Genomic DNA, 56020 nt, shown 5'->3' on the forward strand with positions numbered 1-56020 from the left:
GCGAATGTGCGACCAGCCCTCCTTCGTCCACCAGCGCTCGTCGTCGTAGCCGCCGTCCTCGATGAACGCCTCGTACGCGCCGTTCGTCACCGGGGTGGTGTCGATGTGGAAGGGGGCCACCTCGCGCCGGTGCGCCGGCCGTTCGTTGTCCAGCGCCCAGGGCTCACCGGAGGTGCCCATGGTGAACGGGCCGCCGGGCACGAGGACCTCGGCCGGGCCGGTGAACAGCGGCACCGGATCCGGGTCGGGCGCGGTGAGTGCCTGGGGGCCGGTACGGAGCTGATGGGTGATCAGCATGGTCTCGTCGTGCTGCTGTTCGTGTTGCGCGATCATCCCGAAGGCGAAACCGGCCTCCGTCAGCCGGGTGCCGCCGAAGTCGGCGGACTCCAGCACGTCCATCACCCGGCCGCGCACCTCCGCCGCGTAGCGGCGGGCCTCGCCGGGCGGCAGCAGCGGCAGGGAGGGCCGTTCGGCGCGCGAGTGCTCGAAGGCGTCGTACAGGCCGTCGATCTCGGGGTGCATCGCCTCACGGCCGGCCACCGTGCGCAGCAGCCACAACTCCTCCTGGTTCCCGATGTGTGCGAGGTCCCACACCAGGGGGGACATCAGCGGGGAGTGCTGGGCGGTGAGGTCGGGCTCCTCGACACAGCTCGTCAGGAGCGTGGTGCGCTCCCGGGCCGTGGTGAGGGAGGCGAGCACCCGGGCGCGGAGGGTGTCGGCGTCCGGGCCGGGGCCGTCGTCCAGGTCGGGAACGGCGTTCAGCGCCTGCCCGGTGTCCAGGGCGGGGTCGGTCATGTGCGGAGGTCCTTCCCGTACGCGCGGGTGTCCGTGCCGCGCAGGCGGTCGAGCAGGTCGTCGGCGGGGGTACGGCCCTTGAGGACGTACCGCTCCAGGTAGTCCGACACGGCGTCCGTCACCGCCTCGGTGGCGCCGAGGCGGGGCAGGGCCCGCAGAGCCGTGGTGAAGCAGGCGACGGCGACCTCGTGCAGCTCCGGGTCGGTCAGTCCGTACCGGGCCGCGTCGATCCACAGCGGATTGTGCGGGGCCGGCAGCGGCTGGGCCCGCTCGGCCAGCGGCTTCACCGCGCGATAGACGCTCTCGGCGGCCTCCGGATCGTCGAACAGCGCCGTCGTCACGGCGAGCGGCACGATCCAGCCGTCGTCGCCGGGCTGCGCGTCGATCATGCGCAGCTCCAGGTGCCCGCGTGGTCTGACCGGCGGGAACAGCGTGGTGAGGTGGTAGTCGAGATCCTCCCGGGTCGGTGCTCCCGTCCGGGTCCACTGCCGGAAGGTGAGCCGGTCGGGCACCTCCCACGGCCCGCTGTCGCGCCGTACGCACATCACCGGCGCGTCCAGCACATGCCGGGCCCAGGCCGCGCGCGGATCGCCGTCCAGGGCGGGTCCGCCCGCGCGGCCGGCGCCGATCTCCGTCCACAGCAGCTGCCGGGTGGAACGCCAGCCGGTGGGGGCGCCGCCGAGCAGCGGGGAGTTGGCGAAGGCCGCCACCAGGACGGCGCCGAGCGTGTGCGACAGCCACCAGCGCCGCCCGTGCCCCAGGGGGCCGGGCTCCTCGTACCCGGCGTCCAGGCAGACCTGCACGGAGGCCGAGGTGCACATCATGGCGCGGCCGGCCGGGCCCGTGCGGTCGAGGCACGCCTCCATGGCGTCGTAACGGGGCTCGTGGAGGAACCTGCGGGGTGTGCGCCAGGGGTCCGTGCCGTTGCCGGAGAGTACGAGACCCTGCTCGGCCAGGACCGCGCGGACGGCGGTCAGATCGGCGGAGACGGTGCCCACGCACTCCATCAGGGAGGCGGCGGGCGGCGAGCTCAGTTCCAGCTGGCCGCCGGGTTCGACGGTGAGCGGTGAGCTCAGGGGCAGGGTGCGCAGTGCGGCGTAGGCCGCTTCGAGTCGTTCGGGTGTGACGGGGAGCCGCGGCTCGCGCAGCTCGTGGACGAGCCATTCCACCTCGACCCCGACGGTGCGAGGTGGTCCGGTCTTGAAACAGATGCCCCTGACCAGGGCCTCCACCTCGGCTTCGGTGAGGGCGCCGCGGGACGGGGTCTCGTCGGTACAGTCACTGACTGAGTCGGACATGTCGGGATCCTCCTGAGATTCCACCATGCCACCGGTCCGGCCTCGGTGCGGCCGGACAGGCATCGCTCGTCCCACCCAAAACCCTCGAACGGATCCGCACAAGGGTACACAACCGTACATTCGGGACCGAGTTCGAGCTGTTTTCCAGGGGTTCCCGACCGGTCCGCGGAGTGTTTCCCGGCCCGGGAAACTCTGTTGCACGCGATGTCCAGGATCGCTCACGATGCGTGTATGAGCACGACGGGGGAGACGGGCGGGGCACGGGGGACGGCGCGGCGCGCGGCCATGGAGTCCACGGGGGTGGCCCCATGAGCGCGCGGCTGCGCGGCATCGCGCGGGAGACGGAGGAGATCGTCGCGGCGGGGCGCTACCGCGCGTCCGACGGGCGCGAGGTGTCCCTCTCCGCGGCGATCGAGACCGCCCGGGTGGGGACGCGGATGGCGGGACCGGGTCCGGTCGAGGTGCCGGAGGGGCCGGCCGTGAACTCTCCGGCGCACGCCTTCGGTGACACGCTCGTCGAGGTCACCGGCGAGAGCAGCCTGGAGGCGGCCCGCCGGCTCGCCGACGCCGGCCCGGTCGCCGTGCTGAACTTCGCCTCCGCCCGCAATCCCGGCGGCGGCTACCTCAACGGGGCCCAGGCGCAGGAGGAGGCCCTGTGCCGGGCCTCCGCGCTGTACACGTGTCTGCTCGAGGCCCGCGAGTTCTACGACCACCACCGCGCCCACCGCGACCCGTTCTACACGGACCGCGTCATCCACTCACCGGCCGTGCCCGTCTTCCGCGACGACCGGGGCCGTCTGCTCGACGAGCCCTACGGCGTCGGCTTTCTGACGGCCGCCGCCCCGAACGCGGGCGTGGTGCTGCGGACGGCCCCGGAGCGCGCGTCCGAGTTGCCGGGTGCGTTGGCCGTCCGGGCCGGGCGGGTCCTGGAGACCGCCGCCGCGCACGGCTACCGGCGCCTGGTGCTGGGCGCGTGGGGCTGCGGGGTGTTCCGCAACGACCCCGCGCAGGTGGCGGGGGCGTTCCGGGCGCTGCTCGGCCCCGGCGGGCGGTTCGAGCGTACGTTCGATCATGTGGCGTTCGGGGTGCTGGACCGGACGCCGGGAAGCGTGGTGCTGGGCGCTTTCGAGAGGGTGTTCGACCGGAAGGGCCCTCAGGTCCAGCCGTAGCGCTCGTGCAGGCGGTGCCGGACCAGGTTGAACCGCATCCGGTCCAGCGCGCAGGCCTCACGGCGCATGCCGTCCTCGTGCAGCCGCAGAACGCGGTCGACGTCCACCCAGGAGTCCCGCCCGGACCGGTCCCAGGGCCCGCCGCCGATCGGCACCCACTCGCGGTCGCCGTCGTGCCGCTTGCTCGACAGCTGTACGGCGAGGAAGGTCCCGCCCGCCTCCCGGGCGACGACGAGCACCGGGCGGTCCTTGCCCCGGCCGTCGTTCTCCTCGAAGGGCACCCAGGTCCAGACGATCTCGCCGGGGTCCGGGTCGCCGTCGTGGGCGGGGGAGTACTCGGTGCGCACCCGGCCGACCTCGCGGGGGTCGGCCTCGGTGGTGGCGGAGGGGCCGGAGCGGCCCGGGACGTCTTCATCGGTAAACGCGGTCACGGGGGCACCCTAAGGGGTACCCCCGTGACCACTTCGTCAGCGGTTCACTTCTCCTCGACCGGCACACGCTGCGACGCCGGGTTCGCCGTCCCGTTGAGGGAGGAAGTCCCGTTCACCGCCTGCCCGTTCTGGTTCATCGAGGAGAGCAGCTGACGGGCCAGCCCCAGCCCCGTCCCGCCCATGGTGAGCGCCTTGGCCAACATGTCGGCCACGCCGTCGGCGCCGTTGAGCACCACCATGTTGTCGACGTTGCCGAAGGCGGACGCGCCCGCCTGGACGATCTCCGGCCACTTCTCCGCGAGTTGCTGTGCGACGACGGCCTCCTGGTTCTCGGCGAGGGCGGCGGCGCGGGCCTTGATCGCGTCGGCCTCGGCGAGGCCCTGGGCCCGGTTCGCCTCGGCCTTCGCCAGGCCCTTCGCCTGCGTGGCGGCGGCCTCCGCCTCACCGGTGGACCGGGTCTCCGTCGCCTTGGCCTCGGCCGCCGAGATCCGGGCGTCGCGCTCGGCCTCGGCCAGCGTCCGCTTCTCGTACGCCTTGGCGTCGGCCGGCTTGCGGACATCGGCCTGGAGCTGCTGCTCGCGCCGCTGCGCCTCCAGTTCGGCGACCCGGGTCTCCTGGACCACGACCTCCTGGCGGGCCGCGGCGTCGGCGAGCGGTCCGGCCTGGCGGGCCTTGGCGTTGGCCTTGTCCTGTTCGGCCTGGTACCCGGCCTTGAGGATCTCGCTGTCCCGGGTGGCCTCGGCCATCCGCCCGAACGCCAGCTGCTCGGCCTCGGTGGCGAGCCGGTCGGCCTCCGCCTGCGCGATGCGCGCGTCCCGCCGCACGGCCGCCAGATGCGGGGCGGACAGGTTCTTGATGTACCCGGTCGGGTCCTCGATCTCGTGGATCTGGAGCGAGTCCACGATCAGGCCCAGTTTCTCCATCTCCGTGCCGCACGCGGCACGGGCCTGCCCGGTCAGCTTCTCCCGGTCGCGGATCATGTCCTCGACCGTCAAGCCGCCGACGATGGCCCGCAGATGACCGGCGAACACGGTGTGGACGCGCTCGGCCATCAGCTTCTGCTGGTCGAGGAAGCGGCGGGCCGCGTTGGCGATCGACACGAAGTCGTCGCCCACCTTGAAGATGACCACGCCCCGCACCTTCAGCGGAATGCCCTGGTGGGTGACGCAGTCCACGTGCAGTTCCGTCTGGTTCAGGTCGAGCGAGAGCTTGCGCACGGCCTGCATGCCGGGCGTCACGAGCGTGCCGCGCCCGGTGACGATCCGGAAGCCCATTCCCTCCTCGAGCCCCTCCAGCTTGTGCTTCGAACCAGAGATGATGAGCGCCTCGTTGGGCTCCGCGACCCGCCACATCAACTTGAACGCACCGATCAGGACGAGGACGGCGCCGATTGCCGCCCCGACGATGAGACCGACTTCCATGGGCATGCACTCCCCCGGTGCAGGGTGCCCTCGGGCACCGAACGTAACGGGAGTGTGGGCCCGCGCACGAGCCGTGTACAGACAGGGCCGAACCGCTGTTGCCCGCTTGGTACATACGGCACACGACGGGCACGTGCCGCTTCAACCGCCGTACATCGCCGCGACATAGACCGTCCGCGGCGGAAGGTACTCCACCACCGTCACCATCGTCCCCCGCTCGATGCGTTCCGTGCCGGCGGCGGCGTAGGCCAGGAAGTGCTCCGCGCCGCCGCGCACGCGGACGATCACCTCGCCGACGAGCCCGGGCCCGACCGTTCCGGTGACCCGCCCCATGAGCCCGACCATCGACGTATCGTCCATGGTCACAGAGTAGGGGCGGAACGCCCTTCCACCGCAGGGCTTTCCACGGTGACCGGCTCCGGCGGCCACATCTCGTGCCAGCGCCGTTGCGCCTCCAGCTGCGCGGCGAGCGAGATCAGCAGCGGCTCGCTGTTCGCCGGGCCGAGCAGCTGCGCCCCGACCGGCAGCCCGCCGGGCGCGAAGCCCGCGGGGACGTTGACGCCGGGCCAGCCCAGCACGTTCCACGGCCAGGCGTAGGGGCAGGCGGCGATCATCGCGCGGTCGGTGGCGAATCCGCTCAGGTGCAGCATGGCCCCGATGCGGGGCGGGGGAGCGGCCGTCGTCGGCGCGAGGATCACGTCGTACTTGTCGAAGAAACCCCCGATACGGCGGTGCAGGACGGCCTCCGCGCGCCGGGCGGCCCGCAGCGGGACCCCGCCCAGCAGCCGGCCCAGCCGGGCGGCGCCCCGGGTGCGCCGGTCGAGAAGCGCGGGGAAAGGGGCCTCGGCGACCCGCTCGGCGATGCCCGCGGTCGCCCGGGGCACGAAGGTGAGGCCGATCTGTCCGTACGGCGGGTCGGCCTCCTCGACGGTGTGCCCGAGGCCCGCCAGCGTCTCGGCGACTTCGAGGACGCGGGCGCGCACCTCGGGGCGCAGCCGGGCGGGTACGGCGGTGAACGGGGGCTTCAGCGACAGCGCGATCCGCAGCCGGCCGGGGTCACGGCCCACCGCCGCCGAGGCGTCGACGGCGGGCGGCCGGTGCGGGTCGTGCGCGTGGTTGCCGCTCGCCGCGTCGAGCAGCAGCGCCGCGTCCGCGACCGTACGGGCCAGCGTGCCGTTGACGGTGATGCCGTGGAAGGACTCGCCGCGCGGCCAGGTCGAGACCCGGCCGCGCTGCGGCTTGATGCCGACCAGATGCGTCCAGGAGGCGGGGATGCGGACCGAGCCGGCCCCGTCCGAGCCGAGCGCGGCCGGCACCAGACCCGCCGCGACCGCGGCCGCCGAACCGCCGGAGGAGCCGCCCGGGGTGTGCTCGGTGCTCCACGGGTTGCGGGTCGCACCGAAGGCCGGGCCCTCGGTGAACGGCCACTGTCCCAGCTCGCAGGTGTTGGTCTTGCCGACGATCACGGCCCCGGCGGCGCGCAGCCGCCGTACCGCCTCGCCGTCCTCGGTGACCGTGGGGTGCACGCCCTGACAGCCGAAGGCGGTCGGCTCGCCCGCCACGTCCATGTCGTCCTTGACGGCGACGGGGACTCCGAGCAGCGGCCGCCGGCCCCCGGCCGCCAACTCCCGGTCGGCCGCGTCGGCTTCGGCGAGCGCTGCCTCGGCCCGGATGATCCGGAAGGCGTTGAGGGTGCTCTGGCTCGCGTCGATCCGGGCGAGGGTCCGCTCGACGAGCGTGCGGGAGGACACCTCGCCCTCGGCCAGCGCGCGGGCGGTGGCCGTCAGGCCTGCGGCACGGTCGGGCGTCATGCGGGGCACCTCCGGGACGACGATGTCTACCGCACGGTAACGTCTGGCGGCCCGGCGGTGGAACGGCGCGCGGACGGAGAGGGTTTGACCGTCCGCCACAAGGGCGGCGGCCCGCCCCGCCACAGACGTCCCACAGGCATCGTCCGTTCCTGCGCAAAGGATTGACGTGTTCCTGCCTCGCCCCTACCTTCTGATCGACTTTCCGAACTTTGTTCGGAATTTCGAACCTTGAGCCGTAGGAGAGCCGCCATGACGACCCGTCCCCCCGCCCCGTCCCGCCGTGCCCTGCTGCGCGCGATGGCCGTCCTGCCCGCCACGGCACTCGTGCTCGGCGAAGCGCCCGGCCTGCTCGGCACGGCCCTGGCCGCCGCACCGGCCGCCGGTTCGGCCACCCGCTACACGATCGTGCCGTTCCTCAACAGCGACGACGGAACGGTGAACGTCTACCAGTCCGACGACGCCACCGACTTCCGGCTGGTGCAGTCCTCCGCCTACACCCCGCCGAGCAACCGCATCCGCGACGCGAGCGTCTTCAAGCACACCAACGGCTACTACTACGTCACCTACACCACCCACACCTGGCAGGACGCCAGCACCACCATCGGCTTCGCCCGCAGCTCCGACCGGGTCAACTGGACGTTCCTGTACGACTACACGGTCCCGATCGCCAACCTCTCCCGCGCCTGGGCGCCGGAGTGGTTCGTCGACAGCGACGGCAGCGTCAACGTCATCGTGTCCTGCTCGGTGACCAGCGACGAGTGGATCTTCACCCCGTATCTGCTGAAGGCCACCAACTCCGCGCTCACCGCCTGGAGTTCACCGGTCGCCCTGTCCGGCATCGGGCCGAACCACATCGACACCTACATCGTGAAGGTCGGCTCGACCTACCACGCGTTCACGAAGAACGAGACGGCGAAGTACATCGAGTACGGCACGGCGTCGAGCCTGGCCGGCCCCTACACGATCACCAGGACAGGTGACTGGGCGGGCTGGGGCAGCTACCGCGAGGGCCCGTCCGTCATCCAGCTCGACAACGGCGCCTGGCGGATCTTCTTCGACGGCTACGGCGACGGCAACTACTACTGGAGCGACAGCTACGACTCCTTCGCCACCTGGAGCGCGCCCAAGGCGCTGCCCGGCATCTCCGGCACGGCACGCCACTTCACGGTCATCAAGGAGACGGTGACCGGTGGCCCCACCCTCACGAAGAACGTCACCCGCTCCCTCCGGTCCGCCAACTACACCACCCGCTACTGGCAGGAGCAGTCCGCCCTGCTCAACCTGCCCGTGGTGACCAGCTCCAGCACCACCGCCGAGAAGCAGGCGTCCACCTTCACCGTCGTGGCGGGCCTCGCCGACGCGAACGCGTACTCCTTCCGCGACGCCGCCGGCAACTACCTGCGCCACTACTCCTTCCGGGGCCGCTTCGACGCCAACGACGGCACGGCGTCCTTCGCGAAGGACGCCACCTTCATCGCCCGGACGGGATCGGCGAGCGGTTCGGTCCGCTTCGAGTCGTACAACTACCCCGGCTACTACCTGCGCCACTACAACTACCAGCTCCGGGTGGAACAGCCCGACGGCACGGACCTGTTCCGCCAGGACAGCTCCTTCGTGGCGGCGACCGCCTGGGCCTGAGCCGCCTCCTGCTCACTCCCTGCTCACCCCGCCGCTCACCCTGCTCACTTTCCTGCGCGCCCACGAGAGGCCCGCGGTCGATGCGACCGCGGGCCTCCGCCGTCCGGGCGTCCCTCGAGGAGGCCCGGAGGACCAAGCCAGAAACCCTCGAAGGTCCGTCATTTGACATTGCGGCTTCTTTAACGTTCACGAATGATCGGGACAGGTGAGACCCGCCGCACGGCGCGGACCGCATTCGGCCGCCGCGCCGCATGTGGCCACGGGGGGCCGGGGTCTCGGGAAAACGGGGGGACCACCCTCATGACGTCCATCGCCCTGGCCCCGTGCCCAGGTCGGGTCCATGGAAAGGTGATGGAGAGGATGACGTCATGAGCTTGGGCAGCAGCCCGACGCAACAGCCCCTGACCCCAGCCGGCTCGCCGCTGGAGTCCCTGCTGCGGATCGCCGACACGCTCAGCAGCCTCGAGCGGTACGCCACCGAGACGGCCGGCCAACTGGTCCTCGCCGAGGACACGTGCGCCGAGGCCGCCGAGGCGCCGGGCAGCATCCGGTACGTCGAGGGCCGGGGCGCCGTCCAGGACGCCGTCGACGAGGTGCTGTGGCGGGCGAAGCGCGAGATCCTCACCTCCCATCCGGACGGACCGGACCCCGCGCCCCCGCTGGACGAGACCTGGGCGGCGGTCCACGACCCCCTGACCCGCGGAGTCGTCATGCGGACGCTGTTCCAGCACAGCGCCCGGTTCTCCGAGCCGACGAAGAAATACGTGCAGCAGGTCATGAGTTACGGCGTGGAGGTGCGCACGCTCCCGGAGTTCTTCGACAGGCTGGTCGTCGTCGACGGTGAGGTCGCCGTCATCCCCGGCGGCGAACACGGCCACAGCGCGGCACTGATCCGGGACCGCGCCGTCGTCGCCTTCCTCGGTGACGTCTTCGAGCGGGCCTGGGTACGGGCCGAGCGGTTCCCGTTCCGTCCGGTACGTGCGGCGGACGCGGCCGGCGAGGTCGTGCCGGACCTGCGGCAGGCCATCACGACGCTGCTGATCGAGGGCCGCTCCGACAAGGCGATCGCGCGCCGCCTCGGCATGAGCCTGCGGTCCGTGCAAAGCCATATCGCCTCCCTCCGCGAGCAGTACGGCGCCCAGCACCGCTTCCAACTCGGCTACGAGATGGCGCGCGACGCGTACGCCGCCGCGCCCACCGTCGCCGTGCCCACCGCCCCGGCCGGGTCCGCCCCGTAGTCGGCCCCGGCCGGGAACGGCTTTGTCCGGCCGCCTACTTCTGCGCCATCAGCAGATACTCGTGCGACCGGTTCGTCCGCATCGGGTCGTCGTCCTTGACCGGCCAGTCGTAGAGGTGGACGCGTTCGTCCCCCAGGGTCAGATGACGGCCGAGCACGCGCGCCGCGTCCCAGGCCAGCGGGACGAACCGGTCCGCCAGCCGCCGGTTCTGGACGGCCACGACCGCGTAGGCGCCCGGCCGCATCACCCGAGCGACGGCCGCGAACGTCTCGTCGAGCGCCGCCAGATAGACGTCGTAGTCGCGCAGCGCGTACATCTGCCCGGGGTCGGGCGACTCGGCGTCCAGATCGGTGCCGAAGTACGGCAGGTCGCACAGGACGAGGTCCACGGTGCCGGGGTCGAGCGGAGGCTTGCGGGCGTCGCCGCAGAGCATGCGCTGCTCCGGGTAACGCGCGACGCGCTGTTGAGCCTCCTGCGCGCGCGAGGGGTTGATCTCGATGCCGACCCCGCGCCGCCCCTCGGCCGCGCAGGCCACCAGAGTGGTGCCCCACCCGGCGAAGGGATCGAACACCAGGTCGCCCGGCTTGCTCAACTCCGTTATCAGCGGCCGCAACTGGCTGACGAGACCACTCTGCCCCGCGACCTCCTCCAGTGCGAACTCCGGGTCCTCTGCGCCGAGCACACGCCAACTGGAAATCCCCATGACGGTCACGCAACCTTTCTGGTGGGGCCGGTATCGGAGACGGCCGGTCCGGCCGTGGGCAGCACCGGATGCACCGCGGCCCGGGGCAGCGTGCGCTCGAGGCGCAGCACACCCAGCGCGGAGCCTGCCGTGGCCGCCGCGAGCAGCAGCCACATCCCGGTGGCCGAGAGCGACAGCAGGGCCGTGAGCACGGTCGGCGCGAGCGCGATGGGCACCGCCCAGGACAGCTGGTAGACCGCGAGATGACGGCCGCGGGTCTCCTCCGGCGCGGCCTGGGCCACCAACGCGGAGGCCGTGGCGCCGTGCAGCAGCTCGCCCGCGGTGAACGCGGCCACCGCGGCGAACACACCGGCGATCAGCGCGGCCCCGGTCGACACACTGCCGAGCACCGCGAAGGTGACGAACGACAGCGCGAAGATGCCCGCGCCGAGCGCCACCGCACGCGTTCGGCGATATCTGACCAGGACCCGGGTGACCGGAATCTGGAGCACCGCGATCCCCACCGTGTTGACCGCGTACAGGACGCCCACCAGCGAGACGGGCGCGTCCAGTTCACGGGTGAGATACACCGGCAGGGCCACGGACAGCACCATGTACCCGAAGGCGGTCGGGATGTTCAGCAGCGTGAGGCCCAGGAAGGGACGGTTGCGCGCCACCATCCGGTAGCCGCCCTTGCGGGAGACCCGGTCGCCCGCCGGCTGTGCCGACGCGCCGGGGCGGATCGTACTGAGCAGCGCGGCCGACAGCAGATAGCCGGCGGCCGCGCCGAGCACGACGAAGTAGAACCCGGACTCGTCCAGGGCGAGGGCCGCGCCCGCGAGGAGGCCGCCCACGCCCATCCCGGCGTTGCGCAGACTGCGCTGGAGGGCGAGCAGCTTGTCCCGCTCGGCGCCTCGTACGATCTCCGCCACGAAGGACTGGATGGCCGGCGGGTAGGAGGTGTCGCCGAGCGCGACCGGCAGCACCACCGCGAACATGGCCACGCCGTTGTCGACCAGGGGATAGGTGCAGAACGCCGAGGCGCGCAGCACGTATCCGCCCACCAGCACGGCGCGGGCGCTGAAGCGGTCGATCAGCACGCCGGCGACCGGGTTGCTCACCAGACCGATCACCGAGGCGGCCGTCACGATCGCGCCGACCTGGGTCAGCGGCAGATCGGTGACGTGGTGGAAGTAGAGGAGCGACAGCGGCAGGTACATGCCGCTGCCGGTCGCGTCGACGATCATGCCCAGCATGTACTTGAAGCGGACGGACGACAGCTTCTCCCTCATGCCGTCTCCACCGCCACGATCTTCGTCTCCGCGATGACCCGGGCGCCCAGGGCACGCAGTCTGCGCTCGCATGCGACCCGGGTCGGGGCCGAACCCACCACCGCGGTGAGGAAGTCGGCGGAACCCGACGCCGGGGCGATCACCTGCCCCTCCTCGGCGAAGAGCCAGAAGCCCCGCACCCACTCCTCGTCGGGGACCGCGGGCAGCGAACGCACCAGACCGGGCCGCTTCATCGTGAGCACCTGCCCCGACATGCAGCGCGGCCGCAGTCGCCCCTCGGCGTCCGTGGCGCCCTCGACCGCGGGCAGCGGGAGACCGGCCTCCGCACGGGTCACCTGCACGGCGAGCTGGATCCCGAAGAGGGTCTCGAACACCTCACGGATCTTCGCGCCGCCCGAGCGGCCCGCGATCTCGCACAGCACCAGACGGTCGTCGGGCGTGTGGAACACCTCCGCGTGGAAGGCGTGCGTGCGCAGCCGCGAGTCCTCGGGCTTCAGGGCCGCCAGGGTCCGCTCGATCAGCGTGAGCAGCCGGGGGGTGAGCGGGTCGTCCACGTCCAGGGTCAGATCGACCCGCGGCCCGGGGTCGGCCCCGAACGAGGCCAGCTCGTACTGGTACTGGGAAGGCCAGGCGGCCACGGTGCGCCCGTCCACCACCAGCCCGTCGACATGGCACATCCGCCCGGGAACGTACGCCTCGATCAGCAGGTCGTCCCGCGGACCGCCGCCGTAGGCCTGTGCGAGCCGCAGCTCCAGCTCGTCGGGGTCGGCGATGATGCGCAGCCCGATGGAGTTGTAGCCCGCCCGGTCCTTCAGCACCACCGGGAATCCGTACCGTGCGGCGAAGTTGCGGGCCTCCCGGGCGGTGCCCGGCACGGTGTGCGGGGCGACCTCGATGCCGGCCCGCCGGGCCAGCCGCTTCATCAGGGCCTTGTCACGGAACGGCGTGATGTCGGCGCTCCACGCCCCGTCGAGGCCGAGACGCTCGCGCAGCCGGGCGGCGAGGAGCACGTCCGCCTCGTGGTGGGCGATGACGTGCGTGATCCGGTACTCCTCGGCGAGGGCGAGCGCGCGGGACGGCACCGCCTCGTCGTCGAGGGTGTCGAAGAGTTCGAGGTGGGTGAAGTCGTGGCCGGTGCCGTCCGGGATCTCCTCGCCGGCCAGCTCGATCTTGTCCCGGGCGGCGAGGACGACGACATCGCCCGGATACGGCGCCGAGCCGTCGAGGCCGGGCGCGTCCCCGTCCAGCCACCGGCGGTAGGGGAAGGCGGCGAACGGGTTGCGGTGCAGGACGAGGACGCTCATGCCGGGACCACCGTCCGGTCGCTCACCGGCGCGGCAGCGGCCAGGCCCGGCCGGCCGTCGGGGTCCTTCACCCAGACCTTCACCACGTCGCCGACGAGTTCCGCGCCGCGCCGGATCGCCGCCGTGGTGTCCTCGCCGGTCACGGCGACCAGGCCGAGGCGGTCCCAGTTGTCCCGCAGGGGACGCACCGTCTCCCCGGGCCTGGCGCTGATGCGTACCGCGAGCACATCGGCGAGCGCCTGTGCCTCGGCCACGCCGTCCACCGCCTCCACGACGTCGCCCGGCCGGCCCACCACGGACCGCACGGCGGCCCCGCCGTGCGCCTCGGGCCGGTCGGGTAGCTCCTCGGCCAGGCCGAAGGGCGCGGCGAGGGCGAGCTTGACGGTGTCGATGCCGTAGACGCTGTACACCAGGTCGGTGATGGCGTCACCGGCGATCCGGTTGTGGCTCTCGATGACGCGGGGACCGCGGGCGCCGATCCGGATCTCGGTGTGGCAGACGCCGTCCCTGACGCCGAGCCGGTCCAGGAAGCCGGTGACGGCCGCGCGTACCCGCTCGTCGACCCCCGCGCCGAGCCGGGCGGGGACCGCGTGGCCCAGTTCGGCGAAGTGCGCGGGGTCGGTGAACTTCTCGGTGACGGCGATGACCACATGGCGTCCGGCGGAGCTGAAGGACTCCACGCTGTACTCGGGGCCGTCGAGGTACTCCTCCATCAGGAAGTCCCGCAGCAGCATCAGCGTCGAGACCCGGTCCGTCCTGGTGCCCGACAGCCGCCGTACCTCGGCCCAGACCCGCTCGGCGTCGGCGGGCCCGTCGAGGCGGTACACACCGATACTGGCGGTGGCGTCCGTCGGCTTCACGATGAAGGGGTAGCCGTACCGCTCCCCGAAGGCGTCCAGGTCCTCGCGCCCGCGCAGCGGCCGGGCGTGCACCGCGTCGGGGTCGAGCCCGGCCAGGTGCTCGCGCATGACGACCTTGTCGCGGAAGCGCCGGGTCACCTCGTAGCCGGTGCCGCCCAGGCTGAACAGGTCGTTGACACGGGCCGCGTTCTCCAGGCCCGGCTCGGTGATCGAAGTGGCGGCGGCGAAGCCGGGGGAGTCCCACAGCCGCCTGGCTATCGGCTCCACCAGGTCCCAGCGGGTGTAGTCGACGACCTCCACCCGGTCGGCGAGGCGCTCCTGCTCGGCACTGATCTTCGTGGGGTGCTGGAGCAGCAGGACGTACAGGCCCAACTGCTTGGCCTTGAACACGGTTTCGTCGGTGGCCCCGACGAGCAGCAGTGAACGCTCAGGATTCATGGGTCCGTTCCGATCCGTTCCGGTGTGAGGGCCGCGCGTCCGTGCGCGGGCCCTCCGTGGGGGTGAGGGCGGGCAGGCGGTCGGCCGGCACCTGGTCCGCGGTCGCGGTGCCGGGCAACTCGCCCACCGCAGCCGGGGATTCGGGCAGTTGCTCGATGGTCGCCCGTGGGGCGTTCACATGCACCCCCTTGGGCACGTCACGGAGCACCAGGGACATCGCGCCGATCAGGGCGTCGTCGCCGACGGTGATCGGCCCGAGCAGGGTGGCCCCCGCGCCGACCGTCACACCGTTGCCGAGCCGGGGATGCCGGCGGCCGCCCTGCCGGGCGCGCTCCTGCTCGTGCCACCAGCCGAAGGACCCGAGCGTGACCTGGTGGAAGAGTGACACGTCGTCACCGATGACGGCGGTCTCACCGACCACGACCCCGCTGCCGTGGTCGACGAAGAACCGCCGGCCGATCTGCGCGCCCGGATGGATCTCGATGCCTCCGGTGAGCACCTTGGTGGTGGTGCACACCAGCCGCGCGACGAGACGACGGCCGTGCCGGTAGGCGAAGTTGCTCGTCCGGTGGCCCAGCAGGGCCAGCACCGTCGGATGCAGCAGCGCCTCGGTGCGGGACCGGACCGAGGGGTCGCGGGCGACGATGACGTCGAGGGTCTCCCCGATCCGCCGGCGCAGCGAGGGCGAGGTGCGCGCCGGGCTCATCCGGCCGGCCGCGACGCGCCGCCGACCGCGACCCGGGCCGGCTCCCGCGGGGCCTCCTGGGCCTCGGGCCACCAGCTGAGGTAGCGCTCTCCGGTGTCGGGGAAGACGGTGACGACCGTGGCACCGGCCAGGTCGTGTCGGCGTGCAAGCTCCAGACAGCCGTACGCGGCGGCGCCCGAGGAGACACCGACCAGCAGTCCGGTGGCGGCGGCGATGGCACGGGTGGTGGCCGCCGCGTCCTCGTCCTCGACCACGATCACCTCGTCGATGACCGAGACGTCGGTGACCGGGCTGGTGAATCCGCCGTTCAGACCGGGGATCCGGTGCGGTCCCGGCTCGCCGCCGGACAGCAGCGGGGAGCCCGCGGGCTCGACCGCCACGACCCTCAACGCCGGGTTGTGTTCCCGCAGACGGTGGGCGATCCCGGTCAGGGTGCCGCCGGTGCCGACGCCGCACACCAGATGGTCGACGTCGCCGCCGGTGTCCCGCCAGATCTCCGGGCCCGTGGTCTCGTAGTGCGCCCGTACGTTGGCGGCGTTCAGGTGCTGGCCCGCGTACCAGGACCCGGGAGTGTCGGCGTGCAGCTTCTCGGCGCGCTCCACACAGCCGGCGAAACCGAGGGTGTGGTCGGTGAACTCGACCTCGGCGCCCAGCATGCGCAGCGTCAGCAGGCGCTCCCGCGAGGCGTTGTCGGGGAGCACGATCCGGCAGGCGTAGCCGCGGGCGGCGGCCAGCGCGGCCAGGGCGATACCGGTGTTGCCCGAGGTGGACTCGACGATCGTCCCGCCGGGCCGCAGTGCCCCCGACTCCTCGGCGGCGCGGAGCATGAACAGCGCCGCCCGGTCCTTGATGCTGGACAGCGGGTTGGCCGCCTCCAGCTTGGCCAGCACACGGGCGTCGGCGGGCAGCCCCGGCAGGCTCAGCCGCAGCATCGGGGTGTTGCCCACGAGTTCCTCGAGTGAGCCGACGACACTGCCGGTGGATGGTTCGGTCACGGGGCCCTCCGGATCGGTTCTGCTCGAGACGTGCCACGGGTTCCGTGCGCTTTTCCGTGGTCACGTGCACACCCAGAATCTGCCGCGCTCGGTGCGCGATGGCCACGCCGCCCATGGTTCGGGTTGCCGCACTGCACTGATTGCGGGGGTCCCGCGCGGCGTACCGCCTGGTTCAACTCCGTACGTTCGAACGCGAGGTCGAAGACCTGTCCGGATACGGGGGTACGTTGATGAAGAGCCGGGATGCCACCGCGTCTTGTCTGCCCGATCTGCTCAACTCGCAGGCTCTCGCCCGCCCCGGCGACATCGCCGTGGTCCACGAGGGGGAGTCGCTCACCTTCCGCGAGCTGGCCGACAAGGCCGATGACGTGGCGCGTTACCTGCACCACCTCGGCGTCGGCGCGGACGCGGGCGTGGGGCTCTTCGTCGAGCCCTCACTGGATCTGATGATCGGCGTCTGGGGCATCCTGAGATCCGGCGGCGCCTATCTCCCGCTCGCGCCCGACTACCCGGCTGAGCGCATCCGCCACATCGCGCAGGACGCCCGCATAGGCGTCGTCCTCACTCAGGAGTTCCTGCGGGACCGGCTGGCGGAGTTCCTCGCCGCGGACACCGTCGTCATCACCCTCGACGACGTCGTGGAGTTCACGAAGGGCCGGTCCGACGCGGATCCGGCCGAACTGCCCGACGGCCCGCGTCCGGCGGATCTCGCGTACGTCATCTACACCTCGGGCAGTACCGGTCGGCCCAAGGGCGTGACGATCGAGCACCGCTCCATCGCGCACCAGATGCGCTGGCTCACCGATTGCTTCGCGCTCGACGCCGGCAAGACCGTTCTCCAGAAGACCCCGATCAGTTTCGACGCGGCCCAGTGGGAGATCCTGGCTCCCGCGTGCGGCAGCCGGGTCGTGGTCGGGTCCGGTGGGATCCACCGGGATCCCACCGGCCTCGTCGAGGCCGTCACCCGCCATTCCGTCACCACCCTGCAAGGGGTGCCCACGCTGCTCCAGGCGCTGCTCGACACCGACGAACTCGACCGCTGCACCTCGCTCACCCACCTCTTCAGCGGTGGCGAGACGCTGTCCCGGTCACTCGCCGGACAACTCACCCGGGCGCTGCCGGGGGCCGATCTGGTCAATCTCTACGGCCCCACCGAGTGCACCATCAACACCTCGGCGTACACCGTCGATCCGGGGGCTCTCGACGAGGGTCCCGACGCCCTGCCGATCGGCGTGCCGGTGACCGGCCTGCGCTACCACATCCTGGATGCCGAAGGCCGTCCCGTGGCGGTCGGTGAGACCGGTGAACTGCACATCAGCGGCGTCCAGTTGGCACGCGGCTATCTGCACCGGCCCGAGCTCACCGCCGACCGCTTCCTGCCGAACCCGAACCCGAGCCCGAGCCCGAGCCCAAGTCCGTACGGGAACCCGAACCCGAACCCGAGTCCGTACGCGCACGCGCCCGGTCACGACCGGTTGTACCGCACCGGCGATCTGGCGTACTGGAACCCCGACGGCACCGCCCAGTTCGCCGGCCGGGCCGACAACCAGGTCAAGCTGCGCGGCTTCCGGATCGAGCTGGACGAGGTACGCCTGGCCATCGAGGCCCACGACTGGGTGCGGAACGCCGCCGTGCTGCTGCGCACCGACCCGCGCACCGGCGCCCAGAACCTGGTGGCCTGCATCGAACTGAGCCCGCGCGAGGCCGCGTTGATGGACCAGGACGAGCACGGCGAACACCATGTGTCGAAGTCGTCCAAGCTCCAGGTCAAGGCCCAGCTGTCGAACCCGGGCGTGCGGGACGCGGCCGATCTCTCCGGGCGGCCCACCGTGCGCCTGCCCGGCGCCACCGCCCGTCCCGAACAGCGGCGCCGGGCCTTCGCCCGCAAGACGTACCGCTTCTACGAGGGCGAGCGGCTGGAGGCGGCGGACGTGCTGGCGGCGCTCGGCCGGTGCACCGAGGGCGTCGGTTCGCGTCGTCCCGAAGAGCTGACCCTGCCCGAACTCGGCGACGTATTACGGAACTTCGGACAACACCTCAGCCCGGAGCGGCTGCTGCCCAAGTACGCGTACGCCTCCCCCGGATCCCTCTACGCGACGCAGCTGTACCTGGAACTCGCCGGGGTCGCGGGCCTGCCCGCGGGCTGCTACTACTACCACCCGGTCAACCACGAGCTGGTGCTGGTCCACCGCGAGGAGTCGGCCGAGACGGCCGGAACCGCCGACGCCACCGGGGCACGGGTGCATTTCATCGGCCGCAGATCGGCGATCGAGCCGGTGTACAAGAAGAACATCCAGGAGGTCCTGGAGATCGAGGCCGGGCACATGGCCGGCCTGTTCGACGAGGTCCTGCCCGCCCACGGCCTCGCCCTCGCCGAAGCGCCCCACGACAGCGCTCCCACGCGGCTCCTGGGCTGCGCCGAGGACGACTACCGGCTGGGCTCCTTCGCGCTGGTGCCGTGGACGGCGGCGCACGGGCGACCCCCCGCGCACGACTCCCTCGACATCCATGTGCAGTTCCACCCGGGCAGCGAGGCCGGCCTGCCCGGCGGCCAGTACCGGTACCTGGACGGCAGGCTGCACCGGATCAGCGACGAGCTGGTCCTCAAACGGCATGTGATCGCCATCAACCAGGCCGTGTACGAGCGGTCGGGCTTCGGCATCACCCTCGTCAGCCGCGCCGCCGAGCAGGGCAGGGAGCGGCACAGCTATCTGGACCTCGGCCGTGGGCTCCAGCACCTGATGATGAACACCAGTGGTCTGGGCTTCATGTCCGCCGGCTACAGCTCGCGCGCCGGGGACGACCTGCCCGCCGCCAGGCGTATGACGGCGATCCTGCGGGAGGCGGGGCAGCGCACCGGGCCCTCGTACTTCTTCGTCGGCGGTCCGGTCAGCCAGGACCAGCTCCGCCACGAGGGCATGCACGAGGACCAGGTGCACATGAAGGGTCCGGCGGAGCTGATCAGGGAGGACCTGGCGGCGTCGCTGCCCGCGTTCATGCTCCCCGGCCGGATCCTGGTGCTGCCCGAGCTGCCGCACACGCCCAACGGCAAGCTCGACACCAAGGCCCTGGAGGAGCACGTCGACGAGGCGGCGTCCGGCGCCCAGCTGGTGGTGGAGCCGCGCAACAAGGTCGAGGCCCGGCTGTGCGACCTGTGGAAGTCGGCGATGCAGCGCGACTCCCTCTCCGTGCACGACGACTTCTTCCAACTCGGCGGGAACTCGGTGATCGCGGTCGCGCTGGTCAAGCGGATCAACGAGGCGTTCGGGCTCAGCCTGCCGCTCCAGCTGCTGTTCGAGGCGACCACGGTGGCGAAGCTGGCCGAGGCGGTGGCCGCCCGAACCGCCGTGGCCACGTCCCGGCTCGCTCCGCTGCGGGCGGGGGGCAGCGAGCCGCCGGTGTTCTGCTGGCCGGGGCTCGGTGGCTTCACCATGAACCTGCGGCTGCTCGCGGCCCGTGCGCCGGGGGAGCGGCCGGTGTACGGCGTCCAGTCGCACGGCATCAACGAGGGCGAGACGCCGTTCCCGTCCATCGAGGAGATGGCCGCCGCCGATGTCGCGGCGCTGCGGCGGGTCCAGCCGGCGGGGCCCTACACGCTGTGGGGCTACTCCTTCGGTGCGCGGGTCGCCTTCGAGACGGCATGGCAGTTGGAGCGGTCGGGCGAGCGGGTGGAGCGGCTGTTCCTGCTGGCACCGGGACTGCCGCGGGTGCCCGGCGTCCCGGAGGCGACACCGGCCGATGCACCGGCCGAGGCACTGGCCGACTTCGCCGATCCCGTCTTCACCACCGTCCTCTTCTCCGTCTTCGCCGGTACGGTCAGCGGCCCGGTCCTGGAGGAGTGCCTGCGCGAGTCCACCGACGCGGAGAGCTTCGCGCGGTTCGTCGATCGCCGGTTCCCGCAACTGGACCCCGACCTGGTCCGCCGGGTGGTGGCCGTGGTCTGCCGTACCTACGGGTTCACCTACGACCACGTCGACCCGGCCGCCCGTCGGGTCTCCGCGCCCGTCACGGTGTTCCGGGCGCGGGGCGACGAACCCTCCTTCATCGAACGCGTCCCGGGCCGCACCGTGGTCCCGCCCACCGTCGTCCAGCTGGAGGCGGACCACTACGGGGCGCTGCGCGACCCGGGCGTCGACGAGCTGGTGAAGGCGCTGCGGCGCGCCACGCCCTGACCGACGGCCGGCACCGGCACCGGCACCGGCCCCACGACAGACCCACGCGACCGACCGACGTGACCGACCGACGTGACAGACAAGGAAGCCCTCATGCCCCACGTGACCATTCAGCACTTCCCGAAGTCCCTGACCGCAGAGCAGCGGTCCCGCCTGGTGGAGCAGGTGACGGCCGCCGTCCGGGAGGCGTTCGAGGTCGAGGAACGGGTGATCTCGATCGCCCTGGCGCCCGTCCCGCCCGAGGACTGGGACGCGCGCGTCTACCAGCCCGAGATCGCCGCGCACCGCGAGGAGCTGGCGAAGGCACCGGGCTACTGAGCGGCCCCTGGCGACGCCGCGCGGTCCGGAGCGCGCGAGCCGTACGCGCGGTGGACCGGGCCGGGTTGTCGGGGCCCCGGCCCGGTGGTCGGGCGGTCCGACGTCACCGGTGGTGCGGCGACGTCAGGTAGTGCTGCCTGAGGAGCTCCTTGCCGTAGTCGTTGCCGTTGGGGGTGCGGACGATGGAGTGGACGTGCTTCTGGGTGGCGCCGCTGCCCTGGGTGGCGCCGTACGCGCCCGCGAGGGGGCCCGGAGCCTGGCAGTCGACCTCGATCCAGACGACGGGGCTGTGGACGCGGACGTAGAAGGCGTCGTCGTCGCCGGTGCCGCCGGCCCAGGTGACGTAGGTGTCGTCGACATGCTTGCGGACCTCGGCCAGCGTCACCTTCGCCACGTCGGCCCTGGCGCGCCCGGTGAAGGCCTGCACGATGCCGAGGAGCTTGGTCTTCTGGGCCGCGGTCAGGGCGTTGCCGCGGATGCCGGTGTACTCCTGGACCGCGTTGTCGGAGAACGCGCCCGCTTTCATCGACTCGTTGGACTTGGTGGACGACTCGATGGCGAGCGCCTGCTGCGCCTGGCTGAGGGAGTTGATGAAGGCGAGGCCGGCGACGACCTCCTCGTGGCAGACGGTCACCGTCTCCCCGTCGATCTCCATCGAGGTCGGCTCCGAACCCCAGAAGCAGGGGCTCATCACGACCTGATCGCCGAGGACGAAGTAGTTGATGACCAGATGGTGGCCGTCGAACTGGAAGCCCCAGGGCTCGGTCGCCGACGGGGTACCCAGCACGGTCCAGTAGTAGGCGTCCTCGTTGAAGGAGTCGGTGTTGCCGATGGCCTCGCCGGCCGCCTGGTTGATCTTCCGGATCTTCTCGGTGGTCTCCAGGCCGTCGGCGCTGAGCGCCGACTTCAACAGGGCTGTGCCCAGAGCCTTCTGATCGTCACTCAGGTCGGATAGGGACACGCCCTGGCGGGCGTAGGAGTCGACGTTGCTCCACAGCCGCCACTCGGTGGAGTGGACCGTGAACTGCGTCGAGGCCTTCTGGGTGTCGCTGAGCCCGGCCAGGAAGGCGTTCGCGGCGGCGATCACCGGGGCGGTCTTCACGCCCGTGGAGTGGATCGTGAACAGGTCGTCGATCCGCTTGCCGTCGGTGGTGAGACCGAAGAAGTCCTCGGTGATCGACTGGTTGCCGGGGCCCCCGGTACCGCCGCCCGGACCCCCGCTGGGCGCGCCGCTCGGCACCGCGCTCGGGTCGGTGGTGGCCGTGGCGGTGGCATCGTCGGCCAGCGCGGCCCAGGCTCCGGCCCCGCCCATGGTCGCGACGGCCGTGGCCCCGCCGGCGAAGAAGACCTTGCGCATGAAGTTGCGGCGGCTCGCGTGCGCACGGCGGCCGGCTTCGGACTGGGTCTCGTGGGCCGTCGGTTCACCGGAGTCGAGCTCGGTCATCGTCGCTGATTCCCTTCGTCACGGGCACGTCCCCGCTGAACGGCCGCCGGGTGATCACTCTGGAGGAGCCAACTGAGGCAGGCCTGAAGCGACGACCGGACGACCGTCGGAATCGGTGCGTGCGGGGCGTCCGTACGCGGTCCGAACTGCGGTTCTGTGAGAGCCCTTAGAGTTGCGGGGAAGACGCGACGGCGGATCGGCCGGCCGTGGGAAGCGTCACCGAGAACTCGGTCAGCCCCGGTTCGCTCCGCACGTCGATCCGGCCGCCGTGCGCCTCCGTGAGGGCCGCCGCGATGGCCAGGCCCAGGCCCGTGCCGCCCTCCTCGCCGGGAGTGCGGGAGCGGGAGCCGTCGGCCCGGGTGAACCGCTCGAAGATCGAGGGGAGCAGGCCGGGCGGGATGCCCGGACCGTCGTCCCGTACGCGAATCACACACTGGGCGGCACCAAGCCCCGTTCCCGGTCCCTTTCCCGGCCCCGTTCCCGCCACCGACGGCGTCTCCGGCGTCTCCAGGGCCTCCAAGGTCTCCAAGGTCTCCAAGGTCTCCACGACGACGGTGACCTTGGTGCCGGCCGGCGTGTGCACACGGGCGTTGGCCAACAGGTTGGCCACCACCTGGTGGAGCCGGGACGGGTCGGCGACGACCGTCACGGGGCCGTCGAGGCGCAGCGCGAGCTGCCAGTCGTGCTCGCCTCCCGCGGCCTGCGCGTCCCAGACGGCCTCGGCGACCAGCGTCGCGAGATTCACCTCGGTCCGCTGGAGCGGCCGTCCCTCGTCGAGGCGGGCGAGCAGCAGCAGATCCTCCACCAGGCCGGTCATCCGGGCCGACTGGGCGGAGACGCGGTGCCAGGCCAGCTCCGGCGCGATCGTCCGGTTGCCGCCGTTCATGTACTCGGCGTACCCCGCGATCGAGGCGAGCGGTGTGCGCAGCTCATGGCTGGCGTCGGCGAGGAACCGGCGCATGCGTTCCTCGGTCCGCCGGCGTTCGGCGAGCGAGGACTCCACGTGGTCGATCAGCTGGTTGAGCACGAAGCCGACCTGGCCGGCCTCGGTGCCGGGGCCGGTGTCACGCGCCGCGACGCGGGCGAGGACGGCGACCTCGCCGCGGTCCAGCGGCACCCGGGCGACCTCGGCGGCGGTGGCCGCGACCCGGCCCAGCGGGCGCAGCTGCCGCCGTATGACGACGGCGGAGGCGCAGGCCGCGGTGGCCAGTCCGATGGCGGCGATCGCCGCCTCGACGACGACCAGACGGTCGATCACCTGCTGCACGTCGGCCATCGGGAGCCCGGCCAGGACGGGGACCCCGTCGCCGCCGATCGCGGTCAGCCGGTAGGTGCCGAGGCCGGGGACGGTGCGGGTGTGCAGCGACCCGTCCGCGGTGATCCCCTTCAGGGCGGCACGTTGAGCGCCGGTGAGGACCCGCTTACGGCCGTCCTCGGTCACCACCTCGGCGGCGATGATCTCCCCGTCGGCGAACCGGGCCGCCAGGGTGCCGGCCGGCTGCCCGCGCTCGTTGAGGAAACCCAGATCCGTCGCGCCGCCCGTCCGGCGTTGCAACCCGCCCTGGCTGCGCTCGGCGGCGTCGGTGACGCGCTGGTCCAGGTCCCCGAGCAGATAGACGCGTTGGACGAGGACGGTGCTGAGCGCCATGACCGCGCACACGGCGACCAGGGTCACGGAGACGAAGAGCACGAGGCGGACGCGCAGGGACCGCCGGCCCAGACCGGCGCCGGACGGGCTCGCCCCGCGCCGCCGGCCCGGCAGGACCGTCATGTCCATTCGTCCGCGGCTCTGAGCGCGTACCCCGCGCCGCGCACGGTACGGATCATCGGCGCCCGCCCCTTGTCGATCTTGGCGCGCAGTCCGTAGATGTAGACCTCGACCAGGTTCCCCTCGCCGTCGAAGGAGGCGTTCCAGACATGGTCGAGGATCTGGGCCTTGCTGAGTACCTGGTGCGGATGGCTCATGAGGAACCGGAGGAGGTCGAACTCCTTGGTGGTGAGCGGGACCGGCGTTCCGCCGCGCCGCACCTCGCGGGTGCTCTCGGCCAGCACGAGATCGCCCAGCACCCGTACGGGACCCTGGTCGGCGCTCTCGCCGGGGCCGGCCCTGCGCAGCAGACCGCGCAGCCGCAGCACGACCTCTTCCAGGGAGAACGGCTTGGTCACATAGTCGTCCGCGCCGGCCGACAGTCCGTCGATCCGGTGCTCCAGCGCGTCCCGTGCGGTGAGCATCAGCACGGGCAGCCGGGTGTTCTCGCTGCGCAGCCTGCGCAGTACCTCGACCCCGTCGACGTCGGGCAGCATGCCGTCGAGGACGACGACGTGCGGGGCGCAGTCCCGCGCGATGCGCAGCGCGCTGCGTCCGTCGGCCGCCGAGAAGGACCGCCACCCCGCCTCGGTCACGGCCGCGGACAGCAGCTCGGTGAGCTCGGGCTCGTCGTCGACTATCAGCACGCGAACCGTGCCCGCACGGGTACCGGGGACGCCAGACATGGCTCGACCCTCTCTCCGTTCGCCATGAGGAGCATGTGTGCGAGCTGAGCGTGCGCCATGGCGCGGACCGGCCGCCCGGCGGCCGGGCTCAGTGACGCGGCGACCGGCGGACGGTCAGCACGGCGACGTCGTCGTGCCGGCGGTCGTGCCCGGCGTACGCGCGGGCGTCCTCGTGCAGCGCCAGGGGCAGCTCGGTGGGGGACAGGTCGAGGTGCTTCATCAGACGTTCGTCGACCGGGTAGAAGGTGCCGTCGTGGGCGCGGGTCTCGGTGAGACCGTCGGTGGTCAGCACGAGCGTGGAACCGGCCGGGAACGCGAACCAGTCGACCGTCGTGGGTTCGGCGGCCAGTTCGGCGAGCCCGAGCGGGACGCCGGTGTCCACCGCCGGTGTGGTGACGGCGCCGTCGTGCACCAACCGGGGCGGAATGTGCCCGCAGTTGACGACCTGCGCCTCCGCGCCCGCGTCGACGCCGATGATGAGGGCGGTGACGAACCGCTCGTCGTCGCCGGTCTGTTCGGCGTAGGAGTTGTGCCGGACGACCGAGGCGTCCAGGGCGTCGACGAGCGCGGTGAGCGTGGGCTCCCGGTGGGCCGCCTCACGGAAGGCGCCGATGACGGCGAACGCGGCGCCGACGGCGGCCAGCCCCTTGCCCTGCACGTCCCCGATGAGCACGCGTGTGCCGAAGGGCGAGGCGACCACGTCGTAGATGTCGCCGCCGACGAGCCGGTCCTCCTGCACGGGTTCGTAGACGCCGTTGACCAGCACGTCGTCGGTGAGCAGGGGCAGGGGGTGCAGGATGTGCCGCTGCATGGCGGCGGCGGTGGAGCGCAGCCGCAGCATCTCGTGCTCGCGCGCGATGCGCCGGTGACAGGCGTAGACGGAGGCGGCTCCCAGGGCGAGGGTGAGCAGCACCAGCAGCGCCCGGTCGAGCCACCGGCCGTTGTCGTCGGCCCGTACGAGCAGCGTGAGGCTGACGAACAGGGTGGTCCACGCGGCGACGAACTTCGTCTGCTGGACGGTGCACAGCGCGGACGCCGTGCCCGGCAGGAAGACCAGCAGTCCGAGGAGCCACACCTCGGATCCGGACAGGACGCCGAGGACCTCCACCAGGACCGTCACCGACAGCACACCGACGACCGTCTCGGCGTTGCCCGGGGGCTCGATGGCTTCGAGTGCGTCGGTGGGACGCATCCGACGGGGACCGGTCATGGGAACTCCCGCGCAGGTGGTGATCTCTCTGTACTTTAGACAGGTCGTCGGCCCGGGCGGGGGGTGACGCCGGCCGTGGATCACGGCGGTCCCGGACGCGGGGCCGCCCCGCCACCGCTTCTCGGTCCCGCGCACCGACGGCGGCGGCTGAACGGGCGCCGGTGTCCACCCGTACCCCTTGCTGAACGCCCGTCCACGGGCCCGTCGGCAGGCGCGTCCACGGGTGGTGACGGGAAGAGCGCCGACCACGGAGTTGTACGTGCTTCAGCAGCCCACGGCCCGCCTCGTGCGCGGTGCCGCACTGGCAGGCAGCCTGGCCATGCTTTCCCTCGCCACCGCGTGCAGCGGCGCCGAGAGCGATGCCACCGCCAAGAAGGGCACACCCATGCCGACCGCGGTCACCGCCGCTCCCGCGGCCGGCGTCGTGGCACCGGCGAAGGTCGAGGTGATCGCCGGCCTGACCGGCTGCACGGCCAAGATCCGCATCGACGCGGACGAGCTGCGCCAGGGCGTCTGCCACACGGAGGAATCCGACTACCTCATCACCACCTTCCCCGAGGAGCAGTACAAGGAGACGTGGCTCGAGTCGGCCAGCATCTACGGGGGCCAGTACCTCGTGGGTTCCCGCTGGGTCGTCAGCGCGCAGCCGAAGATGCTGACGCGGTTCCGGCCCGTGCTCGGCGGGGCCATCCGGCAGCTGGGCGGCACGGGCCCGAGCGCGGCGCCCAGCGCGTCGTAGCACCGCCGTCCCCGGCCATGGTCGGTGACGGTGTGGCGACGGTGACGGTGACGGTGACGAGATCATCCGGTCAGGAGCGGCCACGCCGTCACGGGCGCGGCCAGGGGCGGCCGCCGATGGCCTCGATGCCGTAGTTGAAGCGCCGTAGATAGCCCGCGAAGGCGGCGATGTCCTCGTCCGGCCAGTCGGTCATCACCTGGTCCAGGATGTCCACGATCCCCTCGCGCTCCGAGTCCAGCAGGCGCGTGCCCTCGTCGGTGAGCCGGAACTTGCGCGCCATCCCGCCCTCCGGGTCGGGGATCCGCTCGATGAGCCCCGCCCGCATCGCCGCCGCGGTCTGCCGGTTCAGGGTGGAGGCGTCCAGCCCGAAGGCGTCGCTGAGCTCCCCGATCGACATGGGGCCCTGGACCCGGATCCGGCTGAGCAGGATGTAGGCGCTGCGCTCCATGAGGCTGTTCTTGCGACGGCCGCCCCGCTGGTTCAGGAACGTGTGGCGGCTGAGCAGCATCTGCTCGTACTCGACCTCGTGCGTCGGCGTGTCCATGTGCCCGACCTCCTGCTTCCGTGCGCCCGCACCATCCTGGCACACCGCTGTGCACGGGCCACAGCATGTGCTCGATACATATGACATGTACGATGCACATCCTTCGCGTCCAACGCGCGGATCCTTCCCGCGGACCTTCACCGCACATCCCAAGTCGAGGAGTCCCCATGGGCGCCCCCGCTCTCCAGCCCACGGCCCGCCCAGGTGCCGTGATCGCCACGCTGGCCTTCGCCGGCACCACCGCGGCGATCATGCAGACGCTGGTCACCCCCCTCATCGCCGAGCTGCCGCAGATCCTGGACACCTCGTCCTCGAACGCGGCCTGGGTGATCACGGTCACCCTGCTGGTGGCCGCCGTGTGCGTGCCCGTCGTCGGCCGCCTCGGTGATCTGCTGGGCAAGCGCCGGATGCTGCTCGCCTGTTCCGTGCCGCTGATCGTGGGCTCGGTGGTGTGCGCGTTCGCCTCCGACGTCGTGACGATGATCGTGGGGCGCGGTCTCCAGGGCATGGGCATGGGCATGGTGCCCCTCGGTATCGCGCTGCTGCGGGACGTCGTCCCGGCCGAGAAGCTCAGCGGCTCCATCGCGCTGGTCAGCGCCTCCATGGGCATCGGCGGCGCCATCGGCCTGCCGCTGGCCGCCGCGGTCGCCCAGTACGCGAACTGGCGCGTGCTGTTCTGGGGCTCCGCCGCCCTGGCCGCCGTCGTCGCCGTCCTGATCTTCATGCTCGTCCCGGACGTCCCCGCCGGCGCCAAGGGCCAGCGCTTCGACCTGCCCGGCGCGATCGGCCTCGGCGTCGGTCTGGTCTCGCTGCTGCTCGCGGTCTCCAAAGGCGCCGACTGGGGCTGGGCCTCGGGCACCACGCTCGGTCTGTTCGCCGCCGCCGTCGTGGCCCTCGTCGGCTGGGGCGTGTGGGAGGTGCGCACCACCGACCCGCTGATCGACCTGCGCACCACGGCCCGTCCCCGGGTGCTCCTCACCAACCTCGCCTCGGTCTTCATCGGCTTCGGCATGTACGCGAGCATGCTGGTGATGCCGCAGCTGCTCCAGTTCCCGGAGGCCACCGGCTACGGCCTCGGTCAGTCGATGCTCGCCGCCGGTCTGTGGATGGCGCCCGGCGGCCTGATGATGATGCTGATCTCCCCGCTCGGCGGAAAGCTCACCAACGCCCGCGGTCCGAAGTTCACGCTGGTCTGCGGCGCCCTGGTGCTGGCCGCCGGCTACTTCGTCTCCCTGGCCCTGATGGGCTCCGCCTGGGGCGTCATGGTGGTCACGCTCATCACCAGCGGCGGTGTGGGCCTCGCCTACGGCGCCATGCCCGCCCTGATCATGAGCTCGGTCCCGCTCACGGAGACCGCCGCCGCCAACGGCTTCAACACCCTCATGCGTTCGCTCGGCACCTCGATCGGCTCCGCCGTCATCGGCGTGATCCTCTCCCAGATGACCACGACCATGGGCGGCTACACCTTCGCCTCCGAGGACGGCTTCCGCACCGCGCTCCTGGTCGGCGGCGCACTCGCCCTGATCTCCGCGGCCATCGCCGCCGTCATCCCCGCCGCCCGCGCCGCGGCGTCCGGCGAGGACACGACCGACCAGAGCGCCGCGCCCGAGCAGGCCAGGGTCTGAGACACCGGAGGGGGGCGACCGCGGCAGGTCGCCCCCCTCCGTGCCACCTCCGCTGCGTGCCGCCCCCGCGCTACGTCAGATCCAGCAGCCCCCTGCGTACCGCCTCGGACACCGCCGACGCCCGGTTGTCCGCACCCAGCTTGCGGTAGACCCGCACCAGGTGCGTCTTGACGGTCGCCTCGCTCAGGAACAGCGCCTCGGCGATCGCCCGGTTGCTCAGCCCCTCCGCGAGCAGCCGCACCACCTCCACCTCCCGCCCGCTCAACTCCCGCTCCGGAGCCGGGCTTTGGGCGACCAGCTCGCCCACCACCTCCGACGCCAGCCCGAGCGCACCGGCCGCGGCACCCCGTACCGCCCGGAACAGCTCCTCGGGCGGCCCCGCCTTCAGCACGTACCCCCGGGCACCCGCCTCCAGCGCGCGCACCACATCGGCCCGGCCCGAGTAGCTCGTCAGCATCACCACCGGGACCCCCGGCGCCTCGGCCGCGAGCCTGCGCACCGCCTCGATCCCGTCGATGCCGCCGCCGCTGCCGAACCGCAGGTCCATCAGCACCAGGTCCGGCGCCAGCCGCGCCGCGAGCCGTACGGCGTCCTCTCCTGACCCCGCCTCGGCGGCCACCTCGAGATCCGGCTCGCCCTCCAGCAGGGCGCGCAGCCCCGCCCGTACGACGGCGTGGTCGTCCGCCACCAGCAGACGCAACGGCGCACCGCTCACCGGGCGGCCACCCGGGCCGCCGGGCGGCTCTTCGCCAGGGCGGGCACCGTCGCCCGGACGCAGGTGCCGCGCCCCGGCACGCTGCCCACGTCGAGATCCCCGCCGCACTCCCGCAGCCGCGCCCGGGCGGCCGGGATGCCGAGCCCACGGACGGCCTGAGCGGGGACGCCGACCCGGCCGGTCTCGAACCCCGCGCCGTCGTCGCGCACCTCGAGCTCCGTCCGGTCCGCGTACCCGTGCAGGGTGACCAGGACGTTCACCGCACGCGCGTGTTCGCGGACATTGGCCAGCGTGCTCTGCGCCACCCGGAACAGGGTCGCCGCCGTGGGCCCGTCGAGGGCCGGCCGGCGCTCGCCCACCGAGAGGAACCGCACCCGGGCCGCCGCGCCCTCCGCCTCCGCCCGCGCGCACAGCAGCCGCAGCGCACCCTCCAGACCGGCTTCGTCCACGGCGGACGGCGTCAGATCGCGGATGATCCTGCGGGTCTCGGCGAGATTGGCATGCAGACCGTCGGCGACCGCCCGCATCCGGGTCCGGGCCACCTCCGGCGTCGTGTCCCAGTCGCGGTCGGCGGCCTGAAGCAGCATCACCCCGCCCGAGAGCTCCTGGGCCAGCGTGTCGTGCAGGTCCCGGGCGATCCGGGCCCGCTCGGCCAGCACGCCGGCCTGCCGCTGCTGCCGGGCCAGTACGTCCCGGGTGCCCCGCAGCTCCTCGACCAGCCGCAGCCGTTCGGCCGCGCTGCGCTGCTGGGCGCGGTAGAGGGCGACGGTGCCCCACACGGCCGCCACCGGGATCAGCACCAGCTCCGGATCGAACTGCCCCGCGCTGCGGACGAGTTGACCGGCCAGGACGACCGAGAGGGCGGCCACCGCCGCCCCGGCCGCCCGCCGGCCGAGCACCCGCAGGGCCGCGCAGGCCAGCGGCAGCGCGCACCACACATAGGCGGCGGTGAGCGATGCGGGCGCGAGGAGGACCAGCGCGGTCCACAGCGCCAGCAGCGCCACGACCCACAGGTGCCGGCCGATCCGGCCCAGCCGCTCACCGGCCGCGAGCCCGCCCGCGTACACCAGCGCCAGCAGCCCGCTGACGCTCACGATGTCCCAGCACAGCCCGATCCTCAGCTGCACCAGCCGGACCAGCCCGGCGCCCACGACGACGAAGAACGTGAGGTGGGCGAGGAGGTCGGCGGTGGGCCGGCTTCCGCGGGCCGCCCTCGCGGGGGTGTGGACGGGAGCGCGGTCGGACACGGCAGATCCCCTTGGACGATGATCCGTTCGAACAAGGGGCCCGAGTCTATCCGGCAGCTGTAGGGACCGTGTGAGGAAGGCCGCGTCCCGTCAGGCGCCCGGATGCAGCCCGAGGAAGCCCGGCGTCGGGTCGCCCTCGACCTCGCCGAAGTACAGCGCGAACGTCTGCTTCAGCCGCTCCACCCCGGCCCGGTCGGACATGAAACGGGGGAAGCCGTCGAGGTTGGCGTTGCGGTACTCCCAGATCGGCTTCAGACCGGCCGGGGGAGTGATGTCGGTGCGCACCGACCAGCCGTTGAAGGACGCCTGCTGCGTGGCCGTGGACAGCTGCCAGTTGAGGTAGAGCTTGGCGGCCGTGCTGTTGGCGGCCTGCCTGAGGATCGCCGCCCGCTGCCCCCACGCCATGAACGGGGCGCTGTCCGGGACGACCCACTTCACCGGACCGGTGACGAGCGGCGCCCCGGAGCCGCCGACGCCGATCGCGTACTGCCCGGCGCGTACGGCGTCGCCGGGGGAGTTGCTGCCGCGCGCGAACCGGACGTCCTGCGCGGCCAGCCGGGCCACCCAGTCCCAGCCGTAGTGCTCGACGTACAGCGAGTACAGGAAGAGCACCGCGTCGTCGTCGTGCGGGAACGACGAGGCGATCTTCCCCTTCCACCTCGCGTCGAGCAGGTCCAGCGGGGTGCGCGGCGCGTCCGTGCCCACGGCGTCCGGTCCGTACATGAAGCTGAAGCCGATCGCCGCGATCGCGACCCATGCGCCCTGCGGGTCCTTGAACCTGTCGTGCACCTTCGAGAACCCGGCCGGCCTGTACGACAGCAGGCGGCCCTGGGCCTTCCAGCGGTCGAAGTCCTGGAGGGTCTGGAGCTGGACGACGTCGGGCACGAGGGTGCCGGTGGCGAGCTGGTTGTCGACGCGTACGTCGTGGTACTTGCTGTAGTCGACGATCAGCTTCAGGTCGATGTCCGGGAATTGCTTCAGGAACGCGGCCTTGGTGCCGTCCTGCTGGGTCGGGGTGTCGCCGCCGGCGTAGACGACGAGCCTGCCGCCTTCCGCGAGCGCGGCCCGGTACAGCTCGTCGAGGGACCGGGTCTCCTCGGCGCCGGAGGCCCACCGGGAAGCGGCCGACGCCGGGGAGGCGGATGCCGGGGAGGCGGATGCCGGGGTGGAGGCGGCGCCGAGGGCGCCGAGGCCGAGGGCGGCACCGGCACCGGTGGTGAGCAGGCGCCTTCTGCTGGGGAAGCTGGGCATGGCGGGGAGACCTCTTTCGAACGCTGAGGGGGGTGTGGGACCGGGCGCCACGGTCGAGGTCGATTCTGCTGCGCCCGGCGGCCGGCCCGCGTCGTCCGGACGGAGCGGACGACGTGCGTGCGATGGAATCCCCGTTCAACCGTTCGGTTGAACGCCTCTTCCCCGAGGAGCGTCGCTACGGAGGAGTGCCGTCACGGCCGGGCCAGCCGCCGCATCGTCAGCGCGAGGTGCAGCCGCAGCCGGCCCTGGGGCGTGCGCACCGGCCACCCCAGCAGATGCTCGGCGTGGGCCAGCCGGTCCTGGAGGGTGGAGTGGTGGACGTTCGCCTCGGCCGCCGCCGACCGCAGACTCGCGGTGGCGGTGACGGCGTGCAGGGTGGTGAGCAGCCAGGGGGCGTCCGCGGCGGCCGCCTCGACCGCGAGGACGTCCGCCGGGGGTTCGGCCCCCGGCGCGACGAGGTCGGCCAGCAGGGCGATGCCGCCCAGCTCGTCGGCGTACACGACCCGGAGGCCCGGGTCCTGCGCGGTGCCGTCCGCGGTGAAGCGCAGCGCGGTGCGGGCCGCGGCCCAGGAGCGGGGCAGGTCAGGCACGGGCACGGCGGGCCCGACCCCCACCCGGCCGGCCGGAACCGCGTCCCGGGCGTCCGCGGGCAGCACCCGGGGCCGGCCGCCGGGCGTGGCCAGGGCGCGGGCCGGGGCGGCGGGAGCCAGGCCGAGGCGGCGGGCCGCGTGCAGCCGGGCCGGTTCGGCTGCCGTGGCGTCGAGGAGCGTCTCGACCAGGGCGGGATCGTCGAGCGGCGCCCGCCCGCGGGTGCGGTCGAGCACGACGCGGGCCGCGCCGGCCGCCCGTTCCAGGATCACGGCGTCCACGACGCTGGGCATCGCACCGGCGCGTTCCAGCCACAGTGCGGGCGGCCCGTCGGGCGTCAGCGCCGCGCACGGCCAGTCCGGGTCGGGTGGCAGCTCCGTGTCCCGGCGCGTGCCGTCGGGCTCCACCCGGACCCGCACCCGCCGGTCGGCGTCGACGAGCCGCGCGGGCACCCCGGCCAGCACCGCCGCCCCGCGCATCAGCGCCTCCACCCCGGCCCGGGACTCGGCCAGCCGGTCGAAGTAGGCGATGACCCGCACGGCGGCGCCGGCGTCCGGGTCCAGCGCGGTCAGGCGCCCGGCCAGCTCTTTCATACGGCCATGATGCGCCACGCGAGCGCCGACGAGGAGGGGTGCGGCCACCGCTTCCGATCGGGACCCGGCCTCGACGGTAGGTTCCGGGCTCGTCGAGGGGCGCCCTGTCCGCGGCGTCCCGCGCTGCCGCCGTCCCACTCCAGGGCCGCCGTGAGGACGAGCTCGCGGTCGGCCTTGTCCAGGCCGATCTCGCCCTGAACGCCCTGTTCGGGCCGGCCGTCGAGGCCCTGCGCGGCCCGGACGCACCCGGCACCCCCGTCAAGTCCGGGCACGTCGTCCGCGGCGGGCGTCTGCGCCCCGGCGGCCGGACATCGCCCGGAGCCCAACCGGCGACGCCGAAGACGGGCAAGAAGGACGGCGTCGTCCACCACAAGCGCCTCGGCGCACTCGACAAGCACCCCTGCATCCGCCTGGACGGCGACTCCCGGGTCCCCGGCCGCGGCAAGCTGCTGACCCGCTCACCACGGGTGTCACTCGGCGAGCAGCCGGCGCAGCCAGTCCAGGTGGGCCGCGCGGGCCGACCTGGACAGCGCGGCCTGCGGTGCGAAGCCGTCGAAGCCGTGGAAACCGCCCGGCCAGACATGCAGTTCCGCGACCCCGCCGGCCTGCCAGATCCGGGAGGCGTAGGCGACGACCTCGTCCCGGAACGTCTCGGCGGAGCCCACGTCGAGAAAGGCCGGCGGCAGCCCGGACAGGTCCTCGGCCCGGGCGGGCGCCGCGTACGGGGAGACGTCCGGGCCGCCGCGCCGCTCGCCGAGCAGGGCCGTCCACCCGGTCTCGTTGGCCGTGCGGTCCCAGACGCCGAGGCCTGCCATCTGATGGCTGGAGGGGGTGTCGTTGCGGTCGTCCAGCATCGGGCACATCAGCAACTGGCCGAGCGGTCGGGGCCCTTGACGGTCGCGCAGCAGCAGGGCGAGCGCGGCACCGAGGCCGCCGCCCGCGCTGGCCCCGGCGAGCACGATCCGCTCGGGGTCCGCACCCAGTTCCGAGGCGTGCTCCGCCGTCCACAGCAGACCGGCGTACACGTCGTCGACGGGTGCCGGATGCGGGTGCTCGGGCGCCAGTCGGTACTCCACGGACACCACGACCATGTCCAGTTCCCGCGCCCAGTCCAGGGCCACGTCCACGCCGACCCGGTTGTTGCCGAGGACCATCCCGCCGCCGTGCACGTGATAGACGACCGCACGCGGGCGCTCCGGAGCCGGCGAGGTGGGCCGGCAGATCAGCAGCGAGATCTCGGGGGAGCCCAGGGGCCCCGGCACCGTCCGGTCCTCGACCTCGAAGGCCCCGCCCAGGGTCAGGTCCAGTTCGGCCAGCAGGGCGATCCCCGGCCCCTGACGGACGGCTTCGATGTCCTCGGGGGCCAGCCCCGGCTGGATCATCTCCCGGATGAGTTCCAGGGCGGCGCCGAGTTCGGGGTCGAAGGGCGGCGGTGCGGACGTCATGGGCTTCTCCTCACGCGGAGCGCGGTTGCGCGGCGGCTCGTGCGGCCCATGATCGGCGCACCCGCCGCCCGTCCGGGCACCGCCGTACGGCGGGAGCTGCCCGCCGTACGGCGGGTGGCAGCCATGCCCCCGCTCCGCAGCTTGCCAGGTCATGACCTTCTGTTCACCTCTGCGGGGTGGAAAGCGGCAGCCGTGGCCGACAACGATTTTCACCCCCGCACAGGTACCAGGAGTGACCACCGTGAACGTCTCGCTCTCCGTCTGGCTGCTGACCGTCGCGGCGCTGTGCGCGCTCGTCGCCGCCGACTTCTTCATCGGCCGCAAACCGCACGACGTCTCGGTCCGCGAGGCCGGGACCTGGACCGTCGTCTGGGTCGTCCTCGCCTGTCTGTTCGGCCTCGGTGTGTTCCTCTTCGGGGGCGGCAGACCGACGGGGGAGTTCTTCGCGGGCTACATCACCGAGAAGTCGCTGAGCGTGGACAACCTCTTCGTGTTCGTCCTGATCATGGGCAAGTTCGCGGTGCCCTCGCAGTACCAGCAACGGGTGCTGATGGTGGGCGTGCTGGTGGCCCTCGTGCTGCGCGCGCTGTTCATCGCCGCGGGCGCGGCGATCATCTCGACGTTCTCCTGGGTGTTCTACCTCTTCGGAGCCTTCCTGATCTGGACGGCGTGGAAGCTGATCCAGGATGCCAAGAAGGGCGGGCACGAGGAGGAGTACGAGGAGAGCAAGCTGCTGAAGGCCGTCGAGAAGCGTTTCGGCGTCGCCGACCGCTATCACGGCACGAAGCTGTGGATCGAGCAGAACGGCAAGCGGGTCATGACCCCGATGCTGGTCGTCATGCTCGCGATCGGCTCCACCGACGTGCTGTTCGCGCTCGACTCGATCCCCGCCATCTACGGGCTGACCGAGGACCCGTACATCGTGTTCACCGCCAACGCCTTCGCGCTGATGGGCCTGCGGCAGCTGTACTTCCTCATCGGCGGCCTGCTGAAGAAGCTGGTCCACCTCAGCTACGGCCTGTCGGTCATCCTCGGCTTCATCGGCGTCAAGCTGGTGCTGCACGCGCTGCACGAGTCCGGGGTGCACGTGCCCGAGATCGGCATCCCCTTCTCGCTCGGCTTCATCGTGCTCGTCCTCGCGGTCACGACCTTCACGAGCCTGCGGGCCTCCGCGCGACAGGAGCGACAGGAGCGACAGGAGGGGCAGGGGCGGCAGGACGGGCCGGCGCGGGACGGCTCTACGGTGTAGGCGCGGCGTCCGCGCGCATCATCACGCAGTCGAACTCGATCACCCGTCCCGTGGTCGCCTCGCGCGTCACGGGATACATGCCGGTGATGCCGAACCCGGCGGCCTCGTACACCGCGACGGCCTCGCCCATGCCGGGACTGCCCTCGTACAGCTTCAGCACCGCGACCTCGGACTGCATCCCCACGAACTCCGCGATCCGCTCCCCGGCCCCGGCGAACACCTCGAGGTCGTAGCCCTGGGTGTCCATCTTCAGGTAGGGGCGCGGATCGGCGAGGCCGTCCAGTGCCTCGGTCATGACCTCGTCCAGCCGGCGGACGCGGATCTCCTCGGTGTCGGCCTTCGCGAACCTGCTGTAGCGGCCCTTGCCGTAGTCGCTGGCCGGCAGCAGGGAGTTCATCGTCTTCCAGCCGACGTGGATCTCGGCCGTCGTCTCCTCGCGGCCCAGTCCGCACCGGTAGACATGCCAGTCGGGGTCGTCCGCCGCGGCCTTCTCGAGCCGGGCGAACGTCTCCGAGGTGGGCTCGAAGGACGCGATCCGGCCGGTGTAGCCGAGTTTCCGCAGCCGCCTGGCGTACTGGCCGTTGTTGGCGCCGACGTCGAAGACGCAGTTCACGCCGTAGAGCTCCAGCATCGCGGCCACGTGCTGGGTGCAGAGGTACTCGGCGGCCGCCAGCTGGAGTCTGCGCTCGTCCCGCCCGCCCGGGGTCTCCATCAGGAGCAGCGCGCCGGTGTCGCCCAGCCGCACGGCGTCGCCCTCGGAGACCTCGGACCGTGCCGCGTCCCGGGTTCGCCGCAGCACCCAGGTGTCCTTGTCCGCGCCGGTCACCCGGTACGCGCCGCCGCGTCGCGAGACCACCGCCGTCCCCGGTCCGAGGTCGGTCACCTGGACGCCGATACGGGGCATCAGGCCGAGCAGTCGTCGATAGAGGGTCTGCATCTGCCCAGCCCTATCAGACGCGACGGGAGGCGGTCTGCGGGTTGAACGAGATTCGCCGATCGGATTACCGGACGGAGATACGCGGGCCGGTCCGGCCGGTGTCCCTTGACTTCGAGAGCGCTCCAAGGTCTAGCGTCACCGGGGCCGCTGAACGGCGAGGAAGACCGTGGGACCGGACGATCGGAGACGGACATGCGTGTGGGCGTGCACATCAACCAGTTCGGCAACGCGGGGGGTGCGCCCGCGCTGGGCGCCGAGCTCGCCGCGGCCGGTGCCGCCGCCGAGGCGGCCGGGGTGAGCCGGCTGTCGGTGATGGACCACTACTTCCAGATGGAGTTCAACGGCGGCGCCGAGGCCCCCATGCTGGAGGCCTACGCGACGCTGGCGTACCTCGCCGCCCACACCTCCACGGTCAGGCTCGGCGCGCTGGTCACCGGCGTGACCTACCGGCACCCCGGACTGCTCGCCAAGATCGCCACCACACTCGACGTGCTGTCCGGCGGACGGGCCTCGCTGGGTATCGGAGCGGCCTGGTACGACCGTGAGCACGAGGGGCTCGGCGTGGCGTTCCCGTCGACGGCCGAGCGGTTCGAGCGGCTGGAGGAGGCCTTGCGCGTCTGCCTGCGGATGTGGGACCCGGACGACAACGGGCCGTTCGAGGGCGAGCACTACCGCCTGGCCGAGACCCTGTGCGTGCCCGCCCCGGTCAGCTCCCCGCACCCGGAGATCCTGATCGGCGGCGGAGGCGAGCGCAAGACGCTGCGGCTGGTCGCCCGGTACGCGGACGCCTGCAACCTCTTCGCCTCGACCCCCGAGGAGGTCCGGCACAAGCTGGACGTCCTGCGCGGGCACTGCGAGGCGGAGCGGCGCGACTACGACACCGTCCTGAAGACGATCACCTACTCCGGCGACGCCGCGGACGAGGGTGATCTGGACGGCCTCCTGCGTGACCTCACCGGTTACACCAAGCTGGGCATCGACACGGTGATCCTCGCGCCGCGCCTGGGGGAGACGGCGGGCTGGATCGAACGTTTCGTGGCCCCCGCCGTGCTGCGGCTGGCCGAGCTGGACTGACCGGAGCCGGGATCGTGCACGTCGGGATCGTGCACGCCGGGGTAGCGCACGCCAGGGGCGTGTACGCCGCGCACGCCGGGGGGCGCGTACGACGAAAAGGGGCCCGGAAACCGCTCCGGACCCCTTCATCCCCCACGTCGTGCTGTCTCGCCCGTCAGGCGGTCGGGGCGGTCAGGCGGCCGCGACCTCGCCCGCGTGGCCGTGCAGACGGGCCACGACCTCGGTCAGCTGGGCGGCGACCTCGGCGTCGTCCACCGGGTGGGTCTCGGCGAAGCGGGTCAGCGAGCCCGGGATGGAGAGCTTGAGGTCCTCGATGACCTTGCCGCCGGCGATGCCCACGGCCTTGCGGGCCTCGTCCTGCGCCCACACGCCGCCGAACTGGCCGAACGCGGTGCCGACCACGGCGACGGGCTTGCCGCCGAAGGCGCCGGCGCCGTACGGGCGGGACAGCCAGTCGATGGCGTTCTTCAGGACGGCCGGGATGGTGCCGTTGTACTCGGGGGAGAAGAGCAGGAAGGCGTCGGCGGCCTGGGCGGCCGCACGCAGCTTGGCGGCGGCGGCCGGGACGCTGCCCTCGACGTCGAGGTCCTCGTTGTAGAAGGGGATCTCGGCCAGGCCCTCGAAGAGGTCGACGGTGGCGCCCTCGGGAGCGACCTTGACGGCCGCCTCGGCGAGCTGGCGGTTGGTCGAACCGGCGCGAAGGCTGCCGACGAGCGCGAGGATGCGGACAGACATGGGTACTCCCAGGGGCTGAAACATTGCCGTTACGAATCCGGACCGAGGTCCGTTTAAATGTTCTAGCATCCTAACCGGACCGCGGTCCAGTTTCATTCCCGATGCTTTACGCTGAGTTCATGTCCGCCGTTCTGCCTCCCTGTCCGGAGCCCGAGGAGAGCCTGACCGAGCCCGAGCTGCTGCATCTGGGGCCGGCCGGCGACGAGCCGTGTCTGCGCGCCGACGCGGCCCGCAACCGGGCCAGGCTGCTGGACGCCGCCGCCCGGCTGATCGCCGAGCACGGCGCCGCCGGGGTCACGATGGAAGCGGTGGCGAGCGCGGCGAACGTGGGCAAGGGCACGGTGTTCCGGCGCTTCGGCGACCGCACCGGGCTGCTGACCGCGCTCCTGGACCACTCGGAGCGGAACTTCCAGGCCGCGTTCCTGAGCGGTCCCCCGCCGCTGGGGCCGGGCGCGGAGCCCGTGGAGCGACTGCGGGCGTTCGGCGTCGCCATGCTCAGGCGGGCCGTGGACGAACTGGACCTTCAGCTGGCGGCCGAGCCCGGACCGGACCGCCGGTACTCCGTGCCGCCGCGCCGTGTCCACCACAGCCACCTGGTACTGCTGCTGCGCCAGGCCCTGCCCGACGCGGACGTCGAACTGCTGGCCCACACGCTGATGGGGTACCTCAACCCGGTCCTCGTCCACCACCTCACCCGGCAGTGCGGCATGCCGGCGGCGCGGTTGGAGGCCGGCTGGAGCGAACTGGTCGACCGGGTGACCAGCGGTGTGCCGAGCGGGACGCCGGTCAGGGCTGCGCAGTGAAGAGATCGACGACGGCCTGCGGGGCGTCCTCGGCGAAGAGGGTCACGCCGCTGTGGGCTGAGTCGGCCGCGGACGCCGCGCTGCGCGGGAACAGCTTCTCCTCGTAGGCGGCCAGCGCGGCCTCGCGCTCTCCCGGGTGCGCGGCCAGGGCCAGGCCCAGTTCGGCGCCGTCCAGCATCGCGAGGTTGGCGCCCTCGCCCGCGAACGGCGACATCAGATGGGCGGCGTCGCCGAGCAGGGTGACGCCGGGGACGCGGTCCCAGCGGTGGCCGACCGGCAGGGCGTGGATCAGGCGCGGCACCAGTGGTCCGTCGGCATCCGCGACCAGCGCCCGCAGGCTCTTGTCCCAGTCCGCGAAGTGCTCCAGAACGTGACCCCTGGCCGCCTCGGTGTCGCCGAAGTCGACGCTGTCCGCCCAGTCCTCGGCGACCCGCAGGGCGGTGTAGACGTGCAGGCTGCCGTCGGGCTCGCGGTGCGCGAGGAAGCCCTTGCCGGGGCCGAGCGCGAGGAGGAACCCGCCGCCGACCACCCCGGCGCTCACCGGATGGCTTACGTCCGCTTCCAGCAGGTCCGTCTCCACGAACGACACGCCCGTGTACGCGGGCCGGGCGTCGGAGAGCAGCGGGCGGATCCGTGACCAGGCTCCGTCGGCGCCGACCAGCAGGTCCGTGGTGAAGGCGGAGCCGTCCTCGAGACGCACCTCGTGCCGCCCCTCGCCCAGCGGACGCGCACCGGTGATCTTCGTGCCCCAGCGGACCGTTCCCTCGGGCAGTGAGTGCAGCAGCAGGTCGCGCAGGGCGCCCCGGTCGACCTCGGGGCGCTCGCCGGCCCCGTCGTCGGCGCCCTCGAAGCGGACCACCGCGTCCTTGTCGAGGACCCGGGTGGCCTGGCCGCCGGGCAGGACCAGCGTCCGGAACTCCTCGTGCAGTCCGGCGGCGCGCAGCGCCTCCTGGCCGGAGTCCAGGTGGATGTCGAGCATGCCGCCCTGTGTCCGGGCGCCGGGGGAGGCGTCCAGGTCGAAGACGGCCGCCTCGACGCCGTGCACGTGCAGCACTCGGGCGAGGGTGAGGCCGCCGAGTCCGGCGCCGATGATCGCTACGGGGTGATGCATGGGTCCTCCTGTGGTCGTCATTCGGGTACGGCGGTCCGCTCGATGCCGCCGATCAGCGCCTGGAGCCCCCAGGAGAGGCGGGCTTCGGGCGGACCCGAGAGCAGCGGTCCGGCGAGGCCGGCGATGTGCGGGTGGGTCCGCTCCGACGCCTCCTGCACCGCGTGCCGCAGGGCGTCCCAGTCCTCCTGGGAGGCCTCGTCGGTGTGTTCGGCGGCCGTCGCGGTGGCGTGCTGGAGCAGCAGGTCGACGCCCCACGCGGCCTGTGCGGGCGGCACCCCGCCCTCGTCGAGCAGGGCCAGCAGGGTCTCGATCAGGTCCAGGTAGTGCGGGCCGCTGGGCCGGGCGGTGAGCGCGGAGCGGGCGAGGTCCGGGTAGGCGAAGAGCATCTCGGTGTACGAGGTGAGCACCCTCTCGAGCCGCTCGCGCCAGCTCCCCGCGGCCGGAACGGTCCCGACCGTGCCCAGCAGCTCGTCGAGCACGGCCGCGTGCAGCTCCGCCGTGTTGCGGACGTACACGTACAGGGAGGCCGGGCCGGTGTCGAGCTCCTCGGCCAGGCGCCGCATGGTCAGCTTCCGCAGGCCTTCGGCGCGCAGCACCGCGAGGGCGGCGGCCACGATGCCCTCCCTGGTCAGAGCGGGCTTGGCCGGGCGCTCACGGCGACTGCGCGGGGTGTCGGGGCGTGCTGTCATGTCTTTACCGTACCGAACATGTTCGGTACGAACAAGTACGTCACGAACATGTTCGTTGACGGCTCATCGGATTTCGGTGTCCCCCGCCCGGAGGGCCGCTCACAGCTTCTGCCAAGATGCCGTACGTCATGGTGCAGATACCGAACACGCCCGCGCCGACGAAGTCGCCGGCGCCGCGCCCCGTGCCCACGAGCGCCGACGTGGCCCGCCTGGCCGGCGTCTCGCGCGCGACCGTCTCCTACGTCCTGAACAACGCCAGTGCCGTACGCATCAGCGAGCCCACCCGCCGCCGCGTGCACGATGCCGCCAAGGAACTCGGGTACGTGCCGCACGCGGCCGCCCGTACCCTGCGGGCCGGACACAGCCGCATGGTCCTGATGCCCACCCTGCCCGTCCCGGCGGGCCCCCTCTACTCCCAGTTCGTGCACGACTTCCAGGGGGCGCTGAGCCGCCTCGACTACACCGTCGTCCAGTACGGCGCCACCGGTCTGCGCGGTGACGACGCCGCCCGGGCCTGGGCCGAACTGCGGCCCGTCGCCGTGCTGGTGCCCAGCCCCGGCGTCGGCCCGGAGGGGGTCGCCGTACTGAAGAGGTCCGGCGCCCGGGCCGTGGTGACCCTCGGTCCCGAGGCGGTCGAGGGCGCCCGAGCGCTGCTCCTGGACCACGCCGACGTCGGCCGTAGCGCCGCCATGCATCTGTACGCCCGCGGCCGCCGCCGGATCGGGGTGGTCGTCCCGGCCGAGCGCGGCATGGAGATGTTCGCCGCGCCCCGCCTGGCCGGCTCCCGCGAGGCGCTGCACGGCACGGACGCCACCGTCACCGAGCTGTCCCTGGCCTACACGGAGGAGTCCGCGGCCGCCCTCGCCGCCCGCTGGCCCGTCCTCGGTCTCGACGCCGTCTTCGCCTACAACGACGAGTACGCCATGCTGCTGATGCGCGCCCTTCAGGAGGCGGGCGTGCGCGTCCCCGAGGACGTCGCCGTCATCGGCGCCGACGACCTGATGCTCGGGCGGCTGCTGCGGCCCCGGCTCAGCACCGTGCGGATCGCGCTGCCCTCCGGCCGCGACCTCGCCTCGCTGGTCGACCGGGCGGTGCGCAGCCCCGCGGCCGCCCCCGAGTCGCACGAACCGTTCGGAGCCACCGTGGTGCAGCGCGACTCCAGCTGAACTACGGTCGCAGGGGAGGCGTGCCATGCGTGCGACGGTCGGCATCATCGGCGGCGGCCCCGCGGGACTGCTGCTCGCCCGGCTGCTGCACCGCGCGGGAGTCGACTGCGTGGTCCTGGAGAGCAGGGCCAGGCAGTACGTGGAGCGGCGCCAGCGTGCCGGAATGCTGGAGCAGGGCACGGTCGACGCCCTGCGCGAGGCGGGCGCCGCCGACCGGCTCGACACCGAGGGCCTGGTGCACCACGGCATCGAGCTGCGTTTCGACCGTGAACGCCACCATCTCGACTTCCCCGTCCTCACCGGCGGCCGCACGGTCACGATCTACGCCCAGACGGAGATCGTGAAGGATCTCGTCGCGCTTCAACTCGCCGACGGGCCGCCCCTGTTGTTCGAGGCGGCGGCGCTCGCCGTGGAGAAGCCGCTGAGCGGGTCGCCCGTCGTGCGGTTCCTGCACGAGGGCCGTGAACAGACCCTCTCCTGTGACTGGGTCGTCGGCTGCGACGGTTCGCACGGTGTCGCCCGCGACGCCTTCCCGGCCGCCGCGGGCCGGACGTACACCCACGACTATCCGTACTCCTGGCTCGGTGTCCTCGCCGAAGTGCCGCCCTCCTGCGAGGAGTTGATCTACGCACGCCATGAACGCGGCTTCGCCCTGCACAGCATGCGTTCGCCGCGGATCTCCCGGCTCTACCTCCAAGTCCCCAACGGCACCCGCCTGCTCGAGTGGCCCGACGACCGGATCTGGGACGAACTCGCCGCCCGCTTCGCCGTCGACGCCGACTGGACGCTGCGCCCCGGCCCGATCATCAGCAAGTCCGTGACGCCGATGCGCAGCCTCGTCCACGAGCCGATGCGGCACGGTCGGCTGCTGCTCGCCGGGGACGCCGCCCACATCGTCCCGCCGACCGGCGCCAAGGGGCTCAACCTCGCCGTCTCGGACGTACGGCTGCTCGGCGGCGCCTTCGCCGAACTGCGCGCCACCGGGTCCACGAGGCTGCTGGACGGGTACTCGGATCTTTGTCTGCGACGTGTGTGGCAGGCGACCCGCTTTTCCGACGACATGACTAGGATGTTGCACGCTCAACCAGATGGAGATGCGTTCGACCATCGGATGCAGCTCGCCCGGCTGCGCCGGATCACCGCATCCCGCCACGCCGCCGCCGAACTGGCGGCCAACTACACGGGACTTCCCCTCCCCCTGTGAGAGCCGCGAGTCCCGCGGGTCACCGATCGGAGAGCCTTCATGCCGCTGCTCGACCCCAAGAACTGGCAGTCCCGCACCTTGTCGGGCCCCCGGTACACCGTGACCGAGCCCGCCACCGGCGACCCGCTGGGCACCGTCGACCTGGCGGGCGCCGCGGACGTCGGTCCCGCCGCCGAGGCCGCCCGCGCCGCGCAGACCGAGTGGGCCCGGCTGCCCCACTTCGTACGCGCCGGTGTGCTGCGCAAAGCCGGCGACCTGTTCGCCGCACACGCCGACGAACTGCGCGAGTGGATCGTCCGCGAGTCCGGATCCATACCCGGCAAGGCCGACTTCGAGCTGCACGTCGCCGCCCAGGAGTGCTACGAGGCCGCAGCCCTCGCCTCCCGCCCGGCCGGACAGGTCCTGCCCAGCGAGGCGCCCCGGCTGTCGTACACCCGGCGGGTGCCCGTCGGCGTCGTCGGCGTGATCTCCCCGTTCAACGCCCCGCTGATCCTGTCGATCCGGTCCGTCGCGCCCGCCCTCGCGCTCGGCAACGCGGTCGTCCTCAAGCCGGACCCGCGTACGGCGGTGTGCGGTGGACTGGCCCTGGCCGCGGTCTTCGCGGAGGCCGGCCTGCCCGAGAACCTCCTGCACATCCTCCCGGGCGGCGCCGAGACCGGTGCGGCCCTGGTCGCCGACCCGCGTGTGCCGGTGATCTCCTTCACCGGCTCCACCGGCGCCGGCCGCGCGGTCGGCGAGGCCGCCGGCCGCCACCTCAAGCGGGCCCACCTGGAACTCGGCGGCAACTCCGCCCTGATCGTGCTGGAGGACGCCGACCTGGACGCGGTGATCTCCACCGCGGCCTGGGGTTCCTTCTTCCACCAGGGCCAGATCTGCATGACCACCGGGCGCCACCTGGTGCACGCCTCCCTCTACGAGGAGTACGTGGAGCGACTCGCGGCGAAGGCCGACGCCCTCGCCGTCGGCGACCCGCACCGCGCGCAGGTCCACCTCGGCCCGCTCATCGACGACGGCCAGCTCGCCAAGGTGCACGGCCTGGTGGAGGCCAGTACCGCGGCCGGCGCCAAGCTCGCCGCGGGCGGCAGGCACGAGGAGCTCTTCTACCGGCCGACCGTCCTCGCGGGCGTCGACGACGACACCCCCGCCTACGCGGAGGAGGTCTTCGGCCCGGTGGCCCCCGTCCGCGCCTTCAGCACCCTGGACGAGGCGGCGGATCTGGCCGCGCGCAGCTCCTACGGCCTCTCGCTCGGCATCGTCACCCGGGACGCCGCCCGCGGTCTCGACCTCGCCGAACGCGTCCCGACCGGCATCGTGCACATCAACGACCAGACGGTGAACGACGAGGCCGTGGCGCCCTTCGGCGGGGTCGCCGCCTCCGGCACCGGCGCCCGCTTCGGCGGCGAGGCCAACCTCGAGGCCTTCACCGACGTGCGCTGGACGACGGTGCGCGCGGACGTGGCGCCGTACCCCTTCTGAGTACTCCCGTGCCGGGGACTCCTGTTCCGGGGACTCCCGGGTCTACTCGGCCTGGGCGGCCGGGGAGCCGTCGGCCCCGGCCTTGGCCTGCTCTTCCTCGATCGACTTGCGGACCTCGTCCATGTCCAGCTTGCGCGCCTGTCCGATGACGTCCGTGAGGGCGGCCTCGGGCAGGGCGCCCGGCTGTGCGAACACGGCGACCCGGTCCCGCACGATCATCAGCGTCGGGATCGACTGGATACCGAAGGCCGCGGCCAGCTCCGGCTGCGCCTCGGTGTCGACCTTGCCGAACACCAGGTCCGGGTTCTCCTGCGCGGCCTTGTCGTAGACCGGGGCGAACTGACGGCACGGGCCGCACCAGGACGCCCAGAAGTCGATCAGGACGAAGTCGTTGTCGGTGACCGTCTGGTCGAAGTTCTCCTTGGTGAGCTCCACGGTGCTGCTCATGGCGTGATTCCTCTTCCCGGTGCTTCCTGTCAGGGCTCCCCTGACATGGGGTGAAACCGTCCGCGACAACACGGCCGGCCCGACGCGTATTCCGCGCCCCTACCCGTGTGGCCTCCCGGCACACCACCCACCAGACTGACCCCATGACGGAAACGGAAACCAACCTGTACGACGTGGTTGTGCTCGGAGCCGGGCCCGTGGGGGAGAACGTCGCCGACCGCACCCGTGCGGCCGGCCTCACCACCGCGGTCGTGGAGAGTGAACTGGTCGGCGGCGAGTGCTCGTACTGGGCCTGCATGCCCAGCAAGGCCCTGCTGCGCCCGGTGATCGCCCGCGCGGACGCCCGCAGGCTGCCCGGCCTGCGCGAGGCGGTGCAAGGCCCGCTGGACACGGCGGCGGTCCTCGCCCGCCGCAACTGGTTCACCGGCGACTGGACGGACGACGGTCAGGTCGACTGGATCAAGAGCATCGGCGCGGACCTCTATCGCGGCCACGGGAGACTGACCGGCCCGCGCACGGTGACGGTCGGGGACAAGGTGCTCACGGCCCGCCACGCGGTCGTCGTCGCCACCGGGACCCGCGCCGCACTGCCCGACCTGCCGGGCCTCGCCGAGGTCAGGCCCTGGACGAGCCGGGAGGCGACCAGCGCCCAGTCCGCGCCCGGCCGGCTCGTCGTGGTCGGCGGGGGAGTCGTCGCGACCGAGATGGCCACCGCCTGGCAGGCCCTCGGCTCGCACGTCACCCTGCTCGTGCGGGGCAAGGGCCTGCTCGACCGGATGGAGCCGTTCGCGGGCGAACTGGTCGCCGAGGCGCTCACCGAGGCCGGCGCGGACGTGCGCACGGGCACCTCGGTGGCGTCGGTGACCCGCTCCGACGGTACCGTCGTGGTCGTCACCGACACCGGCGAGCGCATCGAGGCCGACGAGATCCTCTTCGCCGTCGGCCGCGCCCCGCGCACCGACGACATCGGCCTGGACACGGTCGGCCTGGCACCCGGCTCCTGGCTCACCGTCGACGACAGCCTGCGCGTCACCGGCACCGACTGGCTCTACGGGGTGGGCGACGTCAACCACCGGGCCCTCCTCACCCACCAGGGCAAGTACCAGGCCCGGATCGCGGGCGCCGCCATCGCCGCCCGCGCCGCCGGGACGCCCCTGACCCAGACCGACCCGTGGAGCGCCCACGCCGCCACGGCCGACCACGAGTCCGTCCCCCAGGTCGTCTTCACCGACCCGGAGGCGGCCGCCGTCGGACTCTCGCTCGCCGAGGCGGAACAGGCCGGACACCGGGTGCGGGCCGTCGACGTCGACATGTCGTCGGTGGCCGGAGCGGGGCTGTACGCCGAGGGCTACAAGGGCCGCGCCCGGATGGTCGTCGACGTGGAGCAGGAGATCCTGCGCGGCGTCACCTTCGTCGGCCCGGGTGTCGGCGAGCTGATCCACTCGGCGACGATCGCGGTCGCCGGCCAGGTCCCGCTCGCCCGGCTGTGGCACGCCGTCCCGTCCTACCCGACGCTCAGCGAGGTGTGGCTGCGGCTGCTGGAGGCCTACCGGGACAACTGAGGGAACCGGGCCTACCGGCCTGCCCCTCAGGGGAGTTCGAACCCCAGCGCCCTCGCGGCCGGCTCCGCCGTCGGCTGCGTCCAGCGTTCGAGCACGGCCTGGTTGGCCGAGAGCGAGCGCGGTTCGGCCCGGTCGAGGTAGAGCAGACCGTCGAGGTGGTCCGTCTCGTGCTGGACGATACGGGCGGGCCAGCCGCCGAACACCTCGTCCAGCGGCCGGCCGTGCTCGTCCGCACCCGTGAGCCGCACCTCGGCGTGCCGGGCCACCACCGCCTGGTAGCCCGGCACGCTCAGGCAGCCCTCGAAGAAGGCGGCACGGGCCGAACCGACCGGCTCGTACGACGGGTTGACCAGGACCCGGAACGGCTGGGGCACCCGGCCGCGGGCCAGCCGCACCTCTTCCGGCACCGGCGCCGGGTCCTCGATGACGGCGATCCGCAGCTCCACACCGACCTGCGGGGCGGCGAGGCCGACGCCCGGCGCCGCGTGCATGGTCACGCGCAGGGCCTCGACGAACCGGGCCAGCAGAGCGGGGTCGAGCTGGCCCTCGTAGCGCGGTGTGCCCGTCCGCAGGATCGGGTCTCCGGCCGCGACGATGGGCAACGGGCCGCCGGGGGCGAGGAGTTCCTCGATCCGTTCGGCAAGGGGCGCGCGGGGACTGGGAGATGCCATCGGGCCAGCATGCCACGACCGCATGGCATGTGACTCACGTCACTCGAAGTGGCGGGAACTCGGCGCCGTCCGCCGCCGACTACTGGTGCGTCACGGCTGAAAAACGTCCCCCGGGCCGCTGACCCCGACCCACTCCTCCTGCCCCCGGAGAAGCCCCACCATGTCCACCGCTCCCCCGACAACCACGGACGAGGCCCCGCAAGCAGCGGCCCCCGCGCCGAAGTCCCGCGGTCCGTGGGCCCCGCTGCGCCCGCTGATACTGCGTCTGCACTTCTACGCCGGCGTGTTCGTGGCGCCGTTCCTGCTGGTCGCCGCAGCCACCGGGTTCCTCTACGCCGGCGCGTTCCAGGCCGAGAAGCTCGTGTACTCCCACGAGATGACCGTGCCGGTCGGCGACGCGTCGCTGTCGATGTCCGAGCAGGTGGACGCCGCCCGCAAGGCCTACCCCGAGGGTACGGTTTCGGCCGTCCGCCCGTCGCCGGAGGACGACGCCACGACCCGGGTGATGCTGTCCGGCGTCAAGGGCGTCGACGCCACCCACACCCTCGCCGTGTTCGTCGACCCGTACACGGGCAAGGTGCGCGGCGCGCTGGAGCAGTACGGCTCCACCGGCGCGCTGCCGCTGCGCACCTGGATCGACGAGTTCCACCGCGATCTGCACCTCGGCGAGAACGGCCGCCTCTACAGCGAACTCGCCGCCAGCTGGCTGTGGGTGATCGCGGGCGGCGGTCTGGTGCTCTGGTTCTCCCGGCGGCGCGCCCTGCGCAAGGTCCGCGGCACCGCCGGACGGCGCCGCACGCTGGGTCTGCACGGCACCGTCGGCGTGTGGGCCGCCGCCGGCTTCATCTTCCTGTCCGCGACCGGACTGACCTGGTCCACCTATGCGGGCGCCAACATCGACGTACTGCGCACCTCGCTCGGCCAGGCCACCCCGTCGGTCTCGGCGGCCGCGAGCGGCGGCGAGCACGCCGGTCACGACACGGCCTCCGGCGCGGGCGGGGACGGCGAGCACGGCGTCGGCCTCGACGAGATCCTGGCCGCCGCGCGGGCCGAGGGCCTGGGCGACCCGGTCGAGATCGTCCCGCCCGCGGACGCCTCCTCCGCGTACGTGGTCAAGCAGGTGCAGCGCAGCTGGCCCGAGAAGCAGGACGCGGTGGCGATCGACCCGGCCACCGGCGAGGTCACCGACGTGCTGCGGTTCGACGACTACCCGCTGCTCGCCAAGCTGACCCGCTGGGGCATCGACCTGCACACCGGCGTCCTGTTCGGCCTGGTCAACCAGCTCGCGCTGATGCTTCTCGCGGGGTCCCTGATCCTGCTGATCGTGTGGGGATACCGCATGTGGTGGCAGCGCGGCCGCGGTTCCGCCTTCGGCCGGCCCATCCCGCGCGGCGCCTGGGCGCAGGTCCCGCCGTACGTCCTCGTCCCGCTGATGGCGGCGGTCGCCGTGGTCGCCTACTTCGTCCCGCTCCTCGGCATCCCGCTGGCCGGCTTCCTGGTCGTGGACGTCGTCCTCGGCGAGATCGCGCACCGGCGGGGGCGGCGGGCGGCTGCCTGAGCGAGCCTGTGCACGACGAGCGGCCCGGCGGCAGAAGTCACCGCCGGGCCGCTCGTCGTCCCGGGCTCAGGCCTCGGGGAAGTCCCCGGCCAGCGCCGCGGCGAGCCGCAGGTGCGGTCCCGCCTCCGTGTGCCGCCCCTGTCGCTCCAGGGTGCGGCCCAGCATCAGCCGGGCGTAGTGCTCCACCGGGTCCCGCTCGACGATGAGCCGCAACTCGGTCTCGGCGCGGAGCAGTTGGGCCGAGTGGTAGTAGGCGCGGGCCAGCAGCAGCCGCGGTCCGGTCTGCTCCGGCACCTCCTCGACCAGCCCGACCAGCACCCGCGCGGCGGCGGCGTACTCCTTCGCGGCGAAGAACAGCTGCGCCCGCTCCCACCGCTCGGCCGGCGTTCCGTGGGCGTAGTAGGCGGTGTTGTCGGTCGTCTCGTATGTGGTGTCCACTCGTGCCTCCTTCGAGGCCGACAACCGGGCATGGTGGTTGAATATTCCACTACCTGGAGGGGGGCGTGGGTGCGCTACCGAGCCGCGCGGGTCAGCTCCGCCAGCTCCGCCTCGGCCCGCTCGGTGACGCGGGCGAGGACGCGGCCGGTGGCCGCCAGGTCCTCCGGCGGGATCCCGGCATAGATCCGGGCCGAGATCTCGCCCGTCTCGGCGCCGACGACGGCGAACAGCTCACGCCCGGCGTCCGTGGGCCGGACCAGAGGGCCGTCGGCCGCCAGCAGCCCTGCGGCGAGCAGCCCGTCGACGGTGGCGTGTACGTCCGCCGCTTCGGTCTTGAGTGCGTCGGTCACCCGCTCGACGAGCGCGCCGCGTTCCAGCGGTCCGTCGGCGGTGACGGCCGCCCGCAGGGTGATCTGCTCCTGGAAGGTGGCGCCGTGCCGTGCCAGGACTCGCTCCAGGACGGCGCGGCCCGCGTAGTGGGCCAGCCCTATGGTGCGGCCGCCGACGGGCGGTGCGGTGTCGGTCATCGTCACTCCTGCGTTCTCTCGTCGGTGAGGTCGAGCGGTACGTCGAGCAGAAGGGCCAGTTCGCCGGTGAGCGCGCGGGTTCGCGGGCTCTTCAGGCCGCCGAGCGGTTCCAACAGCTGCTCCAGCAGCCCCTGGACCACCTTGACGGCCCGCTGTGTCACGTCCTGGCCCCGCTCGGTCAGAGCGAGCTGTACGGCGCGCGGGTCGCGGGGATCCCGGGTGCGCTCGATCAGGCCGGCGGACTCCAGGGCGCGCGCCAGCTTGGAGACATAGAGCGGCTCGAGGCCGGTGTGGTCGGCGAGACGCCGCTGGCTGGGTCGTTCGCCGCCTCGCTGCATCCCGTACAGCGAGGCGACCAGCGAGTACTGGGCGTGGGTGAGGCCGAGCGGGGCCACCGCCCGGTCCACGGCCACGCGCCACTTCGTCGACAGCCGCCACACCAGAAACCCGGGCGTCGCCCCTTCGGGACCCTTGCGCTCACTCATGGTCGATAGAGTACATGGCTACTATGTCCATGGCTACTTAATCTCTGCTGCTGCGTCGGGAGTGACACGAGAGTCGGGAAACCGGGTTTGCTGCGACTTGCGCCGAAGCAGGCTCAGGGGGATGCGTCCGGCTCGAACGAAGAAGCGAAGGTGTGCGGCGTGTTCCGCTCGGACCGCGAGTCGGGACACGTCGGTCGACGTCGACTGCGCCACCCACCGGCGCCGCGTCCCGGACCGCCCCGACCGGCATGGCCGTGCACGTTCCGGCACCTGGACCGGGTTCGTCGGCCATCGTCGCCAGCAGCTCAGTGGAGGAACCCGTGACCGTCGTACCCATGACCGAGATCGACATGTTCGCGACCTCGGATCAGCGCACCCGCTACGAGCAGTACCGGCACCTGCGCGAGCTGGGCGCCGTCGTCCGGCTGCGCGAACCGGACGTGTACGCGGTCACGCGCTACGACGAGGTGAAGGCCGCGCTGGCCGATCACGCCGCTTTCATCTCCGGCGAGGGCGTGGGATTCAACCCGGTCGTGAACCAGATGATGCGGGGCGTCACCCTCGTCAGCGACCCGCCGGAGCACGACGTGCTGCGCTCCGTCGTCGGGGCCGGACTGCGTCCCCGCGCTCTGCGCGGTCGCGGTGAGGAGGTCGCCCGGAAGGCGCGGGACCTCGTCGACGAAGTCGTCGCCAGGGGCGAGATCGACGGCGTCGCCGAGCTGGCCCAGGCGATGCCGATGGCGGTCATCCCCGACTTCCTCGGACTGCCCGAACGCAACCGGGAGCACCTCTACGAGTGGGGGCAGGTGGGCAACGACCTGCTCGGTCCGGTCACGGAACGCACCCCGCACAACCTGGAGATGACGCGGCGCCTGTTCGAGTTCGCCCACGAACTCGCGGCCGACAGGGAACTCGCGCCGGGAAGCCCCGGTGCCGCCATGCTCGAAGCGGCCGATCAGGGTGTCATTCCCCAGGAGAAGTGCCCGCTCCTCCTCGTGGACTTCATCGGACCGTCGCTGGAGACCACGGCCGCGGCGATCGGCCATTTCCTCGTCGTCTTCGCCGAGCGTCCGGACCAGTGGGCCGCGCTGCGCGCCGAGCCCGGGCTCGTGGCTTCGACGATCAACGAGCTGCTCAGATTCGAGAGTCCCCTGCGGGGCCTCACCCGCGTCGCGGCGCGCGACACGGAGCTCGGCGGGGTGACGATCCCGCAGGGCGCGCGGGTGTGGACCCTCTTCGCCTCGGCGAACCGTGACGAACGCAAGTGGGAGCGCGCGGACGAGTTCGACCTCCGCCGCAATCCGCTGGACCACCTCGGATTCGGATACGGAGCGCACAGCTGTGTCGGACAGGGCGCGGCCCGCCTCGAACTGAACACCCTGATCCACGCGCTTCTCGAGGCCGTCGAGCGCATCGAACTCACCGGCGATCCGGTGATCGCGGAGAACACGCTGCTCAACACCTACGCCGAGATCCCCGTCCGACTTGTCGCGAGAAAGTGACCCGACACCCATCGACACCCGTGAGCTGGTGCGGCCGGGAGCGGAACGCGTTCAAGGCTGCCCGAGCGGTGGTGTCGGCGTGGCCCTGCCCTTCACCTTGATCCGGCACGACGCGGACGTGGCGCGCCGAGCGTTTCGTCCAGCGCCGGGATGTCACCACCCACCCTCCTTGGCCATTTCCAGGGCCTCGAAGACCGTGAGCGCGTCGCGGAGGGCGGCGACGTCGTGGGTGCGGATGTAGTCGGCCCCGCTGCGCGCGGCGTACAGCTCCGCCGCCAGGGTGGCCGGGCCGATCTCGGGAAGAGCGCTCCCCGTGAGCGTCCGCAGAAAGGACTTCCGGGACGGGGAGACCAGCACCGGTACGTCGAAGCGTGCTTTCAGCCGTTCCAGATGGGCCAGGGTCCGCAGCGACGGTTCGGGACCGCTGCCCAGGAAGTAGCCCAGCCCCGGGTCGATGACCAGCCTGTCGTGACGGACGCCTGCCGTCTCCAGTGCTGCCAGGCGCTCGGCGAAGAACTCCTCGATGCCCCTGCACACTTCCGTGGGATCGGTCCGTACCTTGGTCGCGGGGCCGTGACGTTGTACGGAGTGCATGACGATGAGCCGGCAGTCGGTGTCCGCGAGCTCCTCGTACCGGGCGGGCTCGCCGAATCCCTGGATGTCGTTGAGATACCTGGCGCCACGCGCGGCGGCGAACCGCTGCGTCGCGGGCTGAAAGGAGTCGACCGACACCGGAATACCCTCGGCGACCAGCTGATCGACGACGTCGGCCAGCCGCCCCATCTCCTCGTCCGCGGTCACCCTCTGGGCCCCCGGATGGCTCGCGGCAGGCCCGAGTTCGATGACGTCGGCCCCGTCCGAGCGCAGCCGGCGCGCGTGCGTCACCGCGGCTTGCGCGGTCAGGAATCGGTTCCCGTCCGAGAACGAATCCGCGGTGATATTGACGATCCCGACCAGCGAAGGCCGACGGATTCCCACCGGTGAGGGAGTCGCGCGCTCATCCATGGAGCTCGAGGTTCTGATAGATCTCGGCCGTCACCGTCGAGAAGTTCATGGTCATGAAATGCAGTCCGGGAGCCTCTTCGGCAAGCAGGCGGCGGCACATCTCGGTCGCATGGTCGATGCCGAGTGCTCTGACCGCTTTGGGGTCTTCCTGCACGGCGAGCATGCGCTCGGCCAGTCGGGCCGGGACGGCGGCGGTGGAGAGAGTGGGAATGCGTCGCAGTGAGCGGATGGTGGTGACCGGCATGATCTCCGGGATGATCGGCGTCTCACAGCCGGCCGCCGTCACACGGTCGCGGAAGCGCAGGTAGTCCTCGACGTCGAAGAACATCTGGGTGACGGCATAGTCCGCTCCGGCCCGGCACTTGGCGACGAAATGGCGGATGTCGCTGTCCCGGTCGGAGGAACGCGGGTGCATCTCGGGGAAAGCGGCGACGCCGACGCAGAAGTTCCCGGACTCCCTGATCAGGCTGACCAGTTCGGCCGCGTACCGGATACCCGACGGATGCCTGGTCCAGGGGCCGAGCGGGTCACCGGGCGGGTCTCCGCGCAGAGCGAGAATGTTGCGCACGCCCTGGTCGGCGTAGTGGCCGAGAATGTTGCGCAGCTCGGCGACGCTGTGGTCGACCGCGGTGAGGTGGGCGACAGGGGTGAGGGTGGTCTCCTGGGCGATCCGCCCGGTGATGTCGACGGTCCGGCCTCGCGTCGAGCCGCCGGCACCGTACGTCACGGAGACGAAAGCGGGCGACAGGGCCTCCAGCCGGCGGATCGCGGTCCAGAGTCCGGCTTCGGCCGCCGCGTCGCGAGGCGGCATGAATTCGAACGAGTAGGAGCGGCCACCTCGTGCGAGGAGGTCGCGAATGGATACTGCGCTGTCTGCTCTTGTGCTGGGGATACCGAGCGCCATGTGAACAAGCCGTCCGATCGTCGCAGTTCGTGGACTGTCGACCTGCTGATGCTGTCTCCGATGCCGATGCCGATGCCGGGGGAGGACGGCGAGTGCTTCCTCCCCCGGCCTGCTCGGCCGCTCGGCCTGCCGTCAGGGCGCGGAGAGTTCCTCACGGACCGTGCGGGCGGCGGCGACCAGGTTCTCCAGCGAGGCGCGGGTCTCGGGCCAACCGCGGGTCTTCAGGCCGCAGTCGGGGTTGACCCAGAGACGCTCGGCGGGAATGGCCCTGAGGCCGGTACGGAGCAGCTCGGCGGCCTCCTCGGCGCTCGGGACGCGGGGGGAGTGGATGTCGTAGACGCCCGGTCCGGCCTCGCGCGGGTAGCCGTGCGCGGCGAGTTCGCGGGCGACCTGCATGTGGGAGCGGGCGGCTTCGAGGCTGATGACGTCGGCGTCGAGGTCGTCGATGGCCTGGACGATGTCCCCGAACTCGGCGTAGCACATGTGGGTGTGGATCTGCGTGTCCGGACGCACTCCGCCGGTGCTGAGCCGGAACGCCTCGGTGGCCCAGGCCAGGTAGGCCGGGCGGTCGACGGTCCGCAGCGGCAGGGTCTCGCGCAGCGCGGGTTCGTCCACCTGGATCACCGAAGTCCCGCCCGTCTCCAGGTCGTCGACCTCGTCGCGCAGGGCGAGGGCGACCTGGCGGGCGGTGTCGCCGAGGGGCTGGTCGTCGCGGACGAAGGACCAGGCGAGCATGGTGACGGGGCCGGTGAGCATGCCCTTGACCGGGCGGTCGGTGAGGGACTGGGCGTACGTCGTCCAGCGCACGGTCATCGGTTCGGGGCGGGAGATGTCGCCGGCCAGGATCGGCGGGCGGACGTAGCGGGTGCCGTAGGACTGCACCCAGCCGTGCTCCGTGGCCAGGTACCCGGTGAGCTGCTCGGCGAAGTACTGGACCATGTCGTTGCGTTCGGGCTCGCCGTGCACGAGGACGTCCAGTCCGGCCTTCTCCTGGAAGGAGACGACGTCCTGGATCTCGGCCCTGATGCGCTCCTCGTAGCCGGCGGTGTCGATCCGGCCGGTGCGCAGGTCGGCGCGGGCGGTGCGCAGTTCGCCGGTCTGCGGGAAGGAGCCGATGGTGGTGGTCGGCAGGAGGGGCAGGCCGAGGTGGGCGCGTTGGGCCGCGGCCCGCTCGGCGTACGGCTGGGAGCGGCGGGCGTCGGTGTCCCTGACGGCGGCGGCGCGGGCGCGGACGGCCGGGTCGTGGGTGATGGGGGAGTTGGCCCGGGCGGCGAGGTCGGCCCGGTTCGCGGCCAGTTCGCCCGTGATCGCGTCGGTGCCGAGGGCCAGGCCCCTGGCGAGGGCGACGACTTCGGCGGTCTTCTGGCGGGCGAAGGCCAGCCAGCGCCGGATCTGCGGCTCGATGTCCCGCTCCAGGGCCGTGTCGAGGGGCACGTGGAGCAGCGAGCAGGAGGCGGCCACGTCGACCCGGTCGGCCAGCCCGAGCAGGGTTCCGAGGGTGGCGAGGGACTTCTCCAGATCGTTGATCCAGACGTTGCGGCCGTTGACGACACCGGCGATCAGCCGCTTGCCGGGCAGGCCGCCCACGGCCGCGAGGGCGTCGAGGTTGGCGGCTGCGGCGTCGGTGAAGTCCAGGGCGAGCCCGTCGACGGGGGCCTTGGCCAGGACCGGCAGGGCGTCGCCGAGCCGGTCGAAGTAGGAGGCGACCAGGAGCTTGGGCCGGTCGGTGAGGGCGCCGAGATCGCGGTAGGCGCGGGCGGCGGCGTCCAGTTCGGCCGGGGTGCGGTCCTGGACGAGGGCGGGCTCGTCCAGCTGTGCCCACTCGGCGCCGGCCGCGCGCAGGTCGGCGAGGACCTCGGCGTACACCGGCAGCAGCCGGTCCAGCAGGGTGAGCGGCTCGAAGTCCGCGGGCACGCCCGGGGCGGGCTTGGCGAGCAGCAGGTAGGTGACCGGGCCGACCAGCACCGGGCGGGCGCCCAGCCCGAGGGCGAGGGCCTCCCCGAGCTCGGCGACCT

General features: G+C 72.3%; 51 protein-coding genes (2 of these 51 cut by a window edge). 16 read left to right on the forward strand and 35 right to left on the reverse strand.

Annotated features, from left to right (window positions below; genetic code table 11):
- Both egtB and egtA read right to left on the reverse strand, forming a co-directional pair.
- Nucleotides 1–795 carry the 5' portion of an ergothioneine biosynthesis protein EgtB gene (egtB, locus tag G9272_RS39180; RefSeq protein WP_171400959.1) on the reverse strand. Its footprint begins 576 nt before the window's first position, so 795 of the gene's 1371 nt are visible here — the first part of the coding sequence; it begins with the start codon at nucleotides 793–795; its stop codon lies beyond the left edge, outside the window.
- The gene (gene egtA, locus G9272_RS39185) at nucleotides 792–2093 is read right to left on the reverse strand and encodes an ergothioneine biosynthesis glutamate--cysteine ligase EgtA (protein ID WP_171400960.1); all 1302 of its coding nucleotides are present in this window, start codon (nucleotides 2091–2093) and stop codon (nucleotides 792–794) included. Before egtA ends, egtB begins: the two co-directional genes overlap by 4 nt.
- Nucleotides 2094–2401: 308 nt before the next feature.
- Here egtA and G9272_RS39190 point away from each other — a divergent pair, with 308 nt between their 5' ends.
- A complete protein-coding gene (locus tag G9272_RS39190; RefSeq protein WP_171400961.1) occupies nucleotides 2402–3262 on the forward strand; it encodes a TIGR02452 family protein in 861 nt (286 codons plus the stop codon).
- Here the strand turns inward: G9272_RS39190 and G9272_RS39195 are convergent.
- The 4 genes from G9272_RS39195 to G9272_RS39210 form a co-directional block, all read right to left on the reverse strand.
- Complete coding sequence (locus G9272_RS39195) at nucleotides 3247–3693, reverse strand: type II toxin-antitoxin system PemK/MazF family toxin (protein WP_171400962.1); 447 nt, start codon at nucleotides 3691–3693, stop codon at nucleotides 3247–3249. The two genes, G9272_RS39190 and G9272_RS39195, sit on opposite strands and share 16 nt — an antisense overlap.
- 44 nt (nucleotides 3694–3737) lie before the next feature.
- Complete coding sequence (locus G9272_RS39200; protein ID WP_171400963.1) at nucleotides 3738–5120, reverse strand: flotillin family protein; 1383 nt, start codon at nucleotides 5118–5120, stop codon at nucleotides 3738–3740.
- 135 nt (nucleotides 5121–5255) lie between these two features.
- Entirely contained in the window at nucleotides 5256–5474 is a 219-nt protein-coding gene (locus tag G9272_RS39205; RefSeq protein ID WP_253268076.1) for a hypothetical protein, read from the reverse strand.
- Nucleotides 5475–5476: 2 nt separating this feature from the next.
- Nucleotides 5477–6925: an amidase gene (locus tag G9272_RS39210; RefSeq protein WP_171400964.1), complete on the reverse strand. Its 1449-nt coding sequence runs from the start codon at nucleotides 6923–6925 to the stop codon at nucleotides 5477–5479.
- Between the two features lie 249 nt (nucleotides 6926–7174).
- On the opposite strand from G9272_RS39210, the gene G9272_RS39215 reads away from it, so the two are divergent.
- Entirely contained in the window at nucleotides 7175–8563 is a 1389-nt protein-coding gene (locus G9272_RS39215; protein ID WP_171400965.1) for a glycoside hydrolase family 43 protein, read from the forward strand.
- A 368-nt stretch (nucleotides 8564–8931) separates the two neighbouring features.
- On the forward strand, nucleotides 8932–9801 hold the full coding sequence (locus G9272_RS39220) for a LuxR family transcriptional regulator (RefSeq protein ID WP_171400966.1): 870 nt from the start codon (nucleotides 8932–8934) through the stop codon (nucleotides 9799–9801).
- 34 nt (nucleotides 9802–9835) lie between these two features.
- Here G9272_RS39220 and G9272_RS39225 read toward each other — a convergent pair whose 3' ends face one another.
- The 6 genes from G9272_RS39225 to G9272_RS39250 are packed head-to-tail and all read right to left on the reverse strand — an operon-like array spanning nucleotide 9836 to nucleotide 16078.
- On the reverse strand, nucleotides 9836–10504 hold the full coding sequence (locus tag G9272_RS39225; protein ID WP_171400967.1) for a TRM11 family SAM-dependent methyltransferase: 669 nt from the start codon (nucleotides 10502–10504) through the stop codon (nucleotides 9836–9838).
- 5 nt (nucleotides 10505–10509) lie between these two features.
- Nucleotides 10510–11775: an MFS transporter gene (locus G9272_RS39230; protein ID WP_171400968.1), complete on the reverse strand. Its 1266-nt coding sequence runs from the start codon at nucleotides 11773–11775 to the stop codon at nucleotides 10510–10512.
- Nucleotides 11772–13079, reverse strand: a complete 1308-nt coding sequence (locus tag G9272_RS39235; RefSeq protein WP_171400969.1) for an ATP-grasp domain-containing protein — start codon at nucleotides 13077–13079, stop codon at nucleotides 11772–11774. Before G9272_RS39235 ends, G9272_RS39230 begins: the two co-directional genes overlap by 4 nt.
- Nucleotides 13076–14377, reverse strand: a complete 1302-nt coding sequence (locus G9272_RS39240; protein WP_171400970.1) for an ATP-grasp domain-containing protein — start codon at nucleotides 14375–14377, stop codon at nucleotides 13076–13078. Before G9272_RS39240 ends, G9272_RS39235 begins: the two co-directional genes overlap by 4 nt.
- A complete protein-coding gene (epsC, locus tag G9272_RS39245) occupies nucleotides 14367–15083 on the reverse strand; it encodes a serine O-acetyltransferase EpsC (protein ID WP_171400971.1) in 717 nt (238 codons plus the stop codon). The genes G9272_RS39240 and epsC overlap by 11 nt, the downstream gene beginning before the upstream one ends.
- Nucleotides 15080–16078 carry a PLP-dependent cysteine synthase family protein gene (locus G9272_RS39250; RefSeq protein WP_171400972.1) on the reverse strand — a complete coding sequence of 333 codons (999 nt, stop codon included), beginning with the start codon at nucleotides 16076–16078 and terminating at the stop codon, nucleotides 15080–15082. Before G9272_RS39250 ends, epsC begins: the two co-directional genes overlap by 4 nt.
- A 230-nt stretch (nucleotides 16079–16308) precedes the next feature.
- Here G9272_RS39250 and G9272_RS39255 point away from each other — a divergent pair, with 230 nt between their 5' ends.
- Together G9272_RS39255 and G9272_RS46275 are read left to right on the forward strand one after the other, a co-directional pair.
- Complete coding sequence (locus tag G9272_RS39255; protein WP_171400973.1) at nucleotides 16309–20250, forward strand: amino acid adenylation domain-containing protein; 3942 nt, start codon at nucleotides 16309–16311, stop codon at nucleotides 20248–20250.
- A 93-nt stretch (nucleotides 20251–20343) separates the two neighbouring features.
- Nucleotides 20344–20568, forward strand: coding sequence for a tautomerase family protein (locus tag G9272_RS46275; protein ID WP_171400974.1), 225 nt, complete (start codon nucleotides 20344–20346; stop codon nucleotides 20566–20568).
- Nucleotides 20569–20671: 103 nt separating this feature from the next.
- Here G9272_RS46275 and G9272_RS39265 read toward each other — a convergent pair whose 3' ends face one another.
- The 4 genes from G9272_RS39265 to G9272_RS39280 form a co-directional block, all read right to left on the reverse strand.
- Nucleotides 20672–22012, reverse strand: a complete 1341-nt coding sequence (locus tag G9272_RS39265; RefSeq protein WP_171400975.1) for a DUF3500 domain-containing protein — start codon at nucleotides 22010–22012, stop codon at nucleotides 20672–20674.
- A 166-nt stretch (nucleotides 22013–22178) separates the two neighbouring features.
- Complete coding sequence (locus tag G9272_RS39270) at nucleotides 22179–23783, reverse strand: sensor histidine kinase (protein ID WP_171400976.1); 1605 nt, start codon at nucleotides 23781–23783, stop codon at nucleotides 22179–22181.
- Nucleotides 23780–24505, reverse strand: coding sequence for a response regulator transcription factor (locus G9272_RS39275; RefSeq protein WP_171400977.1), 726 nt, complete (start codon nucleotides 24503–24505; stop codon nucleotides 23780–23782). The genes G9272_RS39270 and G9272_RS39275 overlap by 4 nt, the downstream gene beginning before the upstream one ends.
- 88 nt (nucleotides 24506–24593) lie before the next feature.
- Complete coding sequence (locus tag G9272_RS39280) at nucleotides 24594–25715, reverse strand: PP2C family protein-serine/threonine phosphatase (protein ID WP_171400978.1); 1122 nt, start codon at nucleotides 25713–25715, stop codon at nucleotides 24594–24596.
- Between the two features lie 319 nt (nucleotides 25716–26034).
- Here G9272_RS39280 and G9272_RS39285 point away from each other — a divergent pair, with 319 nt between their 5' ends.
- Nucleotides 26035–26454 (forward strand): hypothetical protein, encoded by a 420-nt coding sequence (locus G9272_RS39285; RefSeq protein WP_253268274.1) that lies wholly within the window; start codon nucleotides 26035–26037, stop codon nucleotides 26452–26454.
- Between the two features lie 88 nt (nucleotides 26455–26542).
- Here the strand turns inward: G9272_RS39285 and G9272_RS39290 are convergent, their stop codons facing one another.
- Nucleotides 26543–26998 (reverse strand): MarR family winged helix-turn-helix transcriptional regulator, encoded by a 456-nt coding sequence (locus G9272_RS39290; protein WP_171400979.1) that lies wholly within the window; start codon nucleotides 26996–26998, stop codon nucleotides 26543–26545.
- Nucleotides 26999–27165: 167 nt separating this feature from the next.
- On the opposite strand from G9272_RS39290, the gene G9272_RS39295 reads away from it, so the two are divergent.
- Nucleotides 27166–28623, forward strand: a complete 1458-nt coding sequence (locus tag G9272_RS39295; RefSeq protein WP_171400980.1) for an MFS transporter — start codon at nucleotides 27166–27168, stop codon at nucleotides 28621–28623.
- 70 nt (nucleotides 28624–28693) lie between these two features.
- Here the strand turns inward: G9272_RS39295 and G9272_RS39300 are convergent, their stop codons facing one another.
- The 6 genes from G9272_RS39300 to G9272_RS39325 all read right to left on the reverse strand — a co-directional run bounded on the left by G9272_RS39300 (nucleotide 28694) and on the right by G9272_RS39325 (nucleotide 34462).
- The gene (locus G9272_RS39300) at nucleotides 28694–29338 is read right to left on the reverse strand and encodes a response regulator transcription factor (RefSeq protein WP_171400981.1); all 645 of its coding nucleotides are present in this window, start codon (nucleotides 29336–29338) and stop codon (nucleotides 28694–28696) included.
- A complete protein-coding gene (locus G9272_RS39305; RefSeq protein ID WP_171400982.1) occupies nucleotides 29335–30585 on the reverse strand; it encodes a sensor histidine kinase in 1251 nt (416 codons plus the stop codon). Before G9272_RS39305 ends, G9272_RS39300 begins: the two co-directional genes overlap by 4 nt.
- Nucleotides 30586–30675: 90 nt before the next feature.
- Entirely contained in the window at nucleotides 30676–31836 is a 1161-nt protein-coding gene (locus G9272_RS39310) for an ABC transporter substrate-binding protein (RefSeq protein ID WP_171400983.1), read from the reverse strand.
- Between the two features lie 191 nt (nucleotides 31837–32027).
- Nucleotides 32028–33017 carry a helix-turn-helix domain-containing protein gene (locus G9272_RS39315; RefSeq protein WP_171400984.1) on the reverse strand — a complete coding sequence of 330 codons (990 nt, stop codon included), beginning with the start codon at nucleotides 33015–33017 and terminating at the stop codon, nucleotides 32028–32030.
- On the reverse strand, nucleotides 33014–33289 hold the full coding sequence (locus G9272_RS39320) for a hypothetical protein (protein WP_171400985.1): 276 nt from the start codon (nucleotides 33287–33289) through the stop codon (nucleotides 33014–33016). The genes G9272_RS39315 and G9272_RS39320 overlap by 4 nt, the downstream gene beginning before the upstream one ends.
- A 198-nt stretch (nucleotides 33290–33487) precedes the next feature.
- Nucleotides 33488–34462 carry an alpha/beta hydrolase gene (locus tag G9272_RS39325; RefSeq protein WP_171400986.1) on the reverse strand — a complete coding sequence of 325 codons (975 nt, stop codon included), beginning with the start codon at nucleotides 34460–34462 and terminating at the stop codon, nucleotides 33488–33490.
- A 241-nt stretch (nucleotides 34463–34703) separates the two neighbouring features.
- Here G9272_RS39325 and G9272_RS39330 point away from each other — a divergent pair, with 241 nt between their 5' ends.
- Nucleotides 34704–35711 carry a TerC family protein gene (locus G9272_RS39330; RefSeq protein WP_171402364.1) on the forward strand — a complete coding sequence of 336 codons (1008 nt, stop codon included), beginning with the start codon at nucleotides 34704–34706 and terminating at the stop codon, nucleotides 35709–35711.
- Here the strand turns inward: G9272_RS39330 and G9272_RS39335 are convergent.
- The gene (locus G9272_RS39335; RefSeq protein ID WP_171400987.1) at nucleotides 35701–36648 is read right to left on the reverse strand and encodes an FkbM family methyltransferase; all 948 of its coding nucleotides are present in this window, start codon (nucleotides 36646–36648) and stop codon (nucleotides 35701–35703) included. The two genes, G9272_RS39330 and G9272_RS39335, sit on opposite strands and share 11 nt — an antisense overlap.
- A gap of 192 nt (nucleotides 36649–36840) precedes the next feature.
- On the opposite strand from G9272_RS39335, the gene G9272_RS39340 reads away from it, so the two are divergent.
- Nucleotides 36841–37722, forward strand: a complete 882-nt coding sequence (locus G9272_RS39340; RefSeq protein ID WP_171400988.1) for an LLM class F420-dependent oxidoreductase — start codon at nucleotides 36841–36843, stop codon at nucleotides 37720–37722.
- Between the two features lie 171 nt (nucleotides 37723–37893).
- Here G9272_RS39340 and G9272_RS39345 read toward each other — a convergent pair whose 3' ends face one another.
- Nucleotides 37894–38457: an NAD(P)H-dependent oxidoreductase gene (locus G9272_RS39345; protein WP_057604119.1), complete on the reverse strand. Its 564-nt coding sequence runs from the start codon at nucleotides 38455–38457 to the stop codon at nucleotides 37894–37896.
- Nucleotides 38458–38558: 101 nt separating this feature from the next.
- Here G9272_RS39345 and G9272_RS39350 point away from each other — a divergent pair, with 101 nt between their 5' ends.
- Nucleotides 38559–39260 (forward strand): TetR/AcrR family transcriptional regulator, encoded by a 702-nt coding sequence (locus G9272_RS39350; RefSeq protein WP_171400989.1) that lies wholly within the window; start codon nucleotides 38559–38561, stop codon nucleotides 39258–39260.
- Here G9272_RS39350 and G9272_RS39355 read toward each other — a convergent pair.
- Both G9272_RS39355 and G9272_RS39360 read right to left on the reverse strand, forming a co-directional pair.
- Nucleotides 39244–40371 carry an FAD-dependent oxidoreductase gene (locus tag G9272_RS39355; RefSeq protein ID WP_437184342.1) on the reverse strand — a complete coding sequence of 376 codons (1128 nt, stop codon included), beginning with the start codon at nucleotides 40369–40371 and terminating at the stop codon, nucleotides 39244–39246. The genes G9272_RS39350 and G9272_RS39355 overlap by 17 nt on opposite strands.
- Before the next feature lie 17 nt (nucleotides 40372–40388).
- Entirely contained in the window at nucleotides 40389–41060 is a 672-nt protein-coding gene (locus tag G9272_RS39360; protein ID WP_171400991.1) for a TetR/AcrR family transcriptional regulator, read from the reverse strand.
- Between the two features lie 116 nt (nucleotides 41061–41176).
- Between G9272_RS39360 and G9272_RS39365 the strand changes: the two genes are divergently transcribed.
- From G9272_RS39365 to G9272_RS39375, 3 genes are read left to right on the forward strand one after another with little or no spacing between them, the layout of a single operon-like run.
- Nucleotides 41177–42226, forward strand: coding sequence for a LacI family DNA-binding transcriptional regulator (locus G9272_RS39365; RefSeq protein ID WP_171400992.1), 1050 nt, complete (start codon nucleotides 41177–41179; stop codon nucleotides 42224–42226).
- A 25-nt stretch (nucleotides 42227–42251) separates the two neighbouring features.
- Complete coding sequence (locus G9272_RS39370) at nucleotides 42252–43430, forward strand: 4-hydroxybenzoate 3-monooxygenase (protein ID WP_171400993.1); 1179 nt, start codon at nucleotides 42252–42254, stop codon at nucleotides 43428–43430.
- Between the two features lie 39 nt (nucleotides 43431–43469).
- Nucleotides 43470–44906, forward strand: a complete 1437-nt coding sequence (locus tag G9272_RS39375; protein WP_171400994.1) for an aldehyde dehydrogenase family protein — start codon at nucleotides 43470–43472, stop codon at nucleotides 44904–44906.
- Between the two features lie 42 nt (nucleotides 44907–44948).
- Here the strand turns inward: G9272_RS39375 and trxA are convergent, their stop codons facing one another.
- Nucleotides 44949–45353 carry a thioredoxin gene (gene trxA / locus G9272_RS39380; protein WP_171400995.1) on the reverse strand — a complete coding sequence of 135 codons (405 nt, stop codon included), beginning with the start codon at nucleotides 45351–45353 and terminating at the stop codon, nucleotides 44949–44951.
- A gap of 143 nt (nucleotides 45354–45496) precedes the next feature.
- On the opposite strand from trxA, the gene G9272_RS39385 reads away from it, so the two are divergent.
- Nucleotides 45497–46915 carry a dihydrolipoyl dehydrogenase family protein gene (locus G9272_RS39385; RefSeq protein WP_171400996.1) on the forward strand — a complete coding sequence of 473 codons (1419 nt, stop codon included), beginning with the start codon at nucleotides 45497–45499 and terminating at the stop codon, nucleotides 46913–46915.
- 26 nt (nucleotides 46916–46941) lie between these two features.
- Here the strand turns inward: G9272_RS39385 and G9272_RS39390 are convergent, their stop codons facing one another.
- Entirely contained in the window at nucleotides 46942–47586 is a 645-nt protein-coding gene (locus G9272_RS39390; RefSeq protein ID WP_171400997.1) for a peptide deformylase, read from the reverse strand.
- 160 nt (nucleotides 47587–47746) lie between these two features.
- Between G9272_RS39390 and G9272_RS39395 the strand changes: the two genes are divergently transcribed.
- Nucleotides 47747–49144, forward strand: coding sequence for a PepSY-associated TM helix domain-containing protein (locus G9272_RS39395; RefSeq protein WP_171400998.1), 1398 nt, complete (start codon nucleotides 47747–47749; stop codon nucleotides 49142–49144).
- 66 nt (nucleotides 49145–49210) lie between these two features.
- Here G9272_RS39395 and G9272_RS39400 read toward each other — a convergent pair whose 3' ends face one another.
- From G9272_RS39400 to G9272_RS39410, 3 genes are all read right to left on the reverse strand, one after another.
- A complete protein-coding gene (locus G9272_RS39400; protein ID WP_171400999.1) occupies nucleotides 49211–49582 on the reverse strand; it encodes a tetratricopeptide repeat protein in 372 nt (123 codons plus the stop codon).
- Nucleotides 49583–49656: 74 nt separating this feature from the next.
- On the reverse strand, nucleotides 49657–50109 hold the full coding sequence (locus tag G9272_RS39405) for a MarR family transcriptional regulator (protein WP_171401000.1): 453 nt from the start codon (nucleotides 50107–50109) through the stop codon (nucleotides 49657–49659).
- A gap of 2 nt (nucleotides 50110–50111) precedes the next feature.
- Entirely contained in the window at nucleotides 50112–50594 is a 483-nt protein-coding gene (locus G9272_RS39410) for a MarR family winged helix-turn-helix transcriptional regulator (protein WP_171401001.1), read from the reverse strand.
- Between the two features lie 320 nt (nucleotides 50595–50914).
- On the opposite strand from G9272_RS39410, the gene G9272_RS39415 reads away from it, so the two are divergent.
- A complete protein-coding gene (locus G9272_RS39415) occupies nucleotides 50915–52096 on the forward strand; it encodes a cytochrome P450 (protein ID WP_171401002.1) in 1182 nt (393 codons plus the stop codon).
- A gap of 153 nt (nucleotides 52097–52249) precedes the next feature.
- On the opposite strand, the gene folP is transcribed toward G9272_RS39415, so the two are convergent.
- The 3 genes from folP to metE all read right to left on the reverse strand — a co-directional run.
- A complete protein-coding gene (gene folP / locus G9272_RS39420) occupies nucleotides 52250–53101 on the reverse strand; it encodes a dihydropteroate synthase (protein WP_171401003.1) in 852 nt (283 codons plus the stop codon).
- Nucleotides 53094–54005, reverse strand: coding sequence for a methylenetetrahydrofolate reductase [NAD(P)H] (gene metF, locus G9272_RS39425; RefSeq protein ID WP_171401004.1), 912 nt, complete (start codon nucleotides 54003–54005; stop codon nucleotides 53094–53096). The genes folP and metF overlap by 8 nt, the downstream gene beginning before the upstream one ends.
- A 132-nt stretch (nucleotides 54006–54137) precedes the next feature.
- Nucleotides 54138–56020 carry the 3' portion of a 5-methyltetrahydropteroyltriglutamate--homocysteine S-methyltransferase gene (metE, locus tag G9272_RS39430; protein ID WP_171401005.1) on the reverse strand. The gene runs 436 nt beyond the window's last position, so only the last 1883 of its 2319 coding nucleotides appear in the window; its start codon lies beyond the right edge, outside the window; it ends in the stop codon at nucleotides 54138–54140.

It is taken from the genome of Streptomyces asoensis, from assembly GCF_013085465.1.
GTDB lineage: Bacteria > Actinomycetota > Actinomycetes > Streptomycetales > Streptomycetaceae > Streptomyces > Streptomyces cacaoi_A.

Bases quoted from the DNA above. Each gene is read 5' to 3' on its own strand.
- G9272_RS39325 (WP_171400986.1), bottom strand. From the start codon at position 34,462: ATGACGTCCGCACCGCCGCCCTTCGACCCCGAACTCGGCGCCGCCCTG.
- G9272_RS39350 (WP_171400989.1), top strand. From the start codon at position 38,559: ATGCTTTACGCTGAGTTCATGTCCGCCGTTCTGCCTCCCTGTCCGGAG.
- G9272_RS39280 (WP_171400978.1), bottom strand. From the start codon at position 25,715: ATGACCGGTCCCCGTCGGATGCGTCCCACCGACGCACTCGAAGCCATC.
- G9272_RS39205 (WP_253268076.1), bottom strand. From the start codon at position 5,474: ATGGACGATACGTCGATGGTCGGGCTCATGGGGCGGGTCACCGGAACG.
- G9272_RS39225 (WP_171400967.1), bottom strand. From the start codon at position 10,504: ATGGGGATTTCCAGTTGGCGTGTGCTCGGCGCAGAGGACCCGGAGTTC.
- G9272_RS39375 (WP_171400994.1), top strand. From the start codon at position 43,470: ATGCCGCTGCTCGACCCCAAGAACTGGCAGTCCCGCACCTTGTCGGGC.
- G9272_RS39295 (WP_171400980.1), top strand. From the start codon at position 27,166: ATGGGCGCCCCCGCTCTCCAGCCCACGGCCCGCCCAGGTGCCGTGATC.
- G9272_RS39255 (WP_171400973.1), top strand. From the start codon at position 16,309: ATGAAGAGCCGGGATGCCACCGCGTCTTGTCTGCCCGATCTGCTCAAC.
- G9272_RS39285 (WP_253268274.1), top strand. From the start codon at position 26,035: ATGCTTTCCCTCGCCACCGCGTGCAGCGGCGCCGAGAGCGATGCCACC.
- G9272_RS46275 (WP_171400974.1), top strand. From the start codon at position 20,344: ATGCCCCACGTGACCATTCAGCACTTCCCGAAGTCCCTGACCGCAGAG.
- G9272_RS39290 (WP_171400979.1), bottom strand. From the start codon at position 26,998: ATGGACACGCCGACGCACGAGGTCGAGTACGAGCAGATGCTGCTCAGC.
- G9272_RS39200 (WP_171400963.1), bottom strand. From the start codon at position 5,120: ATGCCCATGGAAGTCGGTCTCATCGTCGGGGCGGCAATCGGCGCCGTC.
- G9272_RS39365 (WP_171400992.1), top strand. From the start codon at position 41,177: ATGCCGTACGTCATGGTGCAGATACCGAACACGCCCGCGCCGACGAAG.
- G9272_RS39345 (WP_057604119.1), bottom strand. From the start codon at position 38,457: ATGTCTGTCCGCATCCTCGCGCTCGTCGGCAGCCTTCGCGCCGGTTCG.
- G9272_RS39410 (WP_171401001.1), bottom strand. From the start codon at position 50,594: ATGAGTGAGCGCAAGGGTCCCGAAGGGGCGACGCCCGGGTTTCTGGTG.
- G9272_RS39355 (WP_437184342.1), bottom strand. From the start codon at position 40,371: ATGCATCACCCCGTAGCGATCATCGGCGCCGGACTCGGCGGCCTCACC.
- G9272_RS39360 (WP_171400991.1), bottom strand. From the start codon at position 41,060: ATGACAGCACGCCCCGACACCCCGCGCAGTCGCCGTGAGCGCCCGGCC.
- G9272_RS39230 (WP_171400968.1), bottom strand. From the start codon at position 11,775: ATGAGGGAGAAGCTGTCGTCCGTCCGCTTCAAGTACATGCTGGGCATG.
- folP (WP_171401003.1), bottom strand. From the start codon at position 53,101: ATGGATGAGCGCGCGACTCCCTCACCGGTGGGAATCCGTCGGCCTTCG.
- G9272_RS39270 (WP_171400976.1), bottom strand. From the start codon at position 23,783: ATGACGGTCCTGCCGGGCCGGCGGCGCGGGGCGAGCCCGTCCGGCGCC.
- G9272_RS39275 (WP_171400977.1), bottom strand. From the start codon at position 24,505: ATGTCTGGCGTCCCCGGTACCCGTGCGGGCACGGTTCGCGTGCTGATA.
- G9272_RS39240 (WP_171400970.1), bottom strand. From the start codon at position 14,377: ATGAATCCTGAGCGTTCACTGCTGCTCGTCGGGGCCACCGACGAAACC.
- egtA (WP_171400960.1), bottom strand. From the start codon at position 2,093: ATGTCCGACTCAGTCAGTGACTGTACCGACGAGACCCCGTCCCGCGGC.
- G9272_RS39310 (WP_171400983.1), bottom strand. From the start codon at position 31,836: ATGCCCAGCTTCCCCAGCAGAAGGCGCCTGCTCACCACCGGTGCCGGT.
- metF (WP_171401004.1), bottom strand. From the start codon at position 54,005: ATGGCGCTCGGTATCCCCAGCACAAGAGCAGACAGCGCAGTATCCATT.
- G9272_RS39370 (WP_171400993.1), top strand. From the start codon at position 42,252: ATGCGTGCGACGGTCGGCATCATCGGCGGCGGCCCCGCGGGACTGCTG.
- G9272_RS39235 (WP_171400969.1), bottom strand. From the start codon at position 13,079: ATGAGCGTCCTCGTCCTGCACCGCAACCCGTTCGCCGCCTTCCCCTAC.
- G9272_RS39315 (WP_171400984.1), bottom strand. From the start codon at position 33,017: ATGAAAGAGCTGGCCGGGCGCCTGACCGCGCTGGACCCGGACGCCGGC.
- G9272_RS39215 (WP_171400965.1), top strand. From the start codon at position 7,175: ATGACGACCCGTCCCCCCGCCCCGTCCCGCCGTGCCCTGCTGCGCGCG.
- G9272_RS39390 (WP_171400997.1), bottom strand. From the start codon at position 47,586: ATGGCATCTCCCAGTCCCCGCGCGCCCCTTGCCGAACGGATCGAGGAA.
- G9272_RS39385 (WP_171400996.1), top strand. From the start codon at position 45,497: ATGACGGAAACGGAAACCAACCTGTACGACGTGGTTGTGCTCGGAGCC.
- G9272_RS39265 (WP_171400975.1), bottom strand. From the start codon at position 22,012: ATGACCGAGCTCGACTCCGGTGAACCGACGGCCCACGAGACCCAGTCC.
- G9272_RS39340 (WP_171400988.1), top strand. From the start codon at position 36,841: ATGCGTGTGGGCGTGCACATCAACCAGTTCGGCAACGCGGGGGGTGCG.
- G9272_RS39190 (WP_171400961.1), top strand. From the start codon at position 2,402: ATGAGCGCGCGGCTGCGCGGCATCGCGCGGGAGACGGAGGAGATCGTC.
- epsC (WP_171400971.1), bottom strand. From the start codon at position 15,083: ATGAGCCCGGCGCGCACCTCGCCCTCGCTGCGCCGGCGGATCGGGGAG.
- G9272_RS39335 (WP_171400987.1), bottom strand. From the start codon at position 36,648: ATGCAGACCCTCTATCGACGACTGCTCGGCCTGATGCCCCGTATCGGC.
- G9272_RS39220 (WP_171400966.1), top strand. From the start codon at position 8,932: ATGAGCTTGGGCAGCAGCCCGACGCAACAGCCCCTGACCCCAGCCGGC.
- G9272_RS39395 (WP_171400998.1), top strand. From the start codon at position 47,747: ATGTCCACCGCTCCCCCGACAACCACGGACGAGGCCCCGCAAGCAGCG.
- trxA (WP_171400995.1), bottom strand. From the start codon at position 45,353: ATGAGCAGCACCGTGGAGCTCACCAAGGAGAACTTCGACCAGACGGTC.
- G9272_RS39210 (WP_171400964.1), bottom strand. From the start codon at position 6,925: ATGACGCCCGACCGTGCCGCAGGCCTGACGGCCACCGCCCGCGCGCTG.
- G9272_RS39405 (WP_171401000.1), bottom strand. From the start codon at position 50,109: ATGACCGACACCGCACCGCCCGTCGGCGGCCGCACCATAGGGCTGGCC.